The organism is Rothia nasimurium (assembly GCF_928392795.1).
Classification (GTDB): Bacteria; Actinomycetota; Actinomycetes; order Actinomycetales; family Micrococcaceae; genus Rothia; species Rothia nasimurium_F.
The window spans coordinates 115,344-171,577 of sequence record NZ_CAKMTJ010000003.1 but is presented as its reverse complement, the minus strand read 5'-3'; the positions used below and the strand labels follow the sequence as shown (position 1 = coordinate 171,577).

General features: G+C 58.7%; 56 protein-coding genes and 2 tRNA genes (1 of these 58 only partly in view). 15 read left to right on the top strand and 43 right to left on the bottom strand.

Features of this window, described 5'->3' with window-relative positions:
* Positions 1-136: 136 nt before the first annotated feature.
* The 3 genes from L6963_RS04865 to ispG form a co-directional block, all read right to left on the bottom strand.
* Positions 137-1,885, bottom strand: a complete 1,749-nt coding sequence (locus tag L6963_RS04865) for a hypothetical protein (RefSeq protein WP_237206773.1) — start codon at positions 1,883-1,885, stop codon at positions 137-139.
* Between the two features lie 175 nt (positions 1,886-2,060).
* Complete coding sequence (locus L6963_RS04860; RefSeq protein WP_237206772.1) at positions 2,061-3,254, bottom strand: GNAT family N-acetyltransferase; 1,194 nt, start codon at positions 3,252-3,254, stop codon at positions 2,061-2,063.
* A gap of 21 nt (positions 3,255-3,275) precedes the next feature.
* Positions 3,276-4,439 (bottom strand): flavodoxin-dependent (E)-4-hydroxy-3-methylbut-2-enyl-diphosphate synthase, encoded by a 1,164-nt coding sequence (ispG, locus tag L6963_RS04855; protein WP_237206891.1) that lies wholly within the window; start codon positions 4,437-4,439, stop codon positions 3,276-3,278.
* A gap of 273 nt (positions 4,440-4,712) precedes the next feature.
* On the opposite strand from ispG, the gene L6963_RS04850 reads away from it, so the two are divergent.
* Positions 4,713-5,402 (top strand): DUF3800 domain-containing protein, encoded by a 690-nt coding sequence (locus L6963_RS04850; RefSeq protein ID WP_237206771.1) that lies wholly within the window; start codon positions 4,713-4,715, stop codon positions 5,400-5,402.
* A 221-nt stretch (positions 5,403-5,623) separates the two neighbouring features.
* Here L6963_RS04850 and L6963_RS04845 read toward each other — a convergent pair whose 3' ends face one another.
* A complete protein-coding gene (locus tag L6963_RS04845; RefSeq protein WP_237209118.1) occupies positions 5,624-6,970 on the bottom strand; it encodes a M50 family metallopeptidase in 1,347 nt (448 codons plus the stop codon).
* 425 nt (positions 6,971-7,395) lie between these two features.
* Between L6963_RS04845 and L6963_RS04840 the strand changes: the two genes are divergently transcribed.
* The 3 genes from L6963_RS04840 to pflA all read left to right on the top strand — a co-directional run bounded on the left by L6963_RS04840 (position 7,396) and on the right by pflA (position 10,814).
* Complete coding sequence (locus L6963_RS04840; RefSeq protein WP_237197279.1) at positions 7,396-9,513, top strand: pyruvate formate lyase family protein; 2,118 nt, start codon at positions 7,396-7,398, stop codon at positions 9,511-9,513.
* Positions 9,514-9,671: 158 nt separating this feature from the next.
* Positions 9,672-9,923, top strand: a complete 252-nt coding sequence (grcA2, locus tag L6963_RS04835; protein WP_083093496.1) for an autonomous glycyl radical cofactor GrcA2 — start codon at positions 9,672-9,674, stop codon at positions 9,921-9,923.
* A 9-nt stretch (positions 9,924-9,932) separates the two neighbouring features.
* On the top strand, positions 9,933-10,814 hold the full coding sequence (gene pflA / locus L6963_RS04830; RefSeq protein ID WP_237205497.1) for a pyruvate formate-lyase-activating protein: 882 nt from the start codon (positions 9,933-9,935) through the stop codon (positions 10,812-10,814).
* Positions 10,815-10,929: 115 nt separating this feature from the next.
* On the opposite strand, the gene dxr is transcribed toward pflA, so the two are convergent.
* From dxr to rpsB, 12 genes are all read right to left on the bottom strand, one after another.
* Positions 10,930-12,234: a 1-deoxy-D-xylulose-5-phosphate reductoisomerase gene (gene dxr / locus L6963_RS04825; protein WP_237206769.1), complete on the bottom strand. Its 1,305-nt coding sequence runs from the start codon at positions 12,232-12,234 to the stop codon at positions 10,930-10,932.
* A 4-nt stretch (positions 12,235-12,238) separates the two neighbouring features.
* Positions 12,239-12,394 carry a hypothetical protein gene (locus L6963_RS04820; RefSeq protein WP_237206768.1) on the bottom strand — a complete coding sequence of 52 codons (156 nt, stop codon included), beginning with the start codon at positions 12,392-12,394 and terminating at the stop codon, positions 12,239-12,241.
* 91 nt (positions 12,395-12,485) lie between these two features.
* Entirely contained in the window at positions 12,486-14,336 is a 1,851-nt protein-coding gene (locus L6963_RS04815; RefSeq protein ID WP_237206767.1) for an ABC transporter ATP-binding protein, read from the bottom strand.
* 186 nt (positions 14,337-14,522) lie between these two features.
* The gene (locus L6963_RS04810; RefSeq protein WP_135012796.1) at positions 14,523-14,789 is read right to left on the bottom strand and encodes a GlsB/YeaQ/YmgE family stress response membrane protein; all 267 of its coding nucleotides are present in this window, start codon (positions 14,787-14,789) and stop codon (positions 14,523-14,525) included.
* A gap of 232 nt (positions 14,790-15,021) precedes the next feature.
* Positions 15,022-16,644, bottom strand: coding sequence for a solute symporter family protein (locus L6963_RS04805; protein ID WP_237206766.1), 1,623 nt, complete (start codon positions 16,642-16,644; stop codon positions 15,022-15,024).
* Positions 16,645-16,658: 14 nt separating this feature from the next.
* Positions 16,659-17,030: a DUF485 domain-containing protein gene (locus L6963_RS04800; RefSeq protein WP_237205493.1), complete on the bottom strand. Its 372-nt coding sequence runs from the start codon at positions 17,028-17,030 to the stop codon at positions 16,659-16,661.
* Positions 17,031-17,150: 120 nt separating this feature from the next.
* Positions 17,151-17,753, bottom strand: a complete 603-nt coding sequence (locus L6963_RS04795) for a DivIVA domain-containing protein (RefSeq protein WP_237206765.1) — start codon at positions 17,751-17,753, stop codon at positions 17,151-17,153.
* A 33-nt stretch (positions 17,754-17,786) separates the two neighbouring features.
* Entirely contained in the window at positions 17,787-18,632 is an 846-nt protein-coding gene (locus L6963_RS04790) for a phosphatidate cytidylyltransferase (RefSeq protein ID WP_237206764.1), read from the bottom strand.
* Positions 18,633-18,638: 6 nt separating this feature from the next.
* A complete protein-coding gene (gene frr, locus L6963_RS04785; RefSeq protein WP_185173305.1) occupies positions 18,639-19,196 on the bottom strand; it encodes a ribosome recycling factor in 558 nt (185 codons plus the stop codon).
* An 81-nt stretch (positions 19,197-19,277) separates the two neighbouring features.
* A complete protein-coding gene (pyrH, locus tag L6963_RS04780) occupies positions 19,278-20,018 on the bottom strand; it encodes a UMP kinase (protein ID WP_237206763.1) in 741 nt (246 codons plus the stop codon).
* A gap of 141 nt (positions 20,019-20,159) precedes the next feature.
* Entirely contained in the window at positions 20,160-20,990 is an 831-nt protein-coding gene (tsf, locus tag L6963_RS04775; RefSeq protein WP_185173306.1) for a translation elongation factor Ts, read from the bottom strand.
* 123 nt (positions 20,991-21,113) lie between these two features.
* Complete coding sequence (gene rpsB / locus L6963_RS04770; RefSeq protein WP_185173307.1) at positions 21,114-21,923, bottom strand: 30S ribosomal protein S2; 810 nt, start codon at positions 21,921-21,923, stop codon at positions 21,114-21,116.
* Between the two features lie 571 nt (positions 21,924-22,494).
* Here rpsB and L6963_RS04765 point away from each other — a divergent pair.
* Complete coding sequence (locus L6963_RS04765) at positions 22,495-22,983, top strand: M23 family metallopeptidase (protein ID WP_237206762.1); 489 nt, start codon at positions 22,495-22,497, stop codon at positions 22,981-22,983.
* Here L6963_RS04765 and L6963_RS04760 read toward each other — a convergent pair.
* From L6963_RS04760 to L6963_RS04720, 9 genes are all read right to left on the bottom strand, one after another.
* Entirely contained in the window at positions 22,980-25,292 is a 2,313-nt protein-coding gene (locus tag L6963_RS04760) for a S8 family serine peptidase (protein ID WP_237206761.1), read from the bottom strand. The genes L6963_RS04765 and L6963_RS04760 overlap by 4 nt on opposite strands.
* 67 nt (positions 25,293-25,359) lie before the next feature.
* Positions 25,360-26,370, bottom strand: coding sequence for a hypothetical protein (locus L6963_RS04755; protein WP_237206760.1), 1,011 nt, complete (start codon positions 26,368-26,370; stop codon positions 25,360-25,362).
* 1,666 nt (positions 26,371-28,036) lie between these two features.
* Entirely contained in the window at positions 28,037-28,477 is a 441-nt protein-coding gene (locus tag L6963_RS04750; protein WP_237206758.1) for a hypothetical protein, read from the bottom strand.
* 201 nt (positions 28,478-28,678) lie between these two features.
* The gene (locus tag L6963_RS04745; protein ID WP_237206757.1) at positions 28,679-29,452 is read right to left on the bottom strand and encodes a hypothetical protein; all 774 of its coding nucleotides are present in this window, start codon (positions 29,450-29,452) and stop codon (positions 28,679-28,681) included.
* Between the two features lie 154 nt (positions 29,453-29,606).
* Positions 29,607-30,623, bottom strand: coding sequence for an AAA family ATPase (locus L6963_RS04740; RefSeq protein WP_237206756.1), 1,017 nt, complete (start codon positions 30,621-30,623; stop codon positions 29,607-29,609).
* A complete protein-coding gene (locus tag L6963_RS04735; RefSeq protein WP_237206755.1) occupies positions 30,620-30,922 on the bottom strand; it encodes a hypothetical protein in 303 nt (100 codons plus the stop codon). The genes L6963_RS04740 and L6963_RS04735 overlap by 4 nt, the downstream gene beginning before the upstream one ends.
* Complete coding sequence (locus L6963_RS04730) at positions 30,915-31,142, bottom strand: hypothetical protein (RefSeq protein WP_237206754.1); 228 nt, start codon at positions 31,140-31,142, stop codon at positions 30,915-30,917. Before L6963_RS04730 ends, L6963_RS04735 begins: the two co-directional genes overlap by 8 nt.
* The gene (locus L6963_RS04725) at positions 31,139-31,378 is read right to left on the bottom strand and encodes a hypothetical protein (protein ID WP_237206753.1); all 240 of its coding nucleotides are present in this window, start codon (positions 31,376-31,378) and stop codon (positions 31,139-31,141) included. The genes L6963_RS04730 and L6963_RS04725 overlap by 4 nt, the downstream gene beginning before the upstream one ends.
* Before the next feature lie 23 nt (positions 31,379-31,401).
* A complete protein-coding gene (locus L6963_RS04720; protein ID WP_237206752.1) occupies positions 31,402-31,746 on the bottom strand; it encodes a hypothetical protein in 345 nt (114 codons plus the stop codon).
* Between the two features lie 519 nt (positions 31,747-32,265).
* On the opposite strand from L6963_RS04720, the gene L6963_RS04715 reads away from it, so the two are divergent.
* Positions 32,266-32,946 carry a helix-turn-helix transcriptional regulator gene (locus tag L6963_RS04715; RefSeq protein WP_237206751.1) on the top strand — a complete coding sequence of 227 codons (681 nt, stop codon included), beginning with the start codon at positions 32,266-32,268 and terminating at the stop codon, positions 32,944-32,946.
* A 15-nt stretch (positions 32,947-32,961) separates the two neighbouring features.
* On the top strand, positions 32,962-34,128 hold the full coding sequence (locus L6963_RS04710; RefSeq protein ID WP_237209117.1) for a tyrosine-type recombinase/integrase: 1,167 nt from the start codon (positions 32,962-32,964) through the stop codon (positions 34,126-34,128).
* A 98-nt stretch (positions 34,129-34,226) separates the two neighbouring features.
* Here L6963_RS04710 and L6963_RS04705 read toward each other — a convergent pair.
* The 10 genes from L6963_RS04705 to L6963_RS04660 form a co-directional block, all read right to left on the bottom strand.
* Positions 34,227-34,303, bottom strand: a tRNA-Ile gene (locus L6963_RS04705).
* A 93-nt stretch (positions 34,304-34,396) separates the two neighbouring features.
* The gene (locus L6963_RS04700; RefSeq protein WP_237206749.1) at positions 34,397-35,884 is read right to left on the bottom strand and encodes an LGFP repeat-containing protein; all 1,488 of its coding nucleotides are present in this window, start codon (positions 35,882-35,884) and stop codon (positions 34,397-34,399) included.
* Between the two features lie 274 nt (positions 35,885-36,158).
* Positions 36,159-37,367, bottom strand: coding sequence for a glycosyltransferase (locus L6963_RS04695; protein ID WP_237206748.1), 1,209 nt, complete (start codon positions 37,365-37,367; stop codon positions 36,159-36,161).
* A 207-nt stretch (positions 37,368-37,574) separates the two neighbouring features.
* The gene (locus tag L6963_RS04690) at positions 37,575-38,444 is read right to left on the bottom strand and encodes a phage holin family protein (protein WP_237206747.1); all 870 of its coding nucleotides are present in this window, start codon (positions 38,442-38,444) and stop codon (positions 37,575-37,577) included.
* 119 nt (positions 38,445-38,563) lie between these two features.
* Positions 38,564-39,859, bottom strand: coding sequence for a M20 metallopeptidase family protein (locus L6963_RS04685; RefSeq protein WP_237206746.1), 1,296 nt, complete (start codon positions 39,857-39,859; stop codon positions 38,564-38,566).
* Positions 39,860-40,214: 355 nt separating this feature from the next.
* Positions 40,215-40,287 (bottom strand) — tRNA-Asn (locus L6963_RS04680).
* A gap of 96 nt (positions 40,288-40,383) precedes the next feature.
* Entirely contained in the window at positions 40,384-42,288 is a 1,905-nt protein-coding gene (gene dnaG / locus L6963_RS04675; protein WP_237206745.1) for a DNA primase, read from the bottom strand.
* Between the two features lie 43 nt (positions 42,289-42,331).
* Entirely contained in the window at positions 42,332-43,669 is a 1,338-nt protein-coding gene (locus L6963_RS04670) for a deoxyguanosinetriphosphate triphosphohydrolase (RefSeq protein ID WP_237206744.1), read from the bottom strand.
* Between the two features lie 48 nt (positions 43,670-43,717).
* Positions 43,718-44,278, bottom strand: a complete 561-nt coding sequence (locus tag L6963_RS04665) for a GNAT family N-acetyltransferase (RefSeq protein WP_237206743.1) — start codon at positions 44,276-44,278, stop codon at positions 43,718-43,720.
* Positions 44,279-44,463: 185 nt separating this feature from the next.
* Positions 44,464-44,826: a DUF6176 family protein gene (locus L6963_RS04660; RefSeq protein WP_237206742.1), complete on the bottom strand. Its 363-nt coding sequence runs from the start codon at positions 44,824-44,826 to the stop codon at positions 44,464-44,466.
* A gap of 213 nt (positions 44,827-45,039) precedes the next feature.
* Here L6963_RS04660 and L6963_RS04655 point away from each other — a divergent pair, with 213 nt between their 5' ends.
* A complete protein-coding gene (locus L6963_RS04655) occupies positions 45,040-45,459 on the top strand; it encodes a hypothetical protein (RefSeq protein ID WP_237206741.1) in 420 nt (139 codons plus the stop codon).
* A 22-nt stretch (positions 45,460-45,481) separates the two neighbouring features.
* On the opposite strand, the gene dusB is transcribed toward L6963_RS04655, so the two are convergent.
* Positions 45,482-46,675: a tRNA dihydrouridine synthase DusB gene (dusB, locus tag L6963_RS04650; RefSeq protein ID WP_237206740.1), complete on the bottom strand. Its 1,194-nt coding sequence runs from the start codon at positions 46,673-46,675 to the stop codon at positions 45,482-45,484.
* 261 nt (positions 46,676-46,936) lie between these two features.
* On the opposite strand from dusB, the gene L6963_RS04645 reads away from it, so the two are divergent.
* Positions 46,937-47,536 carry a DUF3887 domain-containing protein gene (locus L6963_RS04645; RefSeq protein WP_237198624.1) on the top strand — a complete coding sequence of 200 codons (600 nt, stop codon included), beginning with the start codon at positions 46,937-46,939 and terminating at the stop codon, positions 47,534-47,536.
* A 98-nt stretch (positions 47,537-47,634) separates the two neighbouring features.
* Here the strand turns inward: L6963_RS04645 and L6963_RS04640 are convergent, their stop codons facing one another.
* Together L6963_RS04640 and L6963_RS04635 are read right to left on the bottom strand one after the other, a co-directional pair.
* Positions 47,635-48,519 (bottom strand): SDR family oxidoreductase, encoded by an 885-nt coding sequence (locus L6963_RS04640; RefSeq protein ID WP_237206739.1) that lies wholly within the window; start codon positions 48,517-48,519, stop codon positions 47,635-47,637.
* Between the two features lie 102 nt (positions 48,520-48,621).
* Positions 48,622-49,404, bottom strand: a complete 783-nt coding sequence (locus tag L6963_RS04635) for a DUF2382 domain-containing protein (RefSeq protein WP_237206738.1) — start codon at positions 49,402-49,404, stop codon at positions 48,622-48,624.
* Between the two features lie 430 nt (positions 49,405-49,834).
* On the opposite strand from L6963_RS04635, the gene L6963_RS04630 reads away from it, so the two are divergent.
* Both L6963_RS04630 and L6963_RS04625 read left to right on the top strand, forming a co-directional pair.
* The gene (locus tag L6963_RS04630; RefSeq protein WP_237206737.1) at positions 49,835-50,374 is read left to right on the top strand and encodes a DUF3887 domain-containing protein; all 540 of its coding nucleotides are present in this window, start codon (positions 49,835-49,837) and stop codon (positions 50,372-50,374) included.
* Complete coding sequence (locus L6963_RS04625; protein ID WP_237206736.1) at positions 50,346-50,729, top strand: hypothetical protein; 384 nt, start codon at positions 50,346-50,348, stop codon at positions 50,727-50,729. The genes L6963_RS04630 and L6963_RS04625 overlap by 29 nt, the downstream gene beginning before the upstream one ends.
* A 7-nt stretch (positions 50,730-50,736) precedes the next feature.
* Here the strand turns inward: L6963_RS04625 and L6963_RS04620 are convergent, their stop codons facing one another.
* Complete coding sequence (locus L6963_RS04620; RefSeq protein ID WP_237206735.1) at positions 50,737-51,072, bottom strand: MGMT family protein; 336 nt, start codon at positions 51,070-51,072, stop codon at positions 50,737-50,739.
* Between the two features lie 6 nt (positions 51,073-51,078).
* Positions 51,079-52,053: a GNAT family N-acetyltransferase gene (locus L6963_RS04615; RefSeq protein WP_237206734.1), complete on the bottom strand. Its 975-nt coding sequence runs from the start codon at positions 52,051-52,053 to the stop codon at positions 51,079-51,081.
* A 199-nt stretch (positions 52,054-52,252) separates the two neighbouring features.
* On the opposite strand from L6963_RS04615, the gene L6963_RS04610 reads away from it, so the two are divergent.
* Positions 52,253-52,873 (top strand): GNAT family N-acetyltransferase, encoded by a 621-nt coding sequence (locus L6963_RS04610; RefSeq protein WP_237206733.1) that lies wholly within the window; start codon positions 52,253-52,255, stop codon positions 52,871-52,873.
* A gap of 151 nt (positions 52,874-53,024) precedes the next feature.
* Here L6963_RS04610 and L6963_RS04605 read toward each other — a convergent pair whose 3' ends face one another.
* On the bottom strand, positions 53,025-54,407 hold the full coding sequence (locus tag L6963_RS04605; protein ID WP_237206732.1) for a glycine--tRNA ligase: 1,383 nt from the start codon (positions 54,405-54,407) through the stop codon (positions 53,025-53,027).
* Positions 54,408-54,547: 140 nt separating this feature from the next.
* On the opposite strand from L6963_RS04605, the gene L6963_RS04600 reads away from it, so the two are divergent.
* From L6963_RS04600 to L6963_RS04590, 3 genes are read left to right on the top strand one after another with little or no spacing between them, the layout of a single operon-like run.
* Positions 54,548-54,766 (top strand): RNA-binding S4 domain-containing protein, encoded by a 219-nt coding sequence (locus tag L6963_RS04600; RefSeq protein ID WP_237206731.1) that lies wholly within the window; start codon positions 54,548-54,550, stop codon positions 54,764-54,766.
* Between the two features lie 39 nt (positions 54,767-54,805).
* Entirely contained in the window at positions 54,806-55,039 is a 234-nt protein-coding gene (locus L6963_RS04595) for a ribbon-helix-helix domain-containing protein (protein WP_272878323.1), read from the top strand.
* A gap of 10 nt (positions 55,040-55,049) precedes the next feature.
* Positions 55,050-55,364: a type II toxin-antitoxin system PemK/MazF family toxin gene (locus L6963_RS04590; RefSeq protein WP_272878324.1), complete on the top strand. Its 315-nt coding sequence runs from the start codon at positions 55,050-55,052 to the stop codon at positions 55,362-55,364.
* Between the two features lie 27 nt (positions 55,365-55,391).
* On the opposite strand, the gene L6963_RS04585 is transcribed toward L6963_RS04590, so the two are convergent.
* The gene (locus L6963_RS04585; protein ID WP_237206729.1) at positions 55,392-56,078 is read right to left on the bottom strand and encodes an alpha/beta hydrolase; all 687 of its coding nucleotides are present in this window, start codon (positions 56,076-56,078) and stop codon (positions 55,392-55,394) included.
* A 31-nt stretch (positions 56,079-56,109) separates the two neighbouring features.
* On the bottom strand, positions 56,110-56,234 hold the 3' end of the coding sequence (metX, locus tag L6963_RS04580; RefSeq protein WP_237206728.1) for a homoserine O-acetyltransferase MetX. It continues 1,102 nt past the right edge of the window; the window shows 125 of its 1,227 coding nt (coding positions 1,103-1,227); its start codon lies off the right edge, out of view; the stop codon is at positions 56,110-56,112.

Here is a 56,234-nt window from a genome sequence, read left to right as displayed (position 1 = left end):
TTATCTACCAGTTTACCGCCAACCGGCGGGGTGTGTACCCCGCCTTAAAGAGAGGACGCCGGCCCCCACTCCCCTGCCCTTGGGCAGGTAGGTGGGCACCGGCGTCCGCGCAGAAAAATCTGCTCAGCCTAGGGGCTTAGAGACCCAGGGCGGTGTACCAAGCCAGCTTGGCCTGGCCCAGGTCGTTGAGCTCGGCGTTCATGAAAGCGGTGCCCTTGGTCCAGACCAGGGTGCCGCCTTCGAACTGCTGGGTCACAATGGTGGTGCCGTTAGCGGTTGCTTCGGTTGCTTCAGCAACGGGGGCACCGAGCATGGTCATCTCGTTCCAGATGTTCCAGTTACCGCCGGCTGCCCAGTCGTTGTAGGAGGAGAAACGGCCGCGGTCGGAGAGGTTGAGCGCCTCGGTCAGGGCTGAGGACTCAACGGGCTTAGCACCTGCCAGGGGCTTACCCTGGGCGTCAGCCTTGATGTAGACAACCTTGTTGGCGTCTACGCGAAGCTCGAGAACCTGCTGCAGGGGAATGTACTTAGCAGCTGACCAGTCGTAGGTGGTGTCGATCTCGGTGCCGGTAGCGGTGCGGTCCATCAGACCCGCACCCCAGGTGACGGGAGAGGCGGTGGTCTGGTTGTCCCAGTTGATGCAGGTACCGTAGTCGTCGTACTGGATGAAGTAGTGGGAGATTACCGCGGTGCCGGTGGAGTACAGGGCGTAGCCGTGGTCATCCCAGGTGACGGGGGTTGAGCAGTTCTCAGCGGTGGTGTTGTAGAAGAGGGCACGCAGTTCGAGGGCACCGGTCTTCCAGTGCTTGGTGTACTCGTTCTGGTAGAGGTAGATGCCGTACTGGCCGGGGTTGGCCAGGTAGGAGGCAAGCGCGTCGGTGTTGATCATCAGCGCGCGGTCCTGGGCGATGGAGTAGATCGCAGAGACGTTGCCACCGAAGTTCTGGGTTACCAGGTCAGCGGTTGCCTTGGTCAGTTCACCGCCGGTTTCGGCAACGGCTACGCCGTTAGCAGCAGCAACCGCGCGGGCGTCAGCAATCTTGTTGGCGGCATCGCCGAAGTTGGTGTCTGCGGGGGTCTCGGGCTCAGCAGGGGTTTCGGGTTCGGCAGGAGTCTCGGGAGCTACGGGCTCAGCGGGAACCTCGGGTGCAACCGGGGTCTCGGGCTCAGCGGGAGTCTCAGGAGCTACGGGCTCAGCGGGAGTCTCGGGTGCAACCGGGGTCTCGGGCTCAGCGGGAGTCTCAGGAGCTACAGGCTCAGCGGGAGTCTCAGGAGCTACAGGCTCAGCAGGGACCTCAGGGGCAACCGGGGTCTCGGGTTCAGCGGGTGTCTCGGGTGCGACAGGTTCTGCCGGGGCCTCAGGCAGGACGGGGGTGGTTTCAACAACGGCGTTGTTGGTGAAGCAGGCGCGGGTCTTGGAACGCTCTGCCTGCCAGCTCTTGGCCTCAGCAGAGTTGAGGTTGATGTAGGAACCAGCCTGGGTCTTTTCATCCAGCACAACGAGCCAGCGGGTCTTGCCGTCGTGGGTGGTGATGGACAGGCCACAGTGGCTGTGCTTCCAGGGGGCTGACTCAGCATTGCCGAACTTCTCAGCACCACCGGCCTTCATGAAGGCTTCGCCGGCCGCGCCGGTAACTGCCTGCACACCGCCGTACTTGCCCTGGGTGACAACACCGTTTTCAAAGGTCTGCTGGGTGGAGCCGTTGGCGAAGGTCTGCTGTTCGCCGGTTGCTGCGCCGAGAACGTCCTTGTTCTTTTCCCAGTATGCGCCGATGGGGGTGGTGGTATCTACGGTCACGGCTTCTGCGGCGAAGGCGCCGGGCGCCATGGTCAGTGAGAGACCGAGGAGAGTGGATACGCCAAGAGGTGTACGGAGGCTCTTCAATGCTTTCCCTAAAAGTTTGTGGTGATCAAGTGCTCTGCGCCTGAAAAGGGTGGGTGGGGTTTCAGACCTGCGATGCAGAGTAAAAAGTGTGCACTCTCAAAACTACCAGCTTGCATTCAGGTAAAAAACCGCCCCTTTGGGGGACAAATGTGGTCCCACTGGGGGATATGTCTGTTTAAAACAGGACGGTTGCGAAGGTTGAGTGCTGCTGCCAGCCCGTTGCGGCGTAGAGGGCGCGGGCGGGGGCGTTGTAGTCATTGACGTAGAGAGAAAGGTGGGGAAAGCGCTGGCGAATGAGGTGGCAGGCTTGAGCCAGGAGCACGGGGGCTAGGCGCTGGCCGCGATAGGCAGGGTGTAGCCATACCCCCTGTAGCTGGCAGGTAGAGTCGTGGGCAAGACCCAGGTCAGTTTTAAAAATGACCACGTTCTCGCTGTTGACGGCCACCAGGGTGCGGCCGGTACGGGTGAGTTCGTCGATACGGCGGGTGTAGCCTGCGGGGTCACGCGTCATGGGGTCGTAGCCGACTTCTTCGGTGAACATAGCGACGGACGCCCGCAGCAGGCTGGGTCTGTCGTCGGTTCGGGCCCAGCGCACCGGCTCTGTGATGGCGGGGGCGCCCAGTGCCGGGCGGGTGAGAGGAGCGCGGACGAGCTCACTCAGGTCTGCTGTTGGCGGCAGCTCAAGCAGAGGTTGGTTTTCTCGCACGTCAAAGGGGGTGGGCATACGGGAAGCCAGGTGGAACCAGATTCCCATGACCGGTTCGCGATGACCAAAGATAGAGCCAATGCGCCGGTTGTGCCTCCAAATATAGGCCGCCACCTGGCGCTGGTAGGGCTCGGGTACGGTCAGCGGTACGCAGTTAGCTCCCAACCAGAAGGCACCAACCAGGCAGTAGCGGGGTTCGGCAGGCCCCGATAGAGGCGCGGACGCCGGAGCCAAGGTCTCTGCCAGCCCAGGCATGGCAGCGCGTGGGGCGGTAGCCTCCTCAGCAAAGTGGGCTCCAGCTGAACTGCCCACTTTGGTAGCAGCTTTCGCAAGTAGCCCCTCTAGGGCAGAACGCACACGACCAGGTAGTCTCTCCCCCACGGTTTCGGTAAGGTGTGCGCTCGAGCTGGCGGGGGCGTCCTTGCTTCCCCATTCCCCGGGGAGATCTCGGGGGGCAAAAATTCCCATGAAACCGTGCGGAGTTTTGAGCGAGGTTAGGGCACTAGGGGCAGGTAGGCCAAAGTGATGCAGGTGTTCTGCGGCAAAGAGAAAGCCCACCGGGTCCGAGGCAATCATGGTTTCAAGTTCCGCCCGGTCATCATTGGTGAGGGGGCGGATAAGGGCATCTTCTGCCCCGCGGGAGAAACGTGAAAAGACAGTCACGGTGGGCTTTGCCTAAGCTACTTAGGAAACGGAGACGATGGGTTCGCCAGAGAGGTCGATTTCGCCGCGTTCTTCCATCTCGCGGGCGATGCGGTTTGCCTCTTCAATCAGGGTCTGCACGATGTCTTCTTCGGGCACGGTCTTGATAACCTCGCCCTTGACGAAAATCTGGCCCTTACCGTTACCCGAAGCTACACCCAGGTCGGCTTCACGGGCTTCACCGGGGCCGTTGACAACGCAGCCCATGACGGCCACGCGCAGGGGCACCTTCATGCCTTCCAGGCCCTTGGTGACGTTTTCTGCCAGTTCCCACACGTTCACCTGGGCACGACCGCAGGAGGGGCAGGAAACAATATCGAGCTTGCGGGGGCGCAGGTTCAGGGACTCAAGAATCTGGGAGCCGACCTTGACTTCTTCCACCGGAGGAGCTGAGAGGGAAACGCGGATGGTATCGCCAATACCCTCAGAGAGCAGGGCGCCGAAGGCGGTCGCAGACTTGATGGTTCCCTGGAAGGCAGGGCCTGCTTCGGTCACACCCAGGTGCAGGGGCCAATCCCCTGCGGCAGCCAGCTGGCGGTAGGCTTCAACCATAATGACGGGGTCGTTGTGCTTGACCGAAATCTTGAAATCCTGAAAGCCGTGCTCTTCAAAGAGGGAGGCTTCCCAGACAGCTGACTCAACCAGAGCCTCAGGGGTGGCCTTACCGTACTTTTCCAGCAGGCGCTTATCGAGCGATCCGGCGTTCACACCAATGCGGATAGAGGTGCCGTGGTCCTTAGCGGCTGCCGCGATTTCTTTGACCTGGTCATCGAACTTACGGATGTTACCGGGGTTTACGCGCACAGCGCCACAGCCAGCCTCGATGGCGGCAAAGACGTACTTGGGCTGGAAGTGAATATCGGCAATCACGGGAATCTGGGACTGCTTAGCGATAATGGGCAGGGCTTCTGCGTCCTTATCGGTAGGGCAGGCAACGCGCACGATATCGCAACCGGCAGCCGTTAGCTCGGCAATCTGCTGCAGGGTCGCACCGATGTCGTGGGTTTTAGTGGTGGTCATGGACTGCACCGAAATAGGAGATTCTGAGCCAACGCCTACGCTACCGACCTTAAACTGGCGGGTTTTACGGCGCGGGGCCAAAACGGGCGGCGGAGCAGCGGGCATTCCAAGGGCGACCGAGGTCAAATCTTCCTCCAAAGGTTCTTTGGCGGTGCGGTCAATGCGCACCTGTTCAACTATCTATTGTGCCACGCTTCAGCTCAAAGAGCGGTTGAGGTAAAGCACACAGCAGAGAGGCTGCTTAGGCCAAAGGGCAGAAAGGGAAGCCAGTCCACGCTGAAATCGCAATCTAGCAATACCAACTTAAAGTCATCGAACATAAATTCTATTATATGGTTATATAAGACATATATTCGATACTTCGTTGGAGGTGCTTTGCACGCTGGGTCAGAGGCGAAAATGATTTATATCGATGATTCTGGGCGCCCGCAGTCTGGGTTAGTCGTTTATGGATGGATTGAGTTTTCGCAATATGAATGGCATGCCGTCATGAGATCCTGGCTAGACTTCAGAAAGCGTCTTTGGCGTCAATACAAAATTCCAGTTGATAAAGAACTCCACACTACTGAATTCGCCAACGGTCGTGGCGACCTGTCGAAAAGGTTTCCCGACGAATTCCGAGGTCCAGACGGAACACCCTACAAAAAAGACTTCGGAAAGTTCATTGCTCAAGAATGTCTTCTACAAATTTCTAGTATCCGTGGCGTTCGCGTAGGAGCCTGCTACCGCCGGGGTAAGCCAGAAGATTTTGCCCAAACTAGAACCGACCTATACAGGCTGCTTGTAGCAGATATTGATGGTCAGCTAAAGATTGATAATTCGCTTGGGCAAATCTACCTAGATGGTGAAGATGATATGTATCGCCACATACATAGAGAGCTGAAGCTACAGGACAGAAACATCATCGAAGACCCGGTAATGCTGAGTTCCAAAGATTCTCAACTAATTCAGATGGCTGATTTGGTAGCCTGGAGTGCCTATAGCGCTATCAACCGGCATGAAAGTCAAGAGTTTGCCTGGGACTGGTACCAAGACTATCTAGCGGCAAGAGACCCACGGAGGGCCCCTATCCAGTTACTAGAGCGTTAAACAGCTAGATCCCCTGGTTCTCCACGTACGGGAGAGGGGATCCGCACTACCAACTTTATGCCGCGCGGTAATAATTTTCAAGTGCGAGCGCTACAACAAGCCAGCTATCAACTAGCTGAGCTTGTGAGGCTAGCATCAATAAACCGCGAGCGCCCCGGCGCGAGCTCAAGAAGGTTAGTCGGCTAGTGGGCGTCCCCACCCCGCAGCGTCCGTTCTAGACCCTACAAAATACTCACCGGCTTGAAGATGTCAGCAGCCACCAGGATCACGGTCATCAGCAAGAAAGCACCAGCGACCAGGTAGGTCAGGGGTAGCAGCTTGACGGGGTCGAAGGGGCCGGGGTCGCGGCGTCCGAGCAGTTTGGCGGTCTTGCGGCGGAAGCCCTCCCAGAGGGCGCCCAGAACGTGCCCGCCGTCGAGGGGCAGTAGGGGGATGAGGTTGAAGGCAAAGAGCATGAGGTTCATCTGGGCAACCAGGGACACCAGGGAGGCTGCCTTATCGCGCAGAATAATCTGGTCGTGGGCGGCAATTTCACCGGCGATGCGCCCCACACCCACAACTGAGACCGGGCTGTTGGCGTCGCGCTCGCCGTTGGTGACCAGGGTGACGGCTACCCCGTAGACGCGGGCGGGCAGCTTGATCAGGGTGGCTCCAATACGCTGTAGCGACTCCCCTACTGTCGGCAGCACCTCGCCAATGGTTCCGGGGGTTAGTTCACTGGTGGGGCCGATGCCGATGAAGCCGACTTCCTGGGTCTGGTAGCTTCCGTCGGAGTTGGTGAGGTAGGTTCCGGTGAGTTCATCGTAGATAGGGCGCACGGTCAGCATGGGGGTGATGGTCAGCTCTAGGCTCTGCCCATTGCGTTCTACGGTGAGGGGCACCTCGGTATCGGCGTTAGTGCGAATGAGCTCGGTCAGCTGGTCCCAGCTGGTAATGGCCTGCCCGGCAAAGACAGTGATGGTATCCCCCGGTTGCAGGCCCGCTGCGTTGGCGGGTGACTGGGGGTCTTCAACCCCGCATTCGGTGGAGTTGGCTGTGTTGGCGGTGGTGGAGTCCACGGTTTGCACGCACTGGGCAACGGTCTGGACGCTGGTGGTCGGCTGGTAGGAGCCAAAACCGGTAACCAGCACCATGGTTGCCAGCACACCGATGAGCAGGTTCATGAAAGGCCCACCCAGCATAATGATGATGCGCTTATAGACCGGTAGCTGGTAGAAAAGCCTACCCTGGTCTGCCTCGGTAATACGTTCAGCGTCCACCGCCCGTGCTTCGCGGGCAAGCTGCTGTAGGGGGCTGGTGCCGCCGGCGCGCCCGTCCGTTCCGTCTTTGCCGGGCGGGTACATGCCAATCATGGAGATGTAGCCGCCCAGGGGCAGGGCCTTGAAGCCGTATTCGGTTTCCCCGCGCCGCCAAGAGAAAATCGTCTTGCCAAAGCCAATCATGTACTGGGGTACGCGCACACCAAAGAGTTTGGCGGGCACCAGGTGCCCCAGCTCGTGCAGGGCAATAGATGCGGCGATAGCCAGGGCCATCAGCCCTACACCGATGATGAACAGTAGGACGGTCACGCGGGGGTGCTCCTTGTAGATGCGGCGCCCGGGGGTGCTTGGGCAGGTCATCTGCCAGAGTACGCTATGGGGCTGGGAGCTGTCCCCTTACTGGGCCTTAGAATTTGCCCACAAAGGGGTAGGGCAGGTGGGTCTTTGAGGTGGTTTTTACCTTTACTTTTGAGTCAAAAAAGCCTTTACGTCACAAAGTGTTAAAGAAGGGTTTTCTCTGCCTCATTCGGGCAGGGGGCAGGTGCCCCACAAGGGGCCATAAGCCCAGAATAGTCGCCTTGACATGGAAAAATACTACACAATAGTACACATTGGCGTTTTTAAGCATTTACCATACCTATTTTGTTTCACCGGGCAAACTAGGCACAATAGAAGGAGAAAGCGCGCCACCTCAGCAGAGGCGCCACCCTATCACTTCACGAGGAGCACTCATCATGACTGCACAGGTTGAAGCCCCCACTACGGGAGTCTTTGTCAACGAACAATCCACCGCCGCCTGGGAAGGTTTCACCCCCGGCCCCTGGCAAGACAGCATCGACGTGCGCGGCTTCGTCCTTGCAAACTACACCCCCTACGAAGGCGACGCCGCCTTCCTCGCCGGGCCCACCGACAAGACCCTGCGCGTCTGGGACACCCTCGAAAAGAACTACCTCTCCGTCGAACGCAAAAACCGCGTCTACGACGTAGACACCCACACCCCCGCAGAAATCGACGCATTCCCCGCAGGCTACATCTCAGACGACGACAACGTCATCGTCGGCCTCCAAACCGACGTCCCCCTCAAGCGCGCCATGATGCCCAACGGCGGCTGGCGCATGGTCGAAACCGCAATCCGCGAAGCCGGTAAAGAACCCGACGAAAACATCAAGAAAATCTTCACCGAATACCGCAAGACCCACAACGACGCAGTCTTCGACATCTACACCCCCCGCATCCGCGCGGCCCGCTCCTCCCACATCATCACCGGCCTACCCGACGCCTACGGCCGCGGCCGCATCATCGGTGACTACCGCCGCGTAGCCCTCTACGGCGTCGACAATCTCATCGCCGACAAAGAACGCGCCAAGCACGCCGTTGCCGATCAAGGCTTCTCAGAGCACTGGGCCCGCTACCGCGAAGAGCACTCCGAACAGATCAAGGCCCTGAAGCGCCTCAAGAAGATGGCGGCCCTCTACGGCTTCGATATCTCCGGCCCCGCCCGCACCGCCCAGGAAGCCGTGCAGTGGACCTACTTCGCCTACCTGGCCTCCGTCAAGTCCCAGGACGGCGCCGCCATGTCCATCGGCCGCCTCTCAGGCTTCCTCGACGTCTACTTCGAACGCGACCTCGCAGCCGGCCTCATCACCGAAACCGACGCCCAGGAAATGATCGACGCCCTCGTCATCAAACTCCGCATCGTCCGCTTCCTACGCACCATCGACTACGACCAGATCTTCTCAGGCGACCCCTACTGGGCCACCTGGTCAGACGGCGGCTTCGCCGACGACGGCCGCACCCTCGTCACCAAAACCTCCTTCCGCCTCCTGCAGACCCTCCGCAACCTAGGCCCCGCCCCCGAACCCAACATCACCATCTTCTGGGACGAAAACCTACCCACCGGCTACAAGGAATTCTGCTCCGCCATCTCCATCGAAACCTCCTCCATCCAGTACGAATCCGACCCCCAGATTCGTGAACAGTGGGGCGACGACGTCGCCATCGCCTGCTGCGTCTCCCCCATGAAAATCGGCAAGCAGATGCAGTTCTTCGGCGCCCGCGTCAACGCAGCCAAAGCCCTGCTTTACGCTATCAACGGCGGCCGCGACGAAATGACCGGTAAACTCATCGTCGAAGGCTACGAACCCATCAAGGGCGACGGCCCCCTCGACTTCGACGAAGTCTGGCTCAAGTACGAAGAGATGCTCGACTGGGTCATCGCCACCTACGTTGAAGCCCTCAACATCATCCACTACAGCCACGACAAGTACGCCTACGAATCCATCGAAATGGCCCTCCACGACTCAGACATCATCCGAGCCATGGGCTGCGGCATCGCCGGCCTCTCCATCGTCGCCGACTCCCTTGCCGCCATCAAGTACGCCACCGTCACCCCCGTCCGCGACGAAACCGGCCTCATCGTCGACTACATCACCGAAGGCGACTTCCCCGCCTACGGTAACGACGACGACCGCGCCGACGACATCGCCGCCACCATCGTCCACACCGTCATGGAAAAAATCAAGGCCATCCCCCTCTACCGCGACGCCATCCCCACCCAGTCGGTGCTAACCATCACCTCCAACGTGGTCTACGGCAAGGCAACCGGTAACTTCCCCTCCGGCCACCGCGCAGGCACCCCCTTCTCCCCCGGCGCCAACCCCGAAAACGGCATGGACACCCACGGCATGGTCGCCTCCATGCTCTCGGTCGGCAAGCTGGACTACGAAGACGCCCTCGACGGCATCTCCCTGACCAACACCATCACCCCCACCGCCCTCGGCCGCACCAAGGAAGAACAGGTCACCAACCTGGTCGGAATCTTGGACGCAGGATTCATTCCTGAAGAGGACTAAAACTACAGAACGGCTCCCCAGGTTCGCGCTCGCTGCCGACCCTCTCACCTGGTTCGCTTCGCTCACAAGGCGATTCACGCCAGCCACCGAGCCAGCAGCTTCGCCACGAGCCTGGGTTGCCGCCCTATTTCAATCAACTCACTACTAAGGAGAACATCATGGCCGTCAAGACCTACGAAGAGCGCCTCGCTTCCATGAAGGCAAACCGCGCCAACAAGACCGCCCCCAAGGGCCTCTACCACGCCAACATCAACGTCCTCAACCGCGAAACCCTTGAGGACGCCATGGAGAACCCCGACAAGTACCCCAACCTGACCGTCCGCGTCTCGGGCTACGCCGTCAACTTCGTGCGCCTCACCCGCGAGCAGCAGCTCGACGTACTCTCACGCACCTTCCACCACGGAGCCTAGTGATTCTTCATGTCACTTGATATCTCTCACGAGATAACCGATACCGCCGGCGAGCTAGCATTTGCTCCGCCGGCGGACCGGCATTCCGGGGCAGGCACCTGGGGCCTCGGCGAACTCACCGAACTCGAACGCTCCGCCCAACTCAAACTCATGCGCGAAGGGCAACTCGGCTCCGTCCACTCCTGGGAACTGGTCACCGCCGTCGACGGGCCAGGCACCCGCATGACCATCTTCATGAACGGCTGCCCCCTGCGCTGCCTCTACTGCCACAACCCCGACACCTTCAACATGAAGGACGGCAAACCCGTCATGGCAGCCGACCTCATCAAAAAAATCAAGCGCATGCGCAAGGTCTTCAAAGCCACCGGCGGCGGTATCACCATCTCCGGTGGCGAGGTGCTCATGCAGCGGGCTTTCGCTGAGAATATCCTCATCAGTGCCAAGTCCCTGGGGATCCATACCTGTATTGACACCTCGGGTTTCCTGGGGGCCCACGCCTCAGATGAGTTTCTCGATAATGTAGACCTGGTGCTACTCGATGTTAAATCGGGCTCTGAAGAGGTGTATCAGGCGCTCACCGGCCGGGCCCTGCAACCCACGATTGATTTTGGGGACAGGCTCTCAGCCCTCGGCAAGAAAATCTGGATCCGCTTTGTGCTGGTGCCCGGCTACACTGACGCCCCCGACAACATTGAGAAGGTAGCCGACATCGTCTGCCGCTGGCGGAATGTGGTTGAGAGGGTGGAGGTACTCCCCTTCCACCAGATGGGCACCGACAAGTGGGAGTCCCTGGGCTACGACTACAAGCTCAAGGACGTCCACCCGCCCAGCAAAGAAGCCACCGAAGCCGCCCGCGACATCTTCCGCGCCCGCGGCCTCACCGTCTTCTAGACTCCATACATCAAACGATGACCCCCTCGCTTCTCTCTTCACCCCATGGATTATCTCAGGGTGAAGAGAGAAACAAGGGGGTCATCTCTTTAGATACGCCTACGCAGGGGTAGGTCTATGCCTGCCCCAGAATCTCGTTGGCACGGGTGCGGGCCCAGGCTTCTGCCTCAAGCACCGCTTCCAGAGTCAGAGAACCTGACTCGGCCAGGGCCGAAGAACTCGCGTGCTCATCGAGCACCCGGCCGGTTGCCTCAATCATGTCGGTAAAACGAATAGCACCGGCGTGGAAGGCCGCCACCGCCTCCTCATTAGCAGCGTTAAAGACCGCCGGGAAGGTACCGCCCCGCTGGCCCGCCCGCTTAATCATCTCCACCGCCGGGAAGGCCTTATTATCCAGGGGCTCGAAGGTCCACTCGCTCGCCTGCGACCAGTCACAGGGCTGAGCGATACCCGGAATCCGGTGGGGCCAGGTTAGCCCTAAGGCAATGGGCAGCAACATGGTAGGCGGGGAGGCCTGGGCCAGGGTGGAGCCGTCCACAAACTGCACCATAGAATGAACCACCGACTGGCGGTGGACGGTGACGTCGATACGGTCCAGGTCAATGCCGAAGAGGTGGTGGGCCTCCAGCACCTCCAGGGCCTTATTGACCATAGAAGCCGAGTTAGTGGTCACCACCAGGCCCATATCCCAGGTGGGGTGGGCCAGGGCCTGGGCCGGGGTGACCTCCCGCAGCTGCTCGTAGGTCATGCCCCTAAAGGGCCCACCCGAGGCGGTCAGCACCAGCCGGTCAATCTCCCGGTCGGTACCCGAGGCCAGGGCCTGGGCCAGGGCCGAGTGCTCAGAATCCACCGGGATCATGGGCTGGTCCAGAGGCGAAGCGTCCACGGCAGCCTTGACCAGCTCACCACCGGCAATAAGGGATTCCTTGTTCGCCAGTGCCACCTGGGAACCGGCGTGCAGGGCAGCCAGAGTGGGTTCCAGGCCGATGGAGCCGGTGATGCCGTTGAGCACAACGTCCGCCCCGGCGCGGGCTGCGGCGGTGGCGGCGTCCTTGCCCCACTCAATCTGGGGGCTGTAGCCCGGTGCCAGCTCAGCCAGCAGCGAGCGCAGGGTGGCGGCGTCCGCTTCGGTGCCGCTGGTAGCGACCAGGTGCGGACGCAGGCGGGCGGCCTGCTCTGCCAGAAGGGGCAGGGAGCGGGAGCCGGCTGAGAGGGCGGTGACGCGCACGGGAGCGTCGTCGCTACCTGTGGAGGTTCCTGCCAGGGAGTTGAGGTGGTCGATGACCTGCACGCCCTGGGTGCCGATGGACCCGGTGGAGCCGAGCAGGGTGACCGTCCGCCCACCGTGCAGGAAGTCCGCTAGCTGGTCGGTGAGGGTTTCGCGGGAGGCGCCAAAGCGCTGAGTTGAGCCAAATCGCATGATTCTATTTTCCGGTAAGGTGTCGGGCCGGTCCTAGCAAAATCGTCCAGGAGCGACGGGCGGGATCGGTTGTCAGGTAGCGGTAGCCCCAAAAGGCGAAGTGCCCGGCGGTGGCAAGGGCCAGCCCACTGGCTAAGGTGGTGAGGGTGGTTTTCTTCATACCTTAAGTTTTACACCCCGGTAGGTACCATCTAGGTCAGAAAAACCCACCTAGTTGATGGTCATTTCTGACCTAGATGGTACCTACCCTGCTAGCCGACGATGTCGAAGCTCTGCAGCTTCTTCTTGCTAGCCTTACCGCCGCTATTCTGCAGGCCCAGCAATTCGGCATAGATACCGCCGGAGGCCGCCAGCTCAGCAGGGCTGCCCACCTCGTCAATCCGCCCCTCCTTGAGGGTGACGATACGGTCCACCGTTGCGATGGTCGAGAGACGGTGGGCAATGATGAGGGAGGTTCGGCCCTCCATCAGCTCTTCCAGTCCCTTCTGTACAGCCCGCTCGGCCTTAGTGTCCAGGGCGCTGGTAGCCTCGTCAAGAATTAGAATCGGAGCGTCCTTGAGCATGGCCCGGGCAATAGCAATACGCTGCTTCTGGCCGCCTGAGAGCTTCAGGCCGCGCTCGCCGATGAGCGACTCGTAGCCGTCCGCAAACTTCGAGATGAAATCGTGGGCGTTCGCCTTAGTGGCGGCCTCGATGATTTGCTCCCGGGTAGCGTCGGGGCGGCCGTAGGCAATATTCTCGGCAATGGTACCCGAGAAGAGTGAGGCGTCCTGGAAGACCATGCCGATCAGCGAGCGTACCTTGGCCAGATCGCTACCGGCAATATCCATGCCGTCCACCAGCACGCGGCCTTCGCGCGGGTCATAGAGACCTTCGAGTAGGGCCATGAGGGTTGATTTCCCCCCGCCGGACTCCCCCACAAAGGCAATACGCTCACCGCGATTCACCGCCAGATTAATCCCGTGCAGCACATCTGCTTCGCCCTCATAGCCAAAGGTCACGCCCTCAAAGCGGACGAGTTCGGCCCCGGGTTCAGCGGTGAGGCTGGCGGCAGCGGCGTCAGTAGCGGTTTTTGTAGCGGAGTCCGGACGCACCCCGGCAGCCCCGGCGGTAATGGCCAGGGCTCGGGCGTCTGACTGCCGTTCCATGACCTCGAAGTAGTCCTTAGAACCGGCAATAGCGCGCTGGGCGGTGTCGACAATCCAGGAGAGCGAATTGATGGGAGCTACCGCCATGGCCAGAAGCTGAATGAGCAGCACCATGTCGCCGATGGTGAAGTCCCCGGCCAGGGTGCGCAGGAAAATCAGCAGGTAGAGGGCGAAGAAGATGAGGTTGAGGAAGGAGAGGCGGGCAACGTCCATAGTGTGCCAGAACTTAGACTGGGCGCGGGTGAGCCCGATGGTCTTTTCGAAACGGCCACCGAAATCAGTGAGTTCTCGGCGCTCGCGGCCGAAGGACTTTACTACGCGAATCTGCCCGATAACTTCAGCAAAGCGGCCGGACGCAATGTCGATATTCTCGTTCTTCTCGCCTTCCCAGACCTGCCATTTTTCGCTGGTTTTGCTGGTGAGCCAGAAGTAGACCGGGAAGATAATAATGAGCAGCAACCCCAGGGGCCAGTAGTAGATGGAGCTAATCACAATCACCGAGACCGTGGTGAGCACCAGGGAGATGAAGGTGTTGCTCATGGTCTTCACGAAGTTGGTGACTTCGGTGATGGAGCGGTTGAGGCGGGCGATAATGGTGCCGGTCAGCTCGGTATCGAAGTAGGACAGGGGCAGGGAGAGCAGTTTCTCGTAGTAGCGCACCGACAGGATAGTACGCATGCGCTGGCTCATCACATCACCGATATAGCCCCCGATGTTAGTGGTCAGCACGCTCACCAGCTGGGCTGCCAGGTAGGCAACCGCGAACCAGGCTATGGCTGTGCCGGTGGTGGGGGCTGAACCGTTCAGGTGCCCCACAACGGCATCGGTTGCCCCCGAAATAATGAAGGGAGCCAGCAGGGAGGTTGCGCTGGTAAGTACCGCACAGATGATGATTCCTACGAAGTAGGGCCATAGCTCTTTTGTGGCTCTAACGATTCTGGCGATGCTTTTCATGAAGGTCCCTACCTGCCGGTGTTCTTGTGGTGCCCCACTACCCTACCGCCGGCGTCCGCCCACCTGGTTGAGGGAGCGGTGTTCTTTTGCACACGCGGGTAGCACAAAGCCCCGGCGGGTGTCTTGTCCTTGGGTAAGGACGGACGCCCGCCGGGGCTTGAGTGCTTAGGGCTAGGCCGCTAGGGCTTAGGCCTTGTTCTTGGTGATGGCACCGTAGATCCAGAGGACCAGCAGGGAGCCTACAACTGCGGTGAAGAGGGTACCAATACCGACACCGCCGCTCATACCATCTGAGAGGAAGGGCAGGAAGGAACCGAGCCAGCCACCGAGCATAGCACCTACGATACCGAGCACCATGGTAACCAGGATGCCGCCGCCCTGCTTACCGGGCATAATCAGCTTTGCGATAGCACCTGCGAGGAGACCAATGATAATCCAACCGAAAATTGACATGTTTTCCTTCTTTCATAGGGTTACGGGGATGAGCCCGAATTGTTCAGTGTGCTTCTAGTTTATATCAAATTCCAAGATAAAGCTAAGCAAGCTACAAGTGTGTTGGCTTACTATCCCCCTGTGTTATACCAAAGCACCCCTACCTCACCACACAGTAAACCCCCACCGCCAACCAGCCCTACTATGGGCTGCCAGCGATGGGGGTTTACAGCGGGCGCCAGCCTACCGGCTCTTAGTGGTCGATAGCTCCTTCGGCTCCAACACCGGTAAGAGAGCGAACTTCCATCTCAGCCTGCTTGATCTCATCTTCCTTATCGCCACCGAGTGAGCCCAGGAAGCCCAGCAGGAAGGCTGCAGGAATCGCTACGATACCGGGGTTAGCCAGGGGGAACCAGGCAAAGTCAGCACCGGGAATCATAGAGGTCTCAGCACCGGACATCACCGGGGAGAAGATAATCAGGATCACCGAGATGCCCAGACCACCGTACATAGACCAGAGGGCACCGCGGGTCTTGAAGCCCTTCCAGAAGAGGGAGTAGACGATGGTGGGCAGGTTAGCCGAGGCAGCTACCGCGAAAGCCAGAGCCACCAGGAAGGCTACGTTCTGCCCCTGAGCGCCGATACCACCTGCAATGGACAGCAGGCCAATAACAACCACGGTGGTTTTTGCTACGCGGATTTCCTTGGCGGGGTCAGCGTTGCCCTTGCAGATAACGTTGGTGTAGATATCGTGGGCAAAAGAGGCGGACGCGGTGATAGCAAGACCCGCCACCACAGCCAGGATAGTTGCGAAAGCAACGGCAGCAATCACACCCATGAGCAGGGAACCACCCAGTTCAAAGGCGAGCAGAGGAGCAGCCGAGTTCACACCACCGGGAGCTGCCGTAATGGCGTCCGCACCCACCAGAGCTGCAGCGCCGAAGCCCAGCACCAGGGTGAAGAGGTAGAAGAGGCCAATCAGCACGATAGCCCAGACCACCGACTTACGCGCTTCCTTAGCTGTGGGAACGGTGTAGAAGCGCATCAGAACGTGAGGCAGGCCAGCTGCACCAAAAACCAGAGCCAGGGAGAGAGAGATAAAGTCCAGCTTGGTCAGGTCATTCAGGCCGTACTTGAGGCCGGGCTCAAGAATAGCCGGGTTACCGGAGGTTTCAACCGCCGAACCGAGCATGGCGGAGAAGTTGAAGCCGTAGATTGCCAGAATCCAGATGGTCATAATAGCGACGCCAGAGACCAGCAGAACAGCCTTGATAATTTGCACCCAGGTGGTACCCTTCATACCGCCGATCAGAACGTAGACGATCATAAGTACGCCCACGATGATGATGACCAGCGACTGGCCAGCCTTGGAGCTAATTCCCATCAGCAGGGAAACCAGGGCACCTGCACCGGCCATCTGGGCCAGCAGGTAGAAGAGGGTAACAGCCAGGGTTGAGATACAGGCAGCAATTCGGACGGGGCGCTGACGCAGACGGAAGGAGAGCACATCTGCCATGGTGAACTTACCTGTGTTACGCAGGGGCTCAGCCACCAGCAGCAGGGCTACCAGCCAGGCAACCAGGAAGCCGATGGAGTAGAGGAAGCCGTCATACCCCTGCAGGGCGATAGCACCCACAATACCGAGGAAGGAGGCTGCCGAGAGGTAGTCACCCGCGATAGCCAGACCGTTCTGGGTACCGCTAAAGGAGCGGCCACCGGCATAGTAGTCAGCTGCGGTCTTGTTGTTCTTAGAGGCGCGAAGCACCACCACCATGGTGGCCAGCACGAAGGCACCGAATACGGCCATGTTTACCCAGGGGGTACCCACGTTCTGGGTGCTAGCTTCAGCCGCGAGGAGGGTTCCTGTAGTCGTCATGAAAAGTTCACCCCTTAGTGAGCCTTGTGGGCGTAGTTGCCGGATTCAATGTCGCTGCGCAGGCTAGCTGCACGGGGGTCAAGCTTGCGGTTAGCGAAAGCTACATACCAGCCAGTGATAGTGAAGGTGGTAACGAACTGCAAGAGACCGAAGATGATGCCGATATTGACATTGCCCAGCACCTTGGTTGCCATGAAGCCGGGGGCATACACCGCCAGAATCACATACAGCAGGTACCAGACCAAGAAGGCCACGGTCATGGGGAAGACGAAAGACCTGTGGGTTGCGCGAAGCTCTTTAAACTCACCGCTATTCTGAGCTGCCTTGAAATCAACGTGCTCAGCGTCGATTAGAGGCTGGTGAGATTCTGGTGATGCGTGTGCCATCACTACCTCCTTTGTGTAACTCAACACACATTAGCGTGTAATCTACATTACATACAAGTATCTAGACTAAAAAAGGTGGACCACCCGAAATATTTCGGGTGGTCCACCTATCAAGTAGTCCTAGCTGCTGGAAGCAGCCGTATCGTTCAGATACTCAATAGCCCTGTCCAAGAAGGCATCGACCTGGGTTTCCTCATAGCTGAGGTCCCCCGTTGCCGGGCTAAAAGCAGCCGACCTAACATCGGCGGGGCCGAGGACGTCCGCCCCCTCAAGGTGGGCCAAGAGGCGCTCGCAGAGGGCATCAACTTCTTTCACGAAGTAGCCCTTGGTGAGACGCTTGGAGGGCCTACGGAAACGCTGGCCGGCGGGGCGTTCCAGGCGTCCGCGCAAAAGGTCCTCAAGTTCCTGCACAGCCTGGTCCCAGGTCCCCTGCCCGTAGCGCTGCACGTACAGGTGGCGTTCCAGCTCGCAGAAGCGGTCTTCAACCTTGTCGAGGGCAGCATCGACGTCCTGCGGGTCATAGCCCCCGCTCTCCCCCTCAAAGATGGCTTCACGCACCGTCCGGGAGGTATGTATGTCCTTGCCCAGCTCTGCGCCGGAAAGCATCAATTCATAGTCGTCGGCTAGGCGGGTGAAGAAGGAATCTACAGCAGCTACCGAGTACCCCTTCTCGTGGGAACTAACCCGGCGGAATTCACCGGAAGATTCAGCCTGATGTTTCATTGAGCCTCCAAATATCTGACAGCCCTCTGCCTCTTAGAAGAGAGCTGAGAGTACCGAGAAAATCACGTAGCCGATGGCGATAGCGAACACGATGGAATCCAGGCGGTCCATCACGCCACCGTGGCCGGGCAGAATATTCGACATATCTTTGATGCCGATTTCACGTTTGACCATGGACTCCCCCAGGTCGCCCGCTGTTGAAGCTACGACCAGGAAAATCGCCACAACCAGGCCGTACCACCAGGGGTCACCGATGAAGAGCGAACAGATGATGCCCACGATAATCGAGCCCACCATCGACCCGGCAAAGCCCTCCCAGGTTTTCTTGGGGGAGATTTTGGGGGCCATGGGGGTCTTGCCCCATTTCACGCCGGCGATGTAGCCCCAGGTGTCGTTGCCGATAGCCATGAGCAGAATCATGAGCACCTTACCGGGGCCCGATTCTTCGCGGTAGAGCAACAGGGCCAGGGAAATCATGAAAGGCACCCAGGACATCACGAAGATGGAGCCCATAATCGACATAATCATGCCGTCGCGGTGCCCTACGATACGCCAGCCAATCAGCACCAGAATCGAGGCGACCACGGTAAAAATTAGCCAGGACCCGCCCCCGTAGTAGGCGGCAAAGGGCATGACAAAGGCTGTTGCAACGGCAGGAATAACGGGGATTCCCATGCCGCGTTTCTGGTTGAGCCCGTGGCAGACCTCCCAGGTACCTACCGACACGGCAGCAGCCGCCAGGAACACAAGAATAAGAGGGACGAAAAACAAACCCACCGCCAGCAACGCGCCCAGCACGAGGCCGACGGTGATGGCGGCGGGTAGGTTCCTGCCGGCTTTAGAGGCCTGGGGCGGCTGTTCTTGAGATTGAACAGTCATTCGGATTTAGACCTCGAGCAGTTCAGCTTCCTTGGACTTCAGCAGCGCATCAACGGTGTCGATGTGCTTCTTAGTCAGGGCGTCGAGTTCCTTTTCACCGCGTGCGCCCTCGTCCTCACCGATTTCGCCGTCCTTGACCAGCTTGTCGAGAGCGGTCTTGGCGTGGCGGCGGGTGTTGCGCACAGCAACGCGGCCTTCTTCGGCCTTGTGGCCTGCCATCTTGATGTATTCCTTGCGGCGCTCTTCGGTCATTTCGGGCATGACAACGCGCACGACGTTGCCGTCGTTGGCGGGGTTAGCACCGAGGTCGGAGTCGCGGATTGCCTTTTCAATGGCACCCAGGGCGCTCTTGTCGTAGGGGGTAATCAGGACGGTGCGAGCTTCGGGGGTCTGGAAGGACGCCAGCTGCTGCAGGGGGGTGGGTGCACCGTAGTAGTCTGCGGTGAGGTTTGCGAAGAGGGCGGGGTTGGCGCGTCCGGTGCGGATTGAGGCAAATTCGTTCTTGAGGGCCTCGACGGACTTGTCCATCTTTTCGCCGGCTTCGAGCAGGGTTTCTTCAACCATCTGTTGTTAGTCCTTTAGGGTTGTGCCCGTCAGTGGGCGCTGTATAGGTAGTCTCTATCTAGTCTAGTGGTCTTGGAGCCTTTAGGCAGTGACCAGAGTGCCGATCTCTTCACCTAAAATTGCGCGAGCCACATTTCCCTCTCCCTGCATACCGAAGACGCGCATGGTGACGTTGTTGTCCTTGCAGAGGGAGAAGGCGGTCTGGTCCATGACGCGGATGTTGCGCTTGAGGGCCTCGTCGTAGGTGAGCTTGTAGAGGCGCTCGGCGTTGGGGTCCTTGTTGGGGTCGGCGGTGTAGATGCCGTCCACGCCGTTCTTGGCGACGAGGACCTCGTCAGCGTGGATTTCGAGGGCGCGCTGGGCTGAGACGGTATCGGTGGAGAAGTAGGGCAGACCTGCGCCAGCACCAAAGATGACGACGCGGTCTTTTTGCATGTGGCGGATAGCGCGGCGGGGGATGTAGTTTTCTGCGACCTGCTGCATGGAGATGGCAGACTGAACGCGGGTGTCGATGCCGGCCTGCTCAAGGAAGTCCTGCAGGGCAAGAGAGTTCATGACGGTGCCGAGCATGCCGATATTGTCGGCGCGGGAACGGTCCATGCCGGCCTCTGAGAGCTCTGCGCCGCGGAAGAAGTTGCCGCCACCAACAACGACTGCGACTTCGACTCGACCGATGGTCGAGGCGATCTGTTCTGCGATGCCGCGGACGACCTCGGTGGAGATACCAACTTCACCGCCGCCGAAGACCTCGCCGGAGAGCTTGAGTAGGACGCGGCGGCGGCCGGTATCGTCGCGGTGGATGGTTTGGGTTGACTCTGCCATGGTGGCCCTCCTGAAAAAGGTCAAAAATTTTTTGCGGCATCCCTTGCGCGCTTTGTTTCTAGCATACGGCAAAGGGGAGCCCCTGTGCGGGGCTCCCCTGAGCTATGAGCTTTTTTGGTGCTCAATCACACCTGACGAGTATTAGGCGCCGACGCGGAAACGCTCGAAAGCGGTTGCGGTTGCACCGTTCTCCTCGAGAACTGCAGCTACAGACTTTGAGGAGTCCTTAGCGAAGTCCTGGTCGAGCAGGGTGTTTTCCTTGTAGAAAGCCTTGAGCTTACCTTCAACGATCTTGGGGATGATCTGCTCGGGCTTGCCTTCGCCGCGTGCGGTTTCTTCAGCAACGCGCTTCTCGGCCTCGATGTCCTCAGCTGAGATGGAGTCTGAGTTGAGGTACTTGGGGCTCATTGCAGCGATGTGAACGGCTACGTCGTGAGCAACTTCCTCGGTGTTCTCGCCAGCTACTGCGAGCAGAACGCCAACCTGTGCGGGCAGGTCCTTGGAGGTCTTGTGCAGGTAAACTGCAACGTTCTCGCCCTCAACGCGAGCTACGCGGCGAACAACGATCTTTTCGCCGAGCAGGGCGCCTGCTTCGGTGGTGAGCTCGTCGACGGTCTTACCTTCGTAAGAAGCTGCCTTGAGTTCTTCCAGGGTGGAAGCGTTAGCGGCAACTGCTGCTTCGAGAACGTCGTTACCGAACTTGATGAAGGGCTCGGACTTAGCAACGAAGTCGGTTTCTGAGTTAACTTCAATCATGAAGCCGACGCCGTTTTCTACGCGGGCAGCAACGAGGCCTTCTGCGGTTGCACGGCCTTCGCGCTTGGTGACGCCCTTGAGGCCCTTAACGCGGATGATTTCCATTGCCTTCTGCTGGTCGCCGTTGGCCTCGTCGAGGGCCTTCTTGACGTCGAGCATGCCTGCGCCGGTCTTTTCGCGCAGAGCCTTGATGTCGGCTGCGGTGTAGTTCGCCATGGTGAACTCCTTATATTTTGAACAGATTAGGGAAATCTATTGGGTTCCTGCCGGTATCTTCGGCAGAAGAGGTGAGAACGGCACCCACCGAATGTGGGCGGGTGCCGTTTCTCTTATGAGGCTTTACTTAGCTTCTTCAGCGGGTGCTTCTGCCTTGGCAGCTTCGTGCTGCTCGAGCAGTTCGCGCTCCCATTCAGCCATGGGCTCTTCGGAAGCGTTAGCTGACTTGCCGGCCTTCTTGTTTTCGCGTTCCAGCAGACCTTCGGCAACTGCGTCCGCGATGACGCGGGTGAGCAGGTTGACGGAGCGGATTGCGTCGTCGTTGCCGGGGATGGGGAAGGAAACCTCGTCGGGGTCGCAGTTGGTGTCGAGGATAGCAACTACGGGGATACCCAGCTTCTGAGCTTCGTCAACAGCCAGGTGTTCCTTCTTGGTGTCAACAACCCAGATCAGTGAGGGGGCCTTGGTGAGGTTGCGGATACCACCGAGGGTCTTCTCGAGCTTCTCGTGCTCGCGACGCAGAAGCAGCAGTTCCTTCTTGGTGAACTGTGAGCCTGCGACGTCGTCGAAGTCGATCTGCTCGAGTTCCTTCATGCGCTCGATGCGCTTTGAAACGGTGGCGAAGTTGGTGAGCATACCACCGAGCCAGCGGTGGTTAACGTAGGGCATGTTCACGCGGGTAGCCTGCTCAGCGATGGCTTCCTGAGCCTGCTTCTTGGTACCAACGAACAGAACGGTGCCGCCGTGAGCAACGGTTGCCTTAACAGCTTCGTAAGCCTGGTCGATGAAGGCCAGTGACTGCTGCAGGTCGATGATGTAGATACCGTTGCGCTCGGTGAGGATGAAGCGCTTCATCTTGGGGTTCCAGCGGCGGGTCTGGTGACCGAAGTGGACACCTGAATCGAGAAGCTGGCGCATAGTTACGACGGGCATGTCGTCTCCTTATGTATGAGGGGTGCCGGGCGGGCCCCTGATTCCAGGCTAGCTCCGCTCCGCGCATAGTAGTTATCGGTTTACATGTGGAGCCTGTGGGCGTGAGCCCGCTCCCCTGGTAACGCTCAGACTTTTTCGTTGGAGTGACGAAGCTGTCTCAGACCTTCACCGGCATGTGCCGGACCGAAAGTTCCTTATCAACTAGAGGCTAGTTGCTTCGCGTTACGCGACGTCAGACCCTGGGTGAAGCTCGCATGAACGGTTTACTCAGGAGGGGTCTCTATGTAAAGGGATTCCCCTTGCCCTAGCTCTACCCGTTTTTGGGCAGGCACAGGGGCAAACTGCAATCAACAACTATACCGCATATTTTGGTTTTAATCAGCGGGTTTTCAGCTCTTGTGGTGGCAGGTTTCCAGTGGTAAAGATAGTCGCAACCGACGGTTGACGCTGCCAGGGGTAAGGGGCGGGAATCAACCGGGAGGTTTTTGCTATGTCTGCTCTTGGATCGCCCTCGAGAGCTTGTATGAGGGTACTGAGGGTCTGCTTGTGCGCCCTGTTCTTGGTGGGTGCTGTGGCGCCTGCTGCCGTTGAGGGACGGACGCCGCCCTGGCAGGCTCCGGTGGAGGGCCAGCTTGAGGTGCTGCGAGGCTTTGAGAAACCCGCTGCCCGCTGGTCTGCCGGGCACCGCGGGGTTGATCTGGCGCTGGGGCCAGGCGGGGGCGTCCTTGCTCCTTATGAGGGTGAGGTGGTTTTTGTCGGCACCGTGGTGGATCGGCAGGTACTCACCCTTGAGCACCCGGACGGGCGGCGGTCGTCCTTCGAGCCGGTGAGCGAGCCGCTCCCTGTCGGCACCCGAGTGCAGGCGGGTGACGTCATCGCTCAGCTAGATTCTGATATTCAGCACTGTGCCCCCAACTTTTGCCTGCACTGGGGAGTACGAGAACCAGCTCCTGGCTCTGAAACAGCACGCAGGGGGCTCGATTACACGAACCCCCTGCTACTTCTAGGGCTTGAAAGCCCTAGCGTGTTACTACCTATCGGCGATGATTTTGCGGCCTAGCGGACTCGTTGCACCCCATCAGTCTCAGTCCACCGCAGTTCAGCGCCGCTAGAGAATCTCAGGGTCACGCTACCGTCTGCCTGAGCAGTCTCATCAGTTGTAGGGAAACCCAGAGTGCTGGTATAGCCGTTATTAACCCAATACCAATAAAGCGCACCATTAGCAGCAACCTTACGAGTACCCGTAGCCGGTGACCAAATCAACCTAGTCTCCCAACCATTCTGCGCCCTAAACACCTGCTGCGCTCCCCCAGGAACAGCCTGTTCATCCGTTAGAGGGAACCCCAGAGTGGTAGCATGCCCTAAATCTACCCAGCGGCTAAAGATAGCACCCTTTCCGTTCATCGTCCGTGTTCCGGTAGTAGGCGACCAGTAGAAACGAGTTTCTTTCCCGTTGAGGCGGAACGTCTGACGCGCCCCATACGCGTAAGCGCTCTCATCCTCACTGGGGAAACCGTAGGTGCCAGTGCCCCCCTCGCGAGTAAAACGTCCACCGATACCACCGGCCTCCCACACCACATGGGTACGATGATGCTCAGGAGTCCAATAAAAAGCAAACCGACGCCCATCAGCAAGGGCAAACTTCTGCATGGCTCCGCCAGCAATAGCAGTCTCAGCAAAAACCGGGTACCCGTACCCGTTCTCATAACCGCCAGCCCGGTATTTCGCACCAATACCACCTGAGAAGTAAACAGGGTAGGCCCCGGTGCGTGGGGTCCAGTAGATGGTGTAGTTTTTTGCGAAAGCCTGGCCTACGCCACCATCACGCAGGGGAAATTCAGCACTGGTAGGCGTTCCAAAAGTGGCAGCTGCTCCGTGGGCGTAGTAGTAGGCACCAATAGCACCAACCAGCGGGAAACCTCGGGTGTCAGCGACAGCTGCAACTGCGCGAGGAGCGTTAACAAACCGGTAGCCGTTGACGTTAGAGCCGGTGTTCTTAAGAATGGCGCGAATCTGCTCCACTGTAATACTGGGGTTACGCTCCTTCATCATGGCGATAATGCCGCTCACGTGAGGGGCAGCCATAGAGGTGCCGTTGAGCGGACCGTAGCCGGGCCCAGCCTGTGTATAGGCACCGGTGTTGACGGTTGACCATACGTCGGAGCCGACTGCACCACCGGGAGCCAGCACATCAAGCATGGGCCCCCAGTTGGAATAAGCGGTCATAACGTTGCCGTTGGCGGTTGCCCCAACCACGATAGCTCCCAGACAGTTAGCCGGTGAGGTACCAACTGCGTTTGCACCAAAGTTACCTGCCGCCGCAACTACCGGAACGTTCCGTGCATGAGCTGCATTGATGGCGTCCTGCAGGACCCTGGGGCAGGTTGCCGAGTAGAAGCCTTCGGAGTAGTTAACGACGTGAGCTGGTGTGGGGTTGGCAGGAGCACCGGGGACGGGCACACCTGCACTCCAGGCAATACCGGCGGCCTGGTCAGAGGTGTAGGCCCGGCCATTGACACCCATAATGCGGGAATGTTGGATGCGGGCGTTGGGGGCAACACCGGCTACCCCAGCCCCATTATCGGTTGCGGCTGCGGCAATGCCGGCCACATGGGTTCCATGCCACATGGAACGGGGGACCTGCGGGCCCCAGTCGCCCTCATCATTGGGGTTAGGGTCCCAGCCATTGCCGTCCCGGCTCTGATCAGCTGATACAAAGTCGTAGCCGGGCAAAGTCTTTGCAGCTAGCTCAGGGTGCCAGGTCTGACCGGTATCAGCGATACCGATGACGATGCCCTCACCGGTAGCGTACCGCCAGGCGCCGGGCGCGTCGATAGCTCGCATATTCCACTGGCGGCTAGCAAAGTAGGGGTCGTTAGGCGGGTTACGGGAAGTGGCTGCCTGGCCGGTTGTGATGATGAGGTCAGGTTCAGCATATTCAACATCTGGTTGAGCTTCGAGTAAGTCAACAACCTGAGCCTGCTCAACCGGGTCAATCATCTCCTGAAGATCTACAACCTGAGCCTGCTCAACTGTCTCATGGGAGACCTCTGCGGTGTCTACGGCCGCAGTGGCATCAGCGACCTCATTCAGAATCTGGGCCTGTTCGTGACCGTCTACCCCGTCCTTAAATTTCACCACCAGACGGTCGGTATCTGGCTCAGCTGTCGGCTGGTAGCGGGTGGTCATCTCACCTGCTGGGCCAGCGGACGGGCCACCGCTGACCTGCCCCTGGAATGCGGTGTCGCCACCTGCACCCTGAGGCGGGGCTGCCTGGGCCACAGTGGGTTGGGTCGCGAATAAAAAACCCGCTGCAAGCACCAAGGAACAGGTGCCTGCAACGGACTGCAAAAATGGCGAACGGGCCATAACTACTCCCTCAAATGTGTGTGTTTCTACACAGCATACGGTATGAGGAAGTAGTTAAGGGGCTCCACTATGAACGCGCGTATGCTACCGGAGTAACAATGCCGGTCTCAGCTGACCAGACCAGCAGGGTCTCAGTGCCATCAGCGGCACGGAAGAGCTGCTGGGCACCACCTTCAATGCTGTATTCATTAGCTACCGGCTCGCCAAAGGCATCGGCACCACCCTGAGCGTAGTAGTAGGCGCCAATACCGCCGATAAGCTTGGGTTCAACCTTGTCGAGGGCCTCTTCCAGAATCACGGGGAAGTCGTAGTTGTGGTGCTGGATGCCAGGTAGCACGGTGAAGTCTACGTTGTTGAAACCGGCAGCTGCGTAGACGTTGTAGCCGTTTTCTGCTGCCCCGTAGGCTGACCAGGCAATCGGCCAGGTTGCGCCCATGCCGTCCTCAGAACCGATATACCACTGCAAGGAGAAGTCCTGGGCGGTCTCTGAGGGTAGGGTCTGCATGCCGTTACTGTTACCGCCACCGACCATCACGGAGCCGCCGCCGGTGCGCCAGGTGTCCTGGCTGTCAGCCAGCAGTTCAAAGCCGGTGATTTCAGCGCCGCCGGAGTGGCCGATGGTCCAGACGTTGGAGGAATCCAGGCCTGCTTCAGCAATGAAAGAGCTAGCGAAAGAGCGGAACCAATCGCCGTTAGCGTCCATGGACTGCCACCAGGTGATGCCGTTGCCGCTTGCGTCCTTATCGGGTGAAATCACGGGCACGAAAATCATGTTGCGCTCGTTAGCGACTTCGGCCATGCCGAGCAGCTGAGAGTTGTTGGGGGAATGTACCTTGGACTGGTTGGTGAACCAGTAGTCTCCGTCGAGGTAGAAGACAACGCCTACGGGCTGGGCCCAGTCGATGTTCTCTGCGTAGACGTGGTAGTTGGAGCTCACACCAGCTTCTGAGGTGTAGGTCGCGAACTGGGTGGTGTTAGTGGTTGCCTGAGCACTGGTAGTACCAGCAGCGAGCAGGGAGCTAGCCAGCAGACCGGTGGCAAGGACGGGTGCGGCGGCGCGCTTGAGGGAAAAAGACATAGTTTCCTCTGATGTAGATGGGATGCGAGTGATAGAAAGTGAAAACTTTCCTCAGCAAATGTAGCACCCGGCCGGTAAGAGCGCGAGAACTGCGTGAGAATAGCCGGTGAACGGGGCGTGTCGTCCACGCTTTGAAAAGGTGGTGTGAGGGAGAAGGAGTGAGGACGCCCCAGCTCAGCTCTAGAAGGAGCTGACGGCTCCGAGCCGGGTAGCAAAAAGCCCTTCCTTTCTGTTGGAAGAAAGGAAGGGCTTGTTCTGTAGGGCCTGCGGGGCTTGAACCCGCGACCAAGGGAATAGAGATATAGGGTTTTAGCAAGATTCATCTACATTTACCAATATCGCTATGACTAGTGTAAATACCCTATTTTTACCGCTTCATCATTCGCCTAGATTTGCCAACATAGCTCTGTTTTCGTTGGGTTTTCGTTGGGTAAATCGGCCCCACCTCTCAGCCGCAGCAGGCCCCCGAGGCTAGCAGAGGGCGAGGGGCTCTACTTATTTTCGGGATCAAGAAAAAAGTATTTCCACGGGGCTCCATGGGGTCAAGGGGCTCCATAGGGTCACCCCTGGCTAAAGAGGGGTCGCCATGGGGTAGGTCGTGAGAGGCGAATCCCCATGGGGTACGCACTTTCGCGCACCCTTGTTGAGCGGCGGGGCAGGGCCTGCTGCTCCGCCTTTTTCGCCGTCTGGTGAAATAGCACGTCAAAGTGGGTTCCCCTGGGGCATACGGGTGCGTGAAAAGGGGGTCAGTGGAGCTTATACCCTTGCCTGTTTTATGGGCAGGTGCGGGTGTGTCTTAGGCGTATGCACAATCTGCATGCCCTTGTTGGCGGTGCCGCCATTATCGGCGCAACTAGGCAAGATGGGGGCGTATGTCTCTCGTCCCTTGTTTGCCCTCTGGGGTGTAGGGTGGTTCCTTTTTCCCAGCGCCGGGAATATGGGTGTGACTAGGTGCGGTGAGGGGGTGAGTTTCAGTTACCCCCTTTTGCTGGTGGGCTTGTAACCCGTACGCGCTGCGGCTTGCTATGTACGGGCGGTAAGACCTGTTGCCGGTGGGGGGGCTACCCCCTGCCCCTGGTGTCAGGGTTCAAAACCTGCGGGTTGCCGGTTTCGAGGTGCTGGCCGAGGACTAGGGTGGTGTCGGGATTGCCGACATCATAGACCCCACTCAGAAACAGGGCTAGGTGGCCTCGGGATTGCCGAGGGTATCACTCATTCAAGGAGTAGGGGCGGTGTACTGACTCCCGGTGCTGGGTTAGTGGTGGGTGGTTGATTAACCTATCGGCGGTCTGTATCGTTGCAGTTACAACGGGCTGGTTACCAGAACGTTGCCAGCATAGGCCCCCGCTTTTTGGGGGTCTTTTTGTTTGCCCTGAAACTACCCTCAACTGGGCTGGGCTGGGCTAGTGGTGGGGGCGCTCGCCGCCTGTGCGCTGGCTCCCGGCTCCCGGTGCTGCGTGCTCTTCTGCGGGGCTGGAATAGGCTGGGCGGCTTATTCCCCGTAGGTGCTGTGTTTGGGGCTGTGGGCGTTAATTCTGGCTCGTAGGCGGGGCGCTGGGGCTGGTGATGTGAGACTGTGAGACGCGTTAGAAACACCTGTGAGGGAATGTCACTATACCCGTAGGGGGTGACAGGTGGGGGAGGGGGGTGCCCCCCCGGGGTAGGGTTAGGCGCTGGTGTCGCTGTGTTGCTGCTGGCAGAAGATGGAGCAGAACGGGCCAGGGCTATTCTCTGGTACGAGATCAGCACAGACCGGGCAGGCTTCAACGCCGGTGGCAGCAGGCTGCGCCGCTTCTGGCTGACCCTGGGCTAGTACGGCTCTTATCTGTCCCAGGGTGGCGGGTGTGTGGCGGGGTGCGTAGTGGGGTTGGGCGCTCCATAAGAGGGCGGCGGCTTCGAGGTGCTGCGCACGTTCTAGGTGGGCTGCTGCTGACTCCCAGATATGGGCCTTGATAGAAGCCAGAGCCTCTAGGGCAGTGCGGGCAGCTGCGGCACGGTAGGCAGGGTGGGCGCTGGTGGCGTAGCCGGTCAGGGCGGTAGCGAGGTGGGTTAGTTCGGTATCGGTCAGAGCCGGGGCCGGTGGGGTCTGCTGGCTGGTGGTGCTCATAGTTCCCAGATTAACAGGGGTGGGCGGTGTTGTGTTCCGGTCATGGCACCAAAAAGCCCCCCACGAATGGGGGGCTAATCGCGAAACATCTATATGAAGAAAGGAGGACGGCAGCCCACTGAAGCCGAATGATTTAGGCTACCGTCACCACCTCAATTTTAACACCGGCCCCCGCTAATTAACAGGGGCCAGTGCCTCGGCTTACTTCTTCTTGTTCAGCCAATACTCATACACGGGAATGTCTTCCTGTGCCTCGTCTCCGAGCTTCTGCAGCATGGCCTCGTATGCCTTGTGTTCGGCTTCAAATTCTTTGGGGCTCTTCCAATAGAGCTCAACCATTCCGCCGGGCTTTGGGCGTTCTCCCATTGCATCGCGCACCTTAGCCCAGGGTTCGCGGGGGTCTCCCATAAGGGTCGGTGCCGAATATCCTGCATGCATTGCCCCACGGGTAATAGGGTGGCAGTACTTCGGGATCTTGTAGCCTGCGAGGGTTCGGGCCAGGTCGTATAGCTCGTATGCGACTTCTGCGGGTTCTGTTAGGTCAGTAGGTTTAGCGTCCTTGTCCTCATGCCAGGTTGCGCTCTTGCCTTCTACCTTTTTGTTGAAGCCGAGACGGGCGGCCTCAAAGTTAGCTTCGATGTAGTCGCATAGGGTCTTGGTATCTTCTGCCCGTACGACGTCTCGGGCTTGGGCCGTGACCCTACGTATGGCTTCTACTTCTGCGCTTTCCATTCTTACGCGGTCGAGGGCGATTTCTCGAATGTGTTCTACAGCCTCGGCCGGGTTGCCTGCTAGAACGGCGTCGAGGGCATTCTTAGCGGGGTCGGAACGAACATGCAGCTTTGAGAGGGTTTGCTCTAGTTGGGCGTTTTTCAGAGTAGGCATGCTGAGATCTGCAAGGGTGGCGATGTTGCGCGCCATTTTGAGGACTTGGCTGTACTGCAGGTCGCTGATGTTGGAGGTATCGATTTTCATAGGGGTTTCTCCTTATGGTTGGTGTCCGTTGTGTCCGGAATGTCCTTTTGCCTAGTCACAACGGGGTAATTTGGGTTAGATGATTCCGTACAAGGTGTACGGTTGTACGGTTCCTTTTCTGGTTCCGTACATTCCGTACACTTCGTACACCTAGTTACAGCTCATCGAGCAAGCCAGGTTCAGGCAGGGCCGCATACTTACCTCGCTCTGTTTTCTGGATCCGGCCCATCTCATGCAGACGGCGGATATAAGTCCCCACCTTTTCAGGGTCTTCTCCCAAAGCAACGGCAATATCTTTCGGGCGGTGAGGCTCGGGGTACTTGTTGAAGTGCTCCAAGATCCTTGTTTGCAGATCTCCAAGAACCCCCATTTGCTCACTCTCTCGGGCAGCTGCAGCAGCTTCTTTCAGGTCGTTACCCACAAGGCTCCACGCCCCGTTTTCAAAGCTGATTGCATACTCCCCCTCGGGAATTTCACGACTCGTCACCTGCAAGCGAGCCTGCCCCTTGCCACGGTCACGGCTAATCATGAGCGTTGAGTCAGCAGCACCGGCAAGGCCCTGCGTCCCACTGATAGCCCCGAGAAAGTCGCCGTCACTGCCTCGCTTATTGGTGTGGTGCACGATGATTAGCGACGAACCGGGGTAATCGTCTACGTGCCGTTTCAACCGGGCAAGGTCGTTATAGTCCTTGCCGTAGGCGTCATTCCCGGTATGCACCCCACGGGCACGCCCGAGGGTATCGACGATGATTAGAGGCTTCTGGGCCCCTCGCTCTGCGAGGTACGCCCGGATTGCTTTATCAACGCTCGAAAAGGTCATGTCTACCAGAAATGTAAGGCTGTAGAAGTCATCGCTGGGCTCAGAGACTCCAATCATTTTCAGGCGATCTTGCAAACGGCGCGGCCCATCTTCAAGAGCCAGATAGAACACCGGGCGCTGCTCAACCTTGATTGACCCGAGGGCGTACCCTCCCGTTACGCAGGCAACAGCAAGGCCCAGCACAAACCACGACTTACCGATTTTGGGTGACGCTACCAGCAGCGTTAAGCCCTCGGGCACCAGACCCGGCACCGTGAACTCAATGGGTGGGTAGTTCGTTGAGAGCACCGTGTGAGCTGAAAAGGCGAAGTCGAGAGGGTGAGGCGCTGTTGCCGGATTAGGTTGGTTCAAGAAGCAACACCTCTCACATAGTCAAGGTCTTCGTTGGTGAGCAGACGAGGGGCGTCGATACGCTCAGTGAACGGTACACGCTCGGCCAGAGTCTTCCCGAAGCGGGTTAGCTGGGCGATGTACCCCTGTAGGTTCAAGTCCCAGTGCAGGCGCTCTTGTTGCCGCCCAACCGCGCACCCGGCCACATAACCGGCCTCGAAGCTCTCCAGGTCAGTTGCTTCTGCTCGGGCCTGCAGAGCTAGCCCTAGTGCTGTGTCGAACTCTTGCAGCTCATGGGGCTGGAAGATGTGCTTAGGCATGGGTGGCACCCCCTGAGACGAGGGTATGGACGATAACGCTACAGATTTCGCAGGTAGGCATTGCCCACAGGCGGCGGATAGCGTCGGGTGTGCTGGTGTCGCTGGGCTCGTCGGGCCAGGTGTACCCGCACAGTGCCACGATCTCCCCTAACCCGTTACGGTATTGTGCGGGGTCGAGTAGGTGCTTGTAGTCCTGCTGAGTTAGGGTGCGGTGGGTCATTGCTTGCCCCCTGTGCTTCGGGCGTATTCAACGAATGCCTGCAGCTTGTCGGTGTTGCGGGTCGCTTGTTCGAGCATGTACTCAAGCCCGGCTCTTGCAATAAAGGGTTCTGGGCCGCGTCCGCTGTTCATGACCCGTGCCCACTCGTTTGCGATGAAAATAGCTTGCGTGCCGAAGACGTCGCTAATTCCGTAGTGGTCGCACATGGCCTCGATATGCGCTTGCAACTCTGCCATAAGTTCAATCTCGCTCTGGGGCATTAGCGTGCCGCCTGTTCTGCGAGGGTGAGCTGTTCGGTTTCGCGTTCTGCCCACCAGTTCAGCAGGCGGGTTAGAAGCGCTCGGACTTCTTGCTTGCTAGCCGCTTCGAGACAGATTTCGATGTGATAGGCAGAGTCTTTGAGGGGGTTGATGGGGTCGAGAAATGCCTCGAAGTAGTACTCGTCGCCGCCATCTTCAACGGCCCCTGAGTAGTGGCCTACTGCTGTTGTGGGCCGGGTGGGGTCGGGAACGTAGGTGTAGCCGGTTGGGGGTACGAGGTCTTTGATGTTCTGCAGGCTGAGAAAGGTAGCCTCGGCTTCGGTAATACTGGTATTTTGGGTCATAACTGAACCCTCCTTACTTCGGTAGTGCTATGCCTTTTGGGGCGTAGCGGGTTTGGTTTCTTCGAGGGCGAGTGCAGCAACCTGGTTTGGCGATTTGGTGCTGTGCTCGTCCTTTTTTGCAGGCTCTTCGAGCCGCTCGTTCGTCAGCTGGGGGCTCGGGGTTCTTTTCATCGAGTCACCATGTGGTCTTGCTCGTATGCCTGCACGTCCTCCAGGTAGTACCGAACGAAACGCCCAACCTTGAAATAGCGGGGTATATCGCCTTTCATGCGGCGGGTTCGTATGGTCTGGACGGCCATATTCCACCGTTTCGCAAGAGCTGGATCATCGAGAATTACAGATCTTGCTTGACTCGTTTCCTCCAAGAGAGCGGAATAGGTGGGGTTAGACTCCAACATATCAATACCTCATTTCAATGATTTTCATACATGGTTTTCATGTCATGAACTATCTAAACACACCCACCAGAAACATGCAAGTGATGTTTTGAAAACTATCGAAACGATGTAAAGTCGAGGTATGAACCAAATATCAGACGACCAAATAGGCCAAAATCTCCGGCATTTTCGCGACGGCATGAAGCAAGCAGACCTAGCAGACAAAATGAGGGAGCGAGGGTTTACATGGTCACAGAACACCGTCTATCAGGTAGAGAGCGGCAGCAGGCCAATACGTCTCACTGAGGCACAGGCACTTAGCATTATCTTGGGCTTCCCTCTTGACGCATTGTTCGTCGCGCCAATAGATAATGAGCTAGAAAAAGTAGTTGAAACCCAGATCGAAGAACTAGAAGAAGTCTGGAATCACTACGTAAAAGCGATTCGCCTATTGCGATCCGCCTGCCATAGTTTTTTTGAGCAAGAACCAGCTGGGTTGTCCGAGGCTGAGTCTGAGGAACTCAGAATAATCAAGCGTGCAAAACAGGACGAGTGGGTACGCTTCAACTTCTGGCAGGGGTTCACAGAGGTACTTGTTAAGGACGCCTTAGTTCGTCATGGCTTCGAATGGGAACCCCTCGAATATTACAACTTCGAAGAGGACGCAACGAACGAATTTGGAGTTGATAGAGCAGTCGGCTTCAAGATTGCAGAAGACCTATTCAAGATTAACGAGCGTAAAGAAATGGAAGAGGCCATAAAGAACTTCGACCCCTCTACAATCGATTGGTTTTCACCACAACAGAATGCAGAAGATAAGTAGAGAGACATAGACCCTATGCCCCGCCCTCGTTTGTCGCCGGGTACTTACGGCAACATCTACAGCACCCAAAACCCCAACGGCACCTGGACAGCCAAAGCCCGCTTTCGTGACCTCGACGGCAAAACCCGCCTCATCGAGCGCACCGCCCCCAGCAAGGCAAAGGCCGAACTGAGACTCAAGGAGCACCTCACAGAGCGGGCCCACCAACACCAGAGCAGCGAACTCAAAGGCACCTCCCCCGTCTCAGTGCTGGCCGCCCAATGGTGGGAGCACTACGAAGAGCAAGGCAAGGGGGCCGTGCAGACCGTCCGCATGTACCAGGACGCCCTACGCCTGCACCTACTCCCCCGCCTCGGTGAGCTCACACTCAACGAATGCACACCCGGGCGTCTCACCCTGCACATGAAAGGTATAGCTACTGACCACGGCTACGCCTCAGCAAAGCGGGCGAAGTCTGTTCTCTCAAACATGTTCAAGTTCGCCGTGAGTCGGGACGCAGTGACCCGCAACCCGGTGCGAGATGTGCAGCTCCCCGCCCAGCCTAAGAGCCAGGTAAAGGCCCTCTCGTACTTCGAGGCGGTCAAGCTCAGAGAGCAGCTTACAGACGATGTGCGGGCCGTCCTGGACGTCCTGCTGGGTACAGGGTGCCGAATTGGTGAAGTCTTGGCCCTGCGCTGGGAAGACCTGGATCTAAGGCCGGGACGTTCTAGCGTCTCAATCAACGGCACCCTAGTGCATGACGAGAACGGCAAGCTCGTTAGGCAGTCTCACCCGAAGTCTAAGACTTCCGAGCAGCACCTCTTTTTGCCTGAGTTTGTTGCTGAAATGCTGCGTGACCGCAAAGAGAACCACTTGCCCCCGCACGCCCGCACGACGGCGTGGGCGGTGCCCTCTGCCTACGTATTCCCCTCGACTATCGGCACGGCGTGGGAGCCGAATAACTTCCGCAAGAAGTGGCGGGCACAGGTGGCTGCTGCTGGTTTCCCTGGCTTGAAGCCGCATGAGATCAGAAAGACGGTTGCAACCTATCTAGCGAACGCAGAGGGAATTAGCGCGGCGTCCTTGCAGCTGGGCCATTCGAGCGAGGCTATTACAGAGCAGCACTATGTTGCACGTAGTCGTTTCGCTCCGGATATGTCAGGGCTGTTGCAGGCGTTCGGCAACCCTGCTGTGGGGGTCTAGCGTTTTTGAAACCGTTGGGTATTCGTTGGGTGAGCCGTTTTTCTACCCGATAAAAAGAACCCCGCTTGACCTGTTTTACCAAGTCAAGCGGGGTTTTTTGGTAGGGCCTGCGGGGCTTGAACCCGCGACCAAGGGATTATGAGTCCCCTGCTCTGACCAGCTGAGCTAAGGCCCCACAGCGCCAGGTTCTAGCGAACTGGCACTGCCTCTAAGAATACCGAAAAGTCAGGCAGAGACCAAAAACAGCAAGTCACGGTTCGCGAGAGCCTTAGCGGACTCGTTTCACCCCACCAGCCTCAGTCCACCGCAGTTCAGCACCGCTAGAGAATCTCAGGGTCACGCTACCGTCTGCCTGAGCAGTCTCATCAGTTACAGGGAAACCCAAGGTACTTGTATAGCCGTTATTAACCCAATACCAATAAAGCGCACCATGAGCAGCCACCTTACGAGTACCCGTAGCCGGTGACCAAACCAACCTAGTCTCCCAACCATTCTGCGCCCTAAACACCTGCTGCGCTCCCCCAGGAATAGCCTCTTCGTCAGTAATCGGGAAGCCCAGAGTAGTAGCATGCCCCAAACCTACCCAGCGGCTAAAAATAGCACCCTTGCCGTTCATCGTCCGCGTTCCGGTAGCAGGTGACCAGTAGAAACGAGTTTCTTTCCCGTTGAGGCGGAACGTCTGACGCGCCCCATAAGCATAGGCGGTCTCGTCCTCACTGGGGAAACCATAAGTACCAGTACCACCCTCTCGAGTAAAACGTCCACCGATACCACCGGCCTCCCACACCACATGAGTACGATGATGCTCAGGAGTCCAATAGAAAGCGAACCGACGCCCATCAGCAAGAGCAAACTTCTGCATCGCACCACCGGTGATAGCAGTCTCAGCAAAAACCGGGTACCCATACCCGTTCTCATAACCACCAGCACGGTACCTTGCACCAATACCACCTGAGAAATAAACGGGGTAGGCCCCGGTCCGCGGGGTCCAGTAGATAGTGTAGTTTTTTGCAAAAGTCTGGCCTACACCACCATCGCGCAAACGGAATTCAGCGCTTGTGGGTGCCCCAAAAGTACCGGCTGCTCCGTGGGCGTAATAGTAGGCACCGATAGCGCCGATGAGAGCGTACGGGGAACTTGCAGGACGCTGGGGAAGAGCGTTATCAAGAATGGATGCGAAGTTATAGTTGTAGTGGGTAGTACCTGGCAAAATTGTGAGCTGTGCGTTATTGAAGCCAGCTGATTTATACACGCGATGCCCGTCCTGAGCAGCACCTAAAGCTGACCAGGTTGCTGGCCAGGTAACGCCTTTGCCATCTAGCTCGCCCACGTACCATCGAAGTGAAAAGTTCTTTGCCCCGGAGGAAGGCCACGTCTGCATACCGTTGCTGTTACCGCCACCGACCATGATGGATCCGCCACCGCTACGCCATGAATCTTGCCGGTCCGCTAATAGTTCAAAACCGGTGATTTCGGCGCCACCTGAATAGCCAATAGTCCAGACATTAGACCGGTCAATACCGGCTGACTCGATAAAGTTCTTGGCGAAAGCACGGAACCAGTCACCGTTGTAGTTCATCGACTGCCACCAGGTTATGCCGTCGCCTGAAGCGTCTTTATCAGGTGAGATAACAGGAACAAAGACCATGTTCCGTTGGTTAGCTACCCGAGCCATCGCAGTTAAATCCGCATTGTTAGGGAAATAGACTTTGGACTGATCTGAAGTCCAGTAGTCACCATCAAGGTAGAAAACCACTCCTACCGGCCGTGACCAGTCAATATTGTTGGCATAGACGTGGTATTGAGAGCTTGTACCGTAAGCAGAAAAGGTAGCGAAGGTCCGATTCGTAGTTACGGCTTGTGCTTCTGATATTGGTGCAAGGCTTAAAGCGCTAACAGCCAGACCAGTCGTTACAAAGGTAGTGGTTATTTTCTTAAGACGAGAGAGAGAGAGAGAGAGAGAGAGAGAGAACAAAATGGTTACCTCTAGTAGTGTGTTTATATGGTATTTCTAGGCTTCTTCGATAAACCTAGCACCTACCGTCAAGAAACTCTCGATACAAGTTGTCAGACACGTACAGGGATTCGAAAGTCTCCCAGGTTTTCTCAGCGGCATGACGGGCTACCATCTGGTGGGAGCACTCCCCCATGGCCTTGCGCTCTTCAGCTGGCAAGCTCAAGATATCAGCTAGCCGAGCAGCCAGCTCAACGGTATCGCCCGGTGTAAAGAGGTAACCGTTCTTGCCCTGATCCACCAGGTGCGGCAACGCCAGAGCATTAGCAAGAACCACCGGCTTAGAAGCACTCATAGCTTCGAGGGTCACGAGCGACTGCAGCTCGGCAGTACCGGGCTGGCAGAAGACATCGGCGCGCAGGTAGCCCGCGCGAAGTTCCTCATCGGACACGTACCCCAAGAAACGCACCCGGTCAGCTACACCGCATTCTGCGGCCTTGGCCTGCAAATCAGAAAGAATCTCGCCGGTTCCAGCAATCTCAAGCACAGTTTTCTGCCTTAACTCAGCAGGAAGAAGCGAAAAACCCTCAATGAGCACATCGATATTCTTCTCTACGGCCAGGCGCCCGGCAAAGAAAATACTCAACTCGTCAGCAGCTTTATCGATCACTTCGCCCGGGGCAAGTTCATAATCAGAGCTTTGAATACCGTTTGATACCGGCATCACCGGCCGGCGGAACTTACCGGCGCTTTCCATGGCGTCAGCACCGATTTGGGTGGGAGTGGTGACTACGGCAGCCCGGTTGAGAACCCGGCGCATATCAACCCACGAAGCCTTAACCACCAGCTCATTACCAGCCTTACCGAACGGTAAGAAAGGGGTGATATTTTCGGGCATCACGTGGTTGGTAGCGATAACTCGCACACCGCGTTTAGCACCTACACGAGCTAAAACTCGGCCAATGATGTAGTGGCACTGAATATGAATCACATCGGGCTGAATCTCCTGCACCAGGCGGTCTGCCTCGGCGTAAATTTCCCAGGGGAAGTTCAGGCGCATGTAGGGGTGGGTAATTACCTTGTGCGAGCGCATGCGGTGCTCGACGATGCCGTCTACCGTGTGACGGCTGGTGACGCCTTTTTCCTGCTTGGGTGCCATCACATGTACGGTATGGCCGCGTTCGGCCAGAGCGTGGGCGAGACGGGATGAGAACTGAGCGGCCCCATTAATATCGGGTGGGTAAGTATCGGCGCCAATGAGGACGGTCAGAGGCTTATCAGCCATGCAGGGGCCCTTTCGAGGTCTCTTCGTTCGGTACCCCACTGACCTTACCGGGTTTTTGGGGCCCGCGCATCAGCCGCACAGCGGAGTTCGCCTGCCCCGGGCGTCCGCTCTTTCTCTGGGCAGTAAAAAGCCCGCCCCGGCAAGTGGTGCCGGGGCGGGCTTGAGTGCAAGGACGCCTATGCCGCCTCATCCGAGGCAGGGCGGGTCTTACTTGCGGCGGCTAATGAGCTTGCCGAGGAAGACGAAGAAGGCTCCCAGGGAAGCTGCCAGGGTTGCAAAGGACTTCCAGTGGGCCTGCAGGGTCTCGGGGTTCGAGGCGTTTGCGGCCAGCTTCTTACCACCGTCAACGGCGGTAGCAGGAGCGTTCTTTGCTGAGGTCTTGGCATTCTGCACCAGGCCCTGGGCGCCAGCCTGTACGTCACGTGAGTAGGTCTCGATGTCGTCGCGCAGGGTCTTGAGGTGCTCACGGCGCTGCTTGGTGCGCTGTAGGAGCTGTTCCTTGCTGGGGGCAGGGGTAGCGGGGGTCTGCTGCTCGCCGCCGTCCTTCTTGTCGTCGGTCTTCTGCTCGGTCTTCTTGGCTTCTGCCTTTTCTGCCTGCTCGCGCTTGAGGCGCTTAGCGGTCATGGCGGAGCCTTCCTTGAGCACGCCAAGGTCGTAGAGCAGACCAAAAATGGCTGATTCAGGCTTGAAGGGTAGCTGGGACTTAATCATCTTGAAGCCCACGAAGCCAGCGATAGCGGCCAGGAGCAGGAAGAGGACGAACAGAACCAGAGCTGCAGCCCAGTTGGGCATGATAGCTGCCAGACCAACGTAGGCCAGGATAACCAGGGCGATTGCCATGAAGAGGGCAAAGACCAGGGCTACTGCTGCAACAGCGGCGCCCTTGCCCAGGGCGATGCCCTTTTCCTTAACCTCAATCTTGGCGATCTGGATTTCGTCTTTGAGCTGTTTAGGGGCCAGGTTGGTGAGCACCTTGCCTGCGTCAGCCACGTTCGTAACGCTAGCTTTGATGTTGTTGAAGCCAGCGCGCAGACCCTGGGCTCGACGTGAGCCGTTCAGGTCGTTGGGAGTGGTCATGTGCCACCTCTCTTTGTGTCGATAAGCGTGCTTGCGTATTACGTCAACCAAATAGTAAGTTTACCGGCTTTAAGGGCTTGTGGCGACTGCGCCCCGATTTGTGATGCGATTATTGGCTCTTAGTCTTGCGCTGCTTCGAGATGGGCCAGTGCAACCGCAAGATGCATTCGGACGCCCGTGATGAGGGCTTCATCATTAGCGTAGAAACGCGGTGAGTGATTGGGAGCAAAACCGCGTCCGCCATCAACAGGTTCTGGCATAGCACCCGAGCCGAACTTCACGTCCTGAACACCCAGCAGGGCATACATACCGGTGTACCGGTTAATGAACTCAGAGACGTCGTCGTACCCCAGTGACGCTGGCACTGCAAAGACATGATCCGGGTCTGCCGCTGCGCTTTCCAAAGCAGGGCGCAAGACCTCGACCGTTTCAGGCGCGTTAACCACAGCCGGAATTTGCTGCAAGAACTCGACGGTAGCGGTACAGTCGTAGGCTTCTGCGATATGGGTAGCTGTACGGGAAATCTTAGTGTTGACGGCGTCCATCAGTCCGTCTTTCAGACAGCGCACGGTGCCCCAGAGGGTTACTTTTTCGCCGATGATGTTGAAACGCCCCTGATCTTCAACATGTCCAATGGAAATAGTAAACGCGTCTTTAGCATCTATCTGGCGGTAGATTTGCCCCATGGCGCTGATAATGTCTGCAGCCGCTGGCATCGGATCTCGCCCCGCCCACGGCGATGAACCGTGCACCTGCTCACCGCACACAGTTATCTTGACCATTTCAGATGAAGCGTGCTGCACACCCGAGGTCCATCCCACATAGCCACTTGGTGCAGGAATCACATGCATACCAAAGGCCAGAGTTGGCTGGGGGTCAAGTGAGTCAAAAGCCTCATCAGCTAGCATGTAGGCAGCGCCGCCCTCTTCTTCCACGGGGGCACCCTCTTCAGCTGGCTGGAAAACGAAGTAGATGGTTCCGGCGAGTTCCTCCCGATGCTCTGTGAAGGCACGCGCTGCGCCCAACAGCATGGCGACGTGGCAGTCGTGACCACAGGCGTGGGCAACAGGGAAGGGACCACCGGGGTATTTTTCATCTACTGCTTCAGAGGCATAGGGCAGATCGGTTTCTTCTTTGACGGGCAGGCCGTCCATGTCCGCCCGTAACAGAACGGCCTTTTCTGAGGGGGCACCCCCTCGCAGGGTGGCGATGATTCCGGTTCCGCCGATGTTCTGCTGTATGTCAGTATCTGCGAAGCCCATATCCTTGAGGCGTTCAACAATGTAAGCCGCTGTTTTGGTCTCGCGGTTTGAAAGTTCTGGGTGCTGGTGAAGGTGGTGACGCCAGGTGATGACGTCTTTTTCGTTTCGAGCGGCGGTGGCGTAGAGGTCGTTGAGAAGTTGCTGGTCAGACATTTCCTATTCCTTTATCTATGAACTATGGAACAGTTCACATGCTACGCCTCTTCGCACAAAGCCACCACCCTTAGTCGATACAAGACAAGGCTTTAAGCAAATGTGGCACTGCTTCCCAGATGTGGCAGTGGCGCCGCAACATTTGGGGGCCAGTGCCACATATGGGGAGCGTAAGCATACAAAACAGCCCGGCCATAGGACCGGGCTGTTTATTTGCTCCCCCGACTGGACTCGAACCAGATGAGGCGAACTTTTCCGAGCGCGCGAGGAAATAAAAAGTTCGCCGAATTCCGAGCGGAGCGAGGGGTTGCTGGTTAAAGCAAAAGACCCAGCCGAAGCTGGGTCTCTATTACTGCTCCCCCGACTGGACTCGAACCAGTAACCCTTCGATTAACAGTCGAATGCTCTGCCAATTGAGCTACGGGGGAATGTTGTTTGCGGTGTTTCCATCGCTGCAACGAGTAATAACTCTACACGGGGTTTTCACCCCGTGCAAATCAAGATTGAGTTAACTGCATCACATCTTAGTCTTGGCCTTGCATTTTGCTGCGGCGGCGGAGTTCGAGGGTGAGGAGTTGCTGTTGGATCTCCCGGTAGGCCTCGGCATCGTTCTGGGGCGAGAGGCGCTGAAGCTGCATCAGTAGGTCCGATTTTTGCCGGGTGATTTCTTGTTCGAAGAGGCGGTTGAGTATGTCGCGGGAGTAGCGGTTGAGCTGGTCGTCGGTGCGGGCGGGGATGGGGGCGACGGTGAGTTCTGCGATGAGCGCGTGGACGGGTTCGGGGGCATAAGCTCGCACGGTATTGACCCAGGTGGCTCCGGGCTCAGGGGCGATGGTGGAGGCTGCCCCGATGATGCCCTGGGCGATGCCGCTGTGGGCCCGGTAGCGGTAGTGTACGGTGGCTAGTTCTTGCCACTGTTCGAGGGAGAGGTATTGGGGGTATTGCAGCACGATTTCGAGGGCTTCGCGTTCAGTGCGGGCTGCGGGGTCACGCAGGTCGGGTAGGTCGTAGGGATCCTCAGCGGGGGCGGGGGTCTCTTCTGCGGCGGCGCGGGCGGCTCGTTCGGCTTCTGCAGCCTCTGCCCTTTGGCTGGCGGACGCCTGCGGATTGGCTGCTGCAGCGCTCACGGCTCGTTGGACTTCGGCGGCGTCTAGCCCTAACTGCCCTGAAACTTGCCGTACGTAGGCTGGCCGCAGGGCGGCGTCCTTGATTCCGGCGATGATGGGGGCGATGGCGCGCATGCCGCGCACGCGCCCTTCGAGGGTTCCCAGGTCGTAGTTGGCGAGGGTGGCGTCGATGGCGAATTCGAAGAGCGGACGCCGGGAGGCGATGAGGGAGCGTACGGCGGCGTCCCCGCGGGCTAGGCGCAGGTCGCAGGGATCCATGCCGTCTTTGGCGACGGCGACGAAGGTTTGGGCGACGAACCTCTGGTCTTCTGAGAAAGCAGCCAGGGCGGCTTTTTGACCGGCGGCGTCGCCGTCGAAGGTGAAGATAACTTCGCCGCCGGTGCCGTCGTCGGAGATAAGACGGCGGACGATTTTGATGTGGTCGGTACCGAAGGCGGTGCCGCAGGTGGCTACGGCGGTGTCGATTCCAGCTAGCTGAGCGGCCATGACGTCGGTGTAGCCCTCGACGACCACAATCTGCTTCTTCTTGGCGATAGGGCGTTTGGCTAGGTCAAGCCCGTAGAGGACCTGTGATTTTTTGTAGAGGGCGGTCTCGGGGGTGTTGAGGTATTTAGGCCCCTGGTCGTCGTCGAAGAGGCGGCGAGCGCCGAAGCCGATGGTTTCGCCGGTGATGTTGCGGATGGGCCAGATGATGCGCCCGCGGAACCGGTCGTACAGACCCCGCTGCCCTTCTGAGAACATACCGGTTTCGCGGAGTTCCTCGGTGGTAAAGCCCTTGTTCATGAGGTATTTGAGCAGGTTATCCCAACCGCGCGGGGCAAAGCCCACCCCGAATTTTTGGGTGGCTGCGGGGTCGAAGCCGCGGGCGCCGAGAAACTTTTGGGCTTCAACGGCGGCAGGGGTGTAGAGGTTTTTTTGAAAGAACTCCGCTGCAATCTTGTGGGCATCGAGGAGGCGCTGGCGGCGTCCGACCTCTTCGCGGCTCATGCCGCTACCCTGCTCGTAGTGCAGTTCGTAACCGATGCGGGCGGCGAGTTTTTCAACGGTTTCGGTGAAGGAGGTGTGGTCCATTTCCATGAGGAAGCTGATCACATCGCCCGATTCGCCACAGCCGAAGCAATGGTAGGTGCCCATCTGGGGGCGCACGTGGAAGCTGGGGGTGCGCTCATCGTGGAAAGGGCACAGGCCCTTGAAAGAGCCGATACCGGCGGATTTGAGGGTTACGTACCCTTCGATGATTTCGCGGATGTCGGTGCGGGAACGCACCTCGTCAATGTCTTCTCGTTTGATTAAGCCTGCCACGGGTTCAATTTTAGTCCGGGCCGTCAAGCCGGTGGGTTTTGGCTTACCACAGCGGTTTGTCACCAACCGCCCAGTGGGTTCCTGTGATTCGTTTGAAGAGGGCGACCGCGGAGCGGTCGGTCAGGCAGGCGACCTGGTCAATTACCAGTCGCAGACGGGCGGTATCGTCATTGCGCCCCAGCTCCTGTAGGTCGGCGGCAAAGACCGGGTCGAGGTAGTTGGGGTTATCAAAGAGGGCGTGCACCAGGAATTCAAGGATCTCCTGCTGGTTCCCCTCTGTTGTCTGCGCGGCTGCCGCATCGCGGGGAGCCATCACAAATGCCGTGGCGATGCCCTTGAGCACGGCGATTTCGTGCTCAGTTTCTTCAGGCACCACCAGCTGGGCCTGGTAGCGGGTAAGCGGTTCGTCCCCGTAGACATCGCGGGTTGCCAGCATGGCGCTGGCAGCAAAACGCCCAATGAGTTTAGAGGTAAGGGCCTTGAACGCCGCCATGGACGAGCGGGTCCCCGTCATATTGGGCACCCAGCGGTTGAGGTTCTCTAAGCGGGTTAGGGCTTTGTCGAGGGTGGCGTCCTCGACCCCGGGCAGGTACCAGAGGCGGGTTTTGTCGAAAACCTGCTGGCGGGCGTCCGCGTTTTTCAGCTCGTCGAGCTGCACGTGCCCGCCGAAGACGGCGTCCTCGACGTCGTGCACGGAGTAAGAGATGTCGTCGGCAAGGTCCATAACCTGGGCTTCGATGCACTTTTGAGTCGGTGCGGCACCGGCTTCAGCGGCCCCGGCGCGGAGCCATTCGAAGACGGGCAGATCATCGGTGTAGATGCCAAATTTGCGGTTGGGCTTGCCATCGGTTCGGGCGGGGGCGTTGGTGCGGGTCCAGGGGTACTTGCAGGTTGCGTCCAAGGACGCCCGGGTCAGGTTCAGCCCGGCAGAACCGCCGTCGTGCCTAATCACCTTGGGTTCAAGGCGGGTGAGCAGGCGCAGGGTCTGGGCGTTGCCCTCAAAACCACCGGCGTCCGCCGCTAGCCGGTCGAGGGCGGTTTCACCGTTGTGCCCAAAGGGCGGGTGGCCGAGGTCGTGGGAGAGGCAGGCGGTATCGACCACATCGGGGTCGCAGCCCAGCATGCGCCCCAGCTCGCGGCCAATCTGGGCAACTTCGAGGGAGTGGGTCAGGCGGGTACGCACGAAGTCGTCGGTATCGGGGTCAACCACCTGGGTTTTGGCACCGAGACGGCGCAGAGCCGCGGAATGCAACACACGGGCCCGGTCGCGTTCAAAGGGCGAGCGGTAGACAAACTTGTGGTGTTCGGGAACCCAGCGTTCGGCGTCCGCTGCGCTATAGCCGGGGGTGGGGGCCTGTTCGGGGGTGAAGGTGCTGCTCATGGATCTCGTCTTTTCTCTACCGGTTCAATCTAGGCCTGGGATTCCAGTTTAGAGGTCATCGCCCTGGTCGAGGCCGTATTCGGCGGGCCAGGTAACCTCGCCTGAGATAGGCGGGTAGTCGGGGGTGAGGTTAACGAGCTGCAGGGCTTCTGCCAGGGCAGCCGGCTCAATACCGTCGATGACTGCGCGCACCCCGTGGCGGGCTGCCACCTCGAACCCAAAACGGCTGTAGTAGGCGGGCTCTCCGAGCACCAGCAGGCTGGTGGGTGCATTGCTGACCTGGGCGGACGCCCGGGCGCGGGTGAGGGCTTCACCGGCTAGGGCGGTGCCCACTCCCCTGCCCTGGTAATCAGGGTGGACGGCCAGGGGCGCGAGCGCATAGGCAGGCCAGGACCCCACCCAGCAGCGGCTGATGAGAATGTAGCCGACGAGAGCACCGGTGACGGTGTCGCGGGCTGTGAGGGAGATTCCCGGTTCCCAGGCGTTGTGGTTGCCGCGCAGGGCTTCCACCAGATCAGCCTCATAGCTGGTATCAAAAGCTGCCAGGAGTAAATTGCGGATCTCTGCGGTATCGGCCGGGGTTTCAGGGATCAGGGTGTGGGTGTGCATGTTTTTAAGTCTAGAGGGTGCACCCAGCTCAGTGGGGCGGACGCCGCCCCCCGTTCTTCCTGCCCAGAGGCAGGGAAGCGGGGTGCAGCGTCCGCCCACCCCTACCCTTCACGAACTCAGTGCCCACAAGAATCGCGCAGGGCCCACGAGCGTCGTGGGCCCTGCGCGATTCTGATAAGCACTGTTTACTGGGGCAGCGGCTTCATAGATGCCAGGACGCGGTCAGGCAGCATGTGCACGCGCGGCGACAGATCTTGGGGCGGGTACGTAGGATCGATACATTCACGCCAGTACTCGACGTGTTTTTCGTCCAACCAGTGCTCAGACTCAGTAACCTTCTGTTCTAAGCCGGCCTCCCCACGCACCGAATACCAGTACAGGTAATCGGTTCCATCGATTGTTTCAGCAAAGATTGTCTCAACATACATGTGCTCAGGCTCTAGTGTTTCCTTGACAGCCTCCATGTTCTGATTGAGGAAAAGCATCCACTCATCGACCTTATGTCGCTTGCCCGGTTTTACCCGAAATCGGGTCAGTTCAATCTGCATACCATGATTCTATCCAGTGTGTTCTTAGCTCCAGGGCTATCTCTTCATCCGCGAGTGTACGTTATACCGTTCCCTCCGCCAGGCACTTAGCGCCCACAAGAATCGCGCAGCGCCCACGTCGCTTGTGGGCCCTGCGCGATTCTGGTAAGCACTCAATGTAACCTATGGTTTGTCTGGTTTGCGCCCCCCTACTGGAAGGTACAGTCGTCTTCTATGAGCGAGAAGTACGTACCCAACTACGGCGATTTGGAGCGTTTTCAGTATGAAAGGCTGATCCGCACCAAGTCCAGGGCCTACCAGATGGCTTGCTGGCAGGGCTACCTGGGCACCCACGAGTTCTTTCTGGGCAACACTCTCAAAGGCTGGGCGACGCTCCTTCTCACTATGGCGGCCGCTAGCCTACTCGTCTACGAGTGGATACTCGGGCTTCTCCTACTGATCCTTGTTATCTGCCTCAATATCACGGCGGTACGGGCCATCGCCGCATCAGACCCAGCCAGCGACATCTACGGCGAAGAGTGCGGAGCTGTCTTTCATAGCCTCCACATGGTGAGTTCTTTCTCCATCATGTGGGACATGAACCTGTGGAAAGGCAAAACTCCCACCGACCCTCCGCCGCCCGACATGGACTAGCCGGGCCCGGCCGTCCGCTCCCCTAGCCGCCGCTGATATCCAGCTCGGCGTCCACCAAGCCCAGGCGCTCGGCGTCCCCCAGGACGCGGGAGTTCAGCCAGCCGTCGGGCAGGTGGGGCTTCTTGGGGTTGCCAGCACGTCCGCGAGGGCCCTCAACAGCGGCACCGGGGTAGCCGATGGAGTGGTCCAGCTCGGCTAGGTACTCGCGGAAGGCCTCAAGGGTGGGCACGGTAGACATCTTGGCGCGCAGCTTACCGCCCACCGGGTAGCCGTGGAAGTACCAGGCCACATGCTTGCGGATCTCACGTAGGCCGCGGGTCTCGTCACCAAAGGTCTCTACCAGCAGCTCAGCGTGGCGGTAAATCATATCGGCTACCTCAGACACACTGGGGCGGTGGCGCTCTTCAGACCCTTCAAAGGCGTTTTGCAGGTCGCCAAAGAGCCAGGGGCGGCCCTGGCAACCGCGGCCGACCACGATGCCGTCCACGCCGGTCTGCTCGACCATGGCGATGGCGTCCTCGGCGGAGAAAATGTCGCCGTTGCCGAGAATCAGCACGTCGGGGATTGCCTCGCGCAGGCGGGCAATGGAGTCCCAGTCGGCCTTGCCGGAGTAGTGCTGGGCGGCGGTGCGGCCGTGCAGGGCAATCGCCGCAACACCCGCGTCACGAGCGATTTTGGCTGATTCCAGGTAGGTCAGGTGGTCCTCGTCAATGCCCTTACGCATCTTGATAGTCAGGGGCACGTCCCCGCGGGATGCCTCGCGCACGGCGGTCTGGACGATAGCGGTAAAGAGGTCGGTCTTCCAGGGCAGGGCTGAGCCGCCACCCAGCTTAGTCACCTTGGGCACGGGGCAACCGAAGTTCAGGTCAATATGGTCGGCGCGGTCTTCTTCGACCACCATACGGATTGCCTTACCCACGTTGACGGCGTCCACCCCGTAAATCTGAATGGAGCGGATCTTTTCGTCGCCGTCATGGTCAATAATGCGCAGGGACTCGGGGTTGCGCTCCACCAGGGACCGCGCTGTGACCATCTCGGTCACGTACAGTCCGCCACCGTAGTCGCGGCAGAGCCGGCGGAAGGCTTTATTGGTTACGCCTGCCATGGGCGCCAGCACCACGGGGGTATCAACGGTCAGCTTGCCCAGTTGCAGGGGCGGCAGTTTAAGCTGCGGCGCGGCGCTGGTTTCTGCGGGGGTGTCAGTTGAAAGAGTCACTGAGCTATTTTCGCACACTTGAACTGACGCGGTCAGCGGGGCACCTCACAGTACCAGCTTTGATGCAAGGAGGAAAAGGACGCGCCCCCCACCAAGCTGGAGTTAGAAGGTTGTTCGGGGCGTACTCCGTCGTCCACAGCTTCCATCTAGCCGCCATTATGTGCTAACGAAATAAAACCTTTACATACCCACACAAATCTGAGTATCATTAAAACGTGGAACCGAAATAAAACCTTGACGACTTCACATCTAGGAGACTCCATGGAAAATCTGCCAACCCAACTCGAGAACATAGCTCTAGCCCAGGAGGCCGCTCAGGACTCTGAACACTATCTCAACCACTGTGTTGCCGTCGCTAAAAAGGATGGTTACTCCTGGGGTGAGATTGGCTCAGTGTTAGGGATTAGCCGCCAGGCAGCAGCTCAGAAATACTCAAAAATAGTTCAGGAGATCGCGCCCATGCAATTCTCAGAAGCAACCCAGGCCCACCTCAATAACACCGCAAAATCTGTTCTTTATCGCGTTTCAGAACAAGACTGGGAGAAGGTGCACAGCTACTTCTCTTTCACCGCCAAACGAGGTCTCGGTAAGAAAAAGCTTGCCGAGGTTTGGCAAGAAGTGTTGAACGGCTGCGGCGAGTTCCAGCGCGTTGGTTCCATCAACCTACACGCCCCGAGCCCTCACGAATTCAAAGTTTTCTCGGCAACCGTCAAAATCCCGAACAGCTCAATCTTCGCAATCGCAGACTTCACACTAGAGCATACAGACGGTAAACCCGTCGGTCAGATTGCTTTCAATTCCAGTAGGAAGGTCATCGGTTTCCTCATCTATTTGAATGACTCAGCTGAATTGCCCTGGTAGAAACCCTCCGCATAAGCCTTCACCAAAAGCCTGCCCCTGGTTCAGAGACCTTAGAGACCTCTGAGCCAGGGGCAGGTTTCGCACTGTTGTTTTGCAACCTACGGGGTAGGACGCCCGCCGGTGAGGCCCAGGGTCTCGCCTGAGACATAGCTGGCTTCGTCTGAGGCCAGGAATACGTAGGCACCCGCAATTTCAGCCGGCTGACCAGCACGGCCCAGCGGGGTATCCTGGCCGAACTGAGTCAGCTTCTCCATCGGCTGACCATAGCTGGGCTGCAACGGAGTCCAGAAGGGGCCGGGTGCTACCGAGTTCACGCGGATACCGCGCGGCGTTAGCGCCTGGGCTAGCCCCTTGCTGAAATTGTTCTGGGCTGCCTTGGTCAGGGCGTAGTCCAGCAGGGTTTCGCTGGGCTCGTAGGCCTGAATTGAGGAAGTGAAGATGATGGAGGAACCTGCCTGAAGGTGCGGTAGCGCGGCCTTGGTGACCCGGTAGGACGAGTAGACGTTAGCTTTCATGGTGGTATCGAAGTCTTCGTCTGAGAGGTCTTCGAGCTTTTCGTGCCACACCTGACGGCTGGCGTTATTGACGAGAATATCGAGCCCGCCGAAGGCTTCAACGGTTTTTTCAACAATCAGCTGGCACTGCTCTAGTTCCCGTAGGTCACCGGGTAGAGCCAGGGCTCGCACTCCAGCTTTTTCGATTTGTTCAATGATGGTGCGCGCATCGGGTTCTTCTTCGGGAAGGTAGGCAATGGCAACGTCAGCACCCTCGCGGGCGTAGGCGATGGCGACGGCAGCTCCCAGACCCGAGTCACCGCCGGTGATGAGGGCACGGCGGCCCTTGAGGCGCCCTGTCCCCCGGTAGCTGTCGATGCCGAGGTCGGCTTTGGGGGTCATTTCAGCGTCAAGACCAGGTTCGGGCTGGGTCTGTTCGGGTGGTGCGATGACGGGGTATTTACTGCGGGGATCTACGAGATGAGTCATTGTTCTTCCGTGAGTTGTGAGGGTAAACAGAGGGCCCCGGGTGGTTCATTCCCGGGGCCCTTCATGAGGCTGTGGTTCAGCGCTAGAGGCTTAGAGCGAGGCTTACTTGTTGTCGCCTTCTACAACGATTTCTTCCTTGCGGACGTCTGCTGAGACGCGCTCGGTGTCGGTGCGTACTTCCTTGCCAACTGAGACGCGCTCGGTGGCTACGGTTTCGGTGGAGACAACGGGGCGCTCTTCGTGGGCGGTGACGGTAACGTCTGCCTGTGCCTCGGCGGAGTCGAAGTCGTAGTTTTCTACAACTTCGCCGTCCTTGAGGTTGGTGCGCTCAACAACGATTTCTTCCTTGCGGACGGGCACCTCGACGGTTTCGGTTTCGGTGCGGACGACCTTGCGCAGGCGGACCTGGCCGGTCTGGGTTGCGCTGGTGGCGGTGCCAACGTTCAGGCGCTCTTCGTGGGCAACGACGTCGCCGTTCTCGGCAGTTGCGGTGGCCTGAGCTGCGTGGGCATCGGCGGCAGGACGCTCGGTGTTAGCTACACCGGCAGTTGCGGTACCTGCGGTTGCGGTGCCTGCGGTGAGTGAGTAGTACTCGTAGAGGCGCTGCTCTTCAGCGGGTGAAAGTTCGCCGTCTTCGGCGATGTTGGGGGCGTCCTTGACGAATTCCTTGGTGTAGGGAACGTGGATTTCTTCGCCTGCGTAGCGGGCCTTGTCCACGGGGATGAAGGATTCGTTGGTGCCGAAGAAACCGGTGTTGACGGTAACGAAGGTGGGTTCACCGGTCTGGGCGTCGAGGTAGAGCTCGCCTACCTTGCCAATCTTTTCACCGTCGGTGCCGAATACGGTGCTGTTGCGCAGGGTTTCGATGGTTTCGTTGGTAGCCATGAGCTATTGCCTTTCTTTGCGACTCTCAGTACGAGGTGTTGCGCCAGCCGAGCTCTCCCGATGAGTGCTATCAGTAGGCTGAGCAACTGGTAATAACCTTACATACTTTCAGCAGGCTGAGCAACTACTAAGCGAACTTTTTAAGAAAAAAGACAAAATTTCACCCTGAGGTGAATAATAGAGCACGACTAGGCATGCCAATCAACAACATGCCTAGTCATGTCATTTTTGACAGATAAAGCAAGAAAGTAACAGGGGGTTAGTTTTAAAGTAAATATTTTCCACATACACGCCCCCAGCATAGGCAACACTTCAAATCCAATCGGTGAATCGTCAAAACCTCTTGACAGGCACCCAAGAACAATCACATACTTGTGATACGTCAAGATTGCTTGACGCACCTAAGGAAGCGTCTAAGAAAGGAGGCTCCGTGCAGTCCAACGATCCGCGCATTACCGCCGTCCGCACCGCTAACGAGCAGGTTAGCCTGGCAACCCGTGCGCTTGAGGACGCCGTGCAGGCCGCTCGCGCAGGCGGCGCCACCTGGCAGCTCATCGGCTCGGCTATCGGAGTGACTAAGCAGGCTGCTGCCCAGCGCTTTTCAGAAACTGTCTACAACGCCCGGTCTCTCTCGCAGATTCAGGTGGAACTGGAACAAGTCACCGAGGCCCTCTTTGCCGCACTTGCCCATGAAGACATTGAGCATGTACACAGCCACATGACCTACACCACCGCCCGGTTACTGTCTAAACGCAAGATTCTGAAAACCTGGCAGCAGGTGCTTGAGGCAAATGGCCCCTTTGTCGAAGTCAAGAAAACGGTAGTGGAGCAGGCAGGATCCGGCTTTACCCTCACATACCGGCTGCGCCACGAACGTGGAGAGCCGGTTGGCCAACTCTCTTTCAACTCAGCCCGCAAAGTAACAGGATTGGTGATCTTCAATGACGACTCGACGCCCCTCCCCTGGTAACAGCATCTACGCACCCCTCATCATGGTGGGACTGTGGGGTCTCCACGGTTGTATCACCTGGTACCTCAGCCGAGAACTAGCTATCACCTTGTGGGCGATTGGCCTCGTGGCTGTTGGTACGGTGCTCACTCAGTGGTTCCTGCGCCCCAGGGGAAGCCGCACGATGGTATGGCGACCGGGACTCTTTGCCTGGGCGCTTACTATTACCTGGGTTCTCTGGGCAATTTTCAATATCTTTTGGGATATGCAAGCTCAGAACGCTGCAATCTGGCCGTTGATCGGGTACATCGGTTCAAGCAGTAGCGCCCGGGAGGCTTCAGCTCAGAGGCGCAAAGCCCGCGACATCGGCGTCTAGCTCCTGCTTATCCCTCCCCCAGCTCAGCTAACCGCGGGGCAGAGAGACGAGCCAGGGCGTCCGCGTCCATACGGGCAGCGCCCAGAGCGACCCGGCCGTCCACTCGTAGCGGGGTGCCCTCGTCCTGCCAATGGGAGTACGCCTGCTCTAGGTGCCCCGGTATCTCACCGCGGGCATTGCACACCCGCCACCAAGGAACATTCGATCCCCAGGTCGCCAACACGCGCCCTACCAGCCGGGGAGACTCACCAGCTACGGCGCCGACGTCCCCGTAGGTAGCAACCTGCCCGGCAGGCACGCACTCAACCACGCGCAAGATTCTCTCTACACGCGTATCGTCCACGGGCCTTTAACCGTCAACCAGTACCAGAGACTCGCTGGTCACGGTGGCGACCCCCATCTTCAGCAACTGGTCAATCAGCACGGCTAGATCCTCCATAGAGTCATCGACCTCGATCTGCACAGCGTAGGAGCCGGTCAGCACCGAGAGCAGCTGCATAATAGCTTCACGGGCGCCGGGGTGGCCCACCCGGTAGCCGATGGTAATTTCGGTGGCGTCATCTTCAGAGACCGGCATCTGGCCAGCGTCTACCTCGATGGGGCGGTAGCTCACAGCAAAGGCGATAATGTCGCCCTTCTTCCCGTTTGCCTGGGCGCGCAGCACATCGTCGCGCAGCACGACGGCACCCAGGGCTTCAGCTTCGTCGGAGAGGAAAAGACGGTTAATGCGGCCTATGGGGAGGTCGGCGGGTTCATCCCAGGTGTGCACGGCCCGGTAGAAGTCCCAGAAGCGCTGGGTAAGTTCGACAGACCCGGTGGCCAGGTCCTCGATGGCCTGAGTGATGCGTTCAGATTCGTCCTGGCGCAAGGGCACGGACGGCACCGCCCCGGCTTCGATACGCACCATGCGCGAGCGCTGGGCGACCGCGAAGCCGCGAGCAGAGGCAAAGTCGAGGCCGGTGGACGCCGGTTCCACCTTGGCGCGCAGAGCTACGGTGCCGCTGGGGGCTGAGGAGGCGGCGTCCTTCAGGGCCTGTAGGAGCAGGCTGCCGAGGCCTGCACGGCGGTGTTCGGGGGCTACTTCGATGTAGGACCAGAGGCGGTTGGGGTGCAGGTCAGTCTCGTAGACGGTGCCTGCGGCCACGGGCACGCCCTGGTGCTCGGCGACTAGGGTGCGGGAGAAGCGGCTATCGGAGCCGGGCCCGAAGGACGAGCGGAAGGCGGCTACCTGCCGGTTTTCGGCATCGTGCCAGTATTCGAGCAGGGCTAGGGTGTCGCCCTCTCGCCAGGGGCGTAGGGTGTAGGTATTCTCGGCGGTGCTCACGGTGGTGCCTTTCGGGTAGCCGGTGGGGTGTACCCATCTACTTTAGCGCCCCTGCCTAAGTTGCGGGCGTCCGCTGCGGGGAAGATCTGAACGCTGAGCGTGGTGAACCGGCAGAGCGGCACCTTGATTTCACCGACCTGTTACCGGCTAGACTTTAAGGGCTTAAAGTTTATTTGACTCTATTGTTTAGCGTGGTGTTATGACTTCTCCCCTTGCCCACAAGCCCACCCTCGTAGGTTCCCGCATTGAGCTGCGCCCCTTCGACGCCGATGCCATTGACGCCATGATCGGTATTCTGCAGGAACCCGACGTGCTGATTAAGACCGGCACCGTTCACTCCCGCTCAACAGAGACCCACCCCTTCAACGAGACTAAGACCCGTGAGTGGTACTCCCGCCGCAACGAGAAGAAGAACCGCCTCGACTTGGCGATTTATGCGCTGGACCAGCAGAAGTACGTGGGCGAGGTTGCCTTCAACGAGTACGACCCCGATAACGGCTCGGTCAACTACCGTATTGCAATTGGTCGGGCTGGCCAGAATAAGGGCTACGGCACTGAGGCGACGAAGCTCATGGTCGATTACGCTTTTGAGAAGCTGGATCTGCACCGGATTGAGCTTGAGGTGCTGGACTTCAACGAACGGGCCAAGCACGTCTACACTTCCTGCGGGTTTGTGCCCGAAGGACGCCGCCGCGAGGCTTTCCTGATTGACGGCGAGTACCACGATGCGGTGATCAAGTCGGTGTTGCGCAGTGACTGGGAGGCTGCCCGATCGGCATCGGGCCACTTGACCCTGGATTTGAAGAGGGTAGAAATCTAGCGCCGAAGGTGCTGGAGGTATAAGAAAAGGACGGACGTGCGGAGAGCCTGCTGGCTCGGGGCTGGCGTGAATTGGGGTGAGCGCCCCAGCGCGAGCCCCAAGAGGGTCAGCAGGCGAACGCGCGTCCGTCCTTTTATGTACCTATAGATACCTACTTAGTCAGCTTGGCTGCCAGGTAGGCGGTGACCTGATCCAGGGAGACGCGTTCCTGGGTCATGGTGTCGCGTTCGCGGATGGTGACGGCCTGGTCTTCGAGGGTGTCGAAGTCGACGGTGATGCAGAAGGGGGTGCCGATTTCGTCCTGGCGGCGGTAGCGGCGGCCGATGGCGCCGGCGTCGTCGTAGTCGATGTTCCAGTTGCGGCGGAGTTCGTCGGCCAGGTTCTTGGCGGTGGGGACGAGGTCTTCCTTCTTGGACAGGGGCAGGACGGCTGCCTTGACGGGGGCCAGGCGCGGGTCGAGCTTGAGCACGGTGCGCTTGTCGACGCCGCCCTTGGTGTTGGGGGCTTCGTCTTCGACGTAGGAGTCGACGAGGAAGGCCATCATGGAGCGGGTTAGGCCGAAGGAGGGCTCGATGACGTAGGGTACGTAGCGTTCGCCGGTGCCCTGGTCGAAGTATTCGAGCTTGGCGTTGGAGTGTTCGTTGTGGACGCCGAGGTCGTAGTTGGTGCGGTTGGCGACGCCCATGAGTTCGCCCCATTCGGAGCCGGTAAAGCCGAAGCGGTATTCGAGGTCCATGGTACCTGCGGAGTAGTGGGCACGGTCGTCTTCGGGCACGTCAAACTTGCGCATATTGTCGGGGTTGATGCCGAGGTCTACGAACCAGTTCCAGCAGTCTTCAATCCACTGGTCGTAGTACTTGGGGGCGTCGTCGGGGTGCACGAAGTATTCGATTTCCATCTGTTCGAACTCGCGGGTTCGGAAGATGAAGTTGCCGGGGGTGATTTCGTTGCGGAAGGCCTTGCCGATCTGGCCGATGCCGAAGGGCGGACGCTTGCGGGCGGCGGTGACGACGTTGTTGAAGTTGACGAAGATGCCCTGGGCGGTTTCGGGGCGCATGTAGTGCAGGCCCTCTTCGTTGTCGACGGGGCCGAGGTAGGTTTTCATGAGGCCGGAGAAGTTTTGGGGTTCGGTCCACTGGCCCTTGGTGCCGCACTTGGGGCAGACGATGTCGTCCATGCCGTTTTCGGGGGCGCGGCCCTTCTTCGCTTCGAAGGCCTCGATGAGGTGGTCCTGGCGGTGGCGGGAGTGGCAGGAGAGGCATTCAACGAGGGGGTCGGTGAAGGTTGCGACGTGGCCTGAGGCCTCCCAGACTGCCTTGGGCAGGATGATGGAGGAGTCGAGGCCGACCATGTCTTCGCGGCCGCGTACGAAGGTCTGCCACCACTGCTGGCGGATGTTTTCTTTGAGTTCGGCACCGAGCGGGCCGTAGTCCCATGCTGAGCGGGATCCTCCGTAGATTTCACCTGCCTGGAAGACGAATCCGCGGCGCTTGGCCAGTGAAATAACGTTGTCGAGTTTGGACTTCGGTGCCATGGTTTTTGGTTTCTCCTATGAGCCTGCGCCACCGGTTGTGGCGTGCTTGGATGTAAAAAGAAAGTGGGCCGGGTGGCGCACTCGTCTTTAAGCCTACCGTACGTAGGGGTGCGAGTGTTGGCGCGGGTAGAGTGGTGGGTATGAGTATTGAGTCTGTTTTTATTCGTGATGAGATGATTCGCCTGGGCCAGTTTTTGAAGTTGGCGAATCTGGTGGAGAACGGGGTGCATGCCCGTGAGGTGATTCAGGACGGCCTGGTGAAGGTGAACGGTGAGATTTGTGAGCAGCGCGGACGTCAGCTGCACGCTGGCGATACTGTTGAGCTGAACGGCGTGACCGTGCAGGTGGAGGTTGAATAACCTCTAGCCAAGCGAATCCCATATTGGTATTCTCGGGATATGACAGTTCAGATTGCAGTCCGTTTACCCGATGATTTAGTGGCCTTTCTTGATCATGAGGTTGAGGAAGGCCAGGCTAGAAGCCGCGCTGAGATTGTTGCTGAGGCGCTTGAGCATGAGAGGCGACGCCGGGCGGCTTTAGTTGATGCAGCTATTCTGGCTTCTCTGGGCCCAGAGGATGACCTGGACGAGTTAGTGGACTGGGCCAGCAGCACGCCTTCGTCTCAGCAGTAGGCGTTGAATCGTGCGCGAAATTTGTTTAGTCCATCTCGATAAGACAAGGCCAGCGGTCATTTTGACGCGCGAGCCTACGCGGTTTGCGATGACTAAGGTGACCATCGCCCCTATCACCTCAACGATCAAGGGGCTATCGAGCGAGGTCTTACTAGGGCCTGCTAACGGTCTTGACCGTGAGTGCGCTATCTCTGTGGATAACATCCTGACGGTCCGTCAGGACACCCTAGGGCGGACGATTGGTTACCTCACGGAGCCTCAGGAAAAACAGCTCGCCCAGGCAATTATTTTCGCGTTTGATCTGCGGGCTCCCCTAGCCCGTTAAAGGCGAGCCCGCAGTCCTTACACATCATTATTCAGCAAGTACTTTCTCATTGAGGAATGCTGAGATATGGGTGAGTTCTGCTGCTGCGACCCCGTGCCCGATGTTGGGGTAGGTCTGGGCGGTGAGAGCGGTGTGGCCGGCTACCCACTCCTGGGTGTAGGCAATTTTGTCGGGGGTGATGATGGGGTCGGCTTCGTCGCGGCCCCAGAAGAGCGGTAGGGGCTCGTCCGCTAGCTGGGCGTCCTTGAAGTAGTGCTCTCCCCCGGCCACGGCGTAGCCGGAGAGCCCAACCACAGCCTTGATGAGGTCGGGGCGGGCGCGGGCTACCGAGGTGGCAAGGGCCATGCCCTGAGAGAAGCCCAGCAGGGTCACGCTGTCGTAGTCGGCGGCAATAGGTTCGAGCCAGCCCAGCAGATAGTCGACAGCCAGTTCGATGGCGGTAAAGCCGACGGTTTCTAGTTGCTGGTTGAGGGGCCACCACTGGTATCCCATGGCGGGGCTCTCGATGTAGGCGGAGTCGGCGTCGGCCGGTAGCGGGTAGCCGACGGGCTGGGGCGCGCGGACGGACGCGTAGGTCACCTTCTCGCTCGGCAGGTAGGGGGTGAGCCCCAGCAGGTCGCGTTCGTGGGAGCCGTAGCCGTGCAGAAGGACAACCAGGTGGGTGCCCCGGCGAAAGGGTTCTGCCTTTGAATATTCAACAGTGTACTGGTTCATAACCCCCAACTTACCACCGGCAGAGCCAGCCTTAGGCCACTGCCCACAGGTGCTTGCGCTCCCGCGGTTTTGCTTCGTCGGCGGCGTCCTGGGTTTCGATGCTGGTGGCGAGGATTCTTTCGAGCTGTTCGTGTTCGATGAGGAAGCCGTCGTGGC

Bases quoted from the DNA above. Each gene is read 5' to 3' on its own strand.
- L6963_RS04610 (WP_237206733.1), top strand. From the start codon at position 52,253: ATGACTTCTCCCCTTGCCCACAAGCCCACCCTCGTAGGTTCCCGCATT.
- pflA (WP_237205497.1), top strand. From the start codon at position 9,933: ATGTCACTTGATATCTCTCACGAGATAACCGATACCGCCGGCGAGCTA.
- L6963_RS04750 (WP_237206758.1), bottom strand. From the start codon at position 28,477: ATGAGCACCACCAGCCAGCAGACCCCACCGGCCCCGGCTCTGACCGAT.
- L6963_RS04605 (WP_237206732.1), bottom strand. From the start codon at position 54,407: ATGGCACCGAAGTCCAAACTCGACAACGTTATTTCACTGGCCAAGCGC.
- L6963_RS04725 (WP_237206753.1), bottom strand. From the start codon at position 31,378: ATGGCAGAGTTGCAAGCGCATATCGAGGCCATGTGCGACCACTACGGA.
- L6963_RS04840 (WP_237197279.1), top strand. From the start codon at position 7,396: ATGACTGCACAGGTTGAAGCCCCCACTACGGGAGTCTTTGTCAACGAA.
- rpsB (WP_185173307.1), bottom strand. From the start codon at position 21,923: ATGCCCGTCGTAACTATGCGCCAGCTTCTCGATTCAGGTGTCCACTTC.
- dxr (WP_237206769.1), bottom strand. From the start codon at position 12,234: ATGCGATTTGGCTCAACTCAGCGCTTTGGCGCCTCCCGCGAAACCCTC.
- L6963_RS04815 (WP_237206767.1), bottom strand. From the start codon at position 14,336: ATGAAAAGCATCGCCAGAATCGTTAGAGCCACAAAAGAGCTATGGCCC.
- L6963_RS04760 (WP_237206761.1), bottom strand. From the start codon at position 25,292: ATGGCCCGTTCGCCATTTTTGCAGTCCGTTGCAGGCACCTGTTCCTTG.
- L6963_RS04645 (WP_237198624.1), top strand. From the start codon at position 46,937: ATGGAAAATCTGCCAACCCAACTCGAGAACATAGCTCTAGCCCAGGAG.
- L6963_RS04660 (WP_237206742.1), bottom strand. From the start codon at position 44,826: ATGCAGATTGAACTGACCCGATTTCGGGTAAAACCGGGCAAGCGACAT.
- L6963_RS04690 (WP_237206747.1), bottom strand. From the start codon at position 38,444: ATGACCACTCCCAACGACCTGAACGGCTCACGTCGAGCCCAGGGTCTG.
- L6963_RS04665 (WP_237206743.1), bottom strand. From the start codon at position 44,278: ATGCACACCCACACCCTGATCCCTGAAACCCCGGCCGATACCGCAGAG.
- L6963_RS04715 (WP_237206751.1), top strand. From the start codon at position 32,266: ATGAACCAAATATCAGACGACCAAATAGGCCAAAATCTCCGGCATTTT.
- L6963_RS04655 (WP_237206741.1), top strand. From the start codon at position 45,040: ATGAGCGAGAAGTACGTACCCAACTACGGCGATTTGGAGCGTTTTCAG.
- pyrH (WP_237206763.1), bottom strand. From the start codon at position 20,018: ATGGCAGAGTCAACCCAAACCATCCACCGCGACGATACCGGCCGCCGC.
- L6963_RS04800 (WP_237205493.1), bottom strand. From the start codon at position 17,030: ATGGCACACGCATCACCAGAATCTCACCAGCCTCTAATCGACGCTGAG.
- L6963_RS04635 (WP_237206738.1), bottom strand. From the start codon at position 49,404: ATGGCTACCAACGAAACCATCGAAACCCTGCGCAACAGCACCGTATTC.
- grcA2 (WP_083093496.1), top strand. From the start codon at position 9,672: ATGGCCGTCAAGACCTACGAAGAGCGCCTCGCTTCCATGAAGGCAAAC.
- L6963_RS04640 (WP_237206739.1), bottom strand. From the start codon at position 48,519: ATGACTCATCTCGTAGATCCCCGCAGTAAATACCCCGTCATCGCACCA.
- L6963_RS04710 (WP_237209117.1), top strand. From the start codon at position 32,962: ATGCCCCGCCCTCGTTTGTCGCCGGGTACTTACGGCAACATCTACAGC.
- L6963_RS04850 (WP_237206771.1), top strand. From the start codon at position 4,713: ATGATTTATATCGATGATTCTGGGCGCCCGCAGTCTGGGTTAGTCGTT.
- L6963_RS04730 (WP_237206754.1), bottom strand. From the start codon at position 31,142: ATGACCCACCGCACCCTAACTCAGCAGGACTACAAGCACCTACTCGAC.
- L6963_RS04755 (WP_237206760.1), bottom strand. From the start codon at position 26,370: ATGTCTTTTTCCCTCAAGCGCGCCGCCGCACCCGTCCTTGCCACCGGT.
- L6963_RS04735 (WP_237206755.1), bottom strand. From the start codon at position 30,922: ATGCCTAAGCACATCTTCCAGCCCCATGAGCTGCAAGAGTTCGACACA.
- L6963_RS04685 (WP_237206746.1), bottom strand. From the start codon at position 39,859: ATGTCTGACCAGCAACTTCTCAACGACCTCTACGCCACCGCCGCTCGA.
- L6963_RS04600 (WP_237206731.1), top strand. From the start codon at position 54,548: ATGAGTATTGAGTCTGTTTTTATTCGTGATGAGATGATTCGCCTGGGC.
- tsf (WP_185173306.1), bottom strand. From the start codon at position 20,990: ATGGCGAACTACACCGCAGCCGACATCAAGGCTCTGCGCGAAAAGACC.
- L6963_RS04795 (WP_237206765.1), bottom strand. From the start codon at position 17,753: ATGAAACATCAGGCTGAATCTTCCGGTGAATTCCGCCGGGTTAGTTCC.
- L6963_RS04720 (WP_237206752.1), bottom strand. From the start codon at position 31,746: ATGACCCAAAATACCAGTATTACCGAAGCCGAGGCTACCTTTCTCAGC.
- L6963_RS04695 (WP_237206748.1), bottom strand. From the start codon at position 37,367: ATGGCTGATAAGCCTCTGACCGTCCTCATTGGCGCCGATACTTACCCA.
- L6963_RS04805 (WP_237206766.1), bottom strand. From the start codon at position 16,644: ATGACGACTACAGGAACCCTCCTCGCGGCTGAAGCTAGCACCCAGAAC.
- L6963_RS04745 (WP_237206757.1), bottom strand. From the start codon at position 29,452: ATGAAAATCGATACCTCCAACATCAGCGACCTGCAGTACAGCCAAGTC.
- frr (WP_185173305.1), bottom strand. From the start codon at position 19,196: ATGGTTGAAGAAACCCTGCTCGAAGCCGGCGAAAAGATGGACAAGTCC.
- L6963_RS04820 (WP_237206768.1), bottom strand. From the start codon at position 12,394: ATGAAGAAAACCACCCTCACCACCTTAGCCAGTGGGCTGGCCCTTGCC.
- L6963_RS04810 (WP_135012796.1), bottom strand. From the start codon at position 14,789: ATGTCAATTTTCGGTTGGATTATCATTGGTCTCCTCGCAGGTGCTATC.
- L6963_RS04670 (WP_237206744.1), bottom strand. From the start codon at position 43,669: ATGAGCAGCACCTTCACCCCCGAACAGGCCCCCACCCCCGGCTATAGC.
- L6963_RS04625 (WP_237206736.1), top strand. From the start codon at position 50,346: ATGACGACTCGACGCCCCTCCCCTGGTAACAGCATCTACGCACCCCTC.
- L6963_RS04595 (WP_272878323.1), top strand. From the start codon at position 54,806: ATGACAGTTCAGATTGCAGTCCGTTTACCCGATGATTTAGTGGCCTTT.
- L6963_RS04585 (WP_237206729.1), bottom strand. From the start codon at position 56,078: ATGAACCAGTACACTGTTGAATATTCAAAGGCAGAACCCTTTCGCCGG.
- L6963_RS04790 (WP_237206764.1), bottom strand. From the start codon at position 18,632: ATGACTGTTCAATCTCAAGAACAGCCGCCCCAGGCCTCTAAAGCCGGC.